The organism is Cyclobacterium salsum (assembly GCF_010119245.1).
GTDB classification, from domain to species: Bacteria; Bacteroidota; Bacteroidia; order Cytophagales; family Cyclobacteriaceae; genus Cyclobacterium; species Cyclobacterium salsum.
Window position 1 is genome coordinate 173,015 of the sequence record NZ_WNKG01000004.1, and the last position, 57,671, is coordinate 230,685.

46 protein-coding genes (2 of these 46 running past the window's edge) are annotated in these 57,671 nt (G+C 44.8%); 17 read left to right on the top strand and 29 right to left on the bottom strand.

Features of this window, described 5'->3' with window-relative positions; genetic code table 11:
* Nucleotides 1-1,136: the 5' portion of an alkaline phosphatase PhoX gene (locus GJS45_RS08070; RefSeq protein ID WP_162340971.1), read on the bottom strand. The gene continues 274 nt to the left of window position 1, outside the view; only the first 1,136 of its 1,410 coding nucleotides appear in the window; the start codon lies at nt 1,134-1,136; its stop codon lies off the left edge, out of view.
* Nucleotides 1,137-1,691: 555 nt separating this feature from the next.
* Here GJS45_RS08070 and GJS45_RS08075 point away from each other — a divergent pair.
* Both GJS45_RS08075 and GJS45_RS08080 read left to right on the top strand, forming a co-directional pair.
* A complete protein-coding gene (locus tag GJS45_RS08075; protein WP_162340972.1) occupies nt 1,692-1,976 on the top strand; it encodes a hypothetical protein in 285 nt (94 codons plus the stop codon).
* A gap of 70 nt (nt 1,977-2,046) precedes the next feature.
* Nucleotides 2,047-2,313: a hypothetical protein gene (locus tag GJS45_RS08080; protein ID WP_162340973.1), complete on the top strand. Its 267-nt coding sequence runs from the start codon at nt 2,047-2,049 to the stop codon at nt 2,311-2,313.
* Between the two features lie 348 nt (nt 2,314-2,661).
* Here the strand turns inward: GJS45_RS08080 and GJS45_RS08085 are convergent, their stop codons facing one another.
* On the bottom strand, nt 2,662-3,501 hold the full coding sequence (locus GJS45_RS08085) for an endonuclease/exonuclease/phosphatase family protein (RefSeq protein WP_162340974.1): 840 nt from the start codon (nt 3,499-3,501) through the stop codon (nt 2,662-2,664).
* A gap of 402 nt (nt 3,502-3,903) precedes the next feature.
* Between GJS45_RS08085 and GJS45_RS08090 the strand changes: the two genes are divergently transcribed.
* Together GJS45_RS08090 and GJS45_RS08095 are read left to right on the top strand one after the other, a co-directional pair.
* On the top strand, nt 3,904-5,010 hold the full coding sequence (locus GJS45_RS08090) for an ion transporter (RefSeq protein ID WP_162340975.1): 1,107 nt from the start codon (nt 3,904-3,906) through the stop codon (nt 5,008-5,010).
* A gap of 68 nt (nt 5,011-5,078) precedes the next feature.
* A complete protein-coding gene (locus tag GJS45_RS08095; RefSeq protein ID WP_162340976.1) occupies nt 5,079-6,020 on the top strand; it encodes an SGNH/GDSL hydrolase family protein in 942 nt (313 codons plus the stop codon).
* On the opposite strand, the gene selD is transcribed toward GJS45_RS08095, so the two are convergent.
* From selD to GJS45_RS08155, 12 genes are all read right to left on the bottom strand, one after another.
* Entirely contained in the window at nt 6,013-7,047 is a 1,035-nt protein-coding gene (gene selD / locus GJS45_RS08100; RefSeq protein ID WP_162340977.1) for a selenide, water dikinase SelD, read from the bottom strand. The genes GJS45_RS08095 and selD overlap by 8 nt on opposite strands.
* A gap of 13 nt (nt 7,048-7,060) precedes the next feature.
* Nucleotides 7,061-8,071, bottom strand: coding sequence for a tRNA 2-selenouridine(34) synthase MnmH (mnmH, locus tag GJS45_RS08105; protein ID WP_162340978.1), 1,011 nt, complete (start codon nt 8,069-8,071; stop codon nt 7,061-7,063).
* A gap of 196 nt (nt 8,072-8,267) precedes the next feature.
* Nucleotides 8,268-9,140: an ATP synthase F1 subunit gamma gene (atpG, locus tag GJS45_RS08110; protein WP_162340979.1), complete on the bottom strand. Its 873-nt coding sequence runs from the start codon at nt 9,138-9,140 to the stop codon at nt 8,268-8,270.
* A 37-nt stretch (nt 9,141-9,177) separates the two neighbouring features.
* Nucleotides 9,178-10,758 (bottom strand): F0F1 ATP synthase subunit alpha, encoded by a 1,581-nt coding sequence (gene atpA, locus GJS45_RS08115; RefSeq protein WP_162340980.1) that lies wholly within the window; start codon nt 10,756-10,758, stop codon nt 9,178-9,180.
* Between the two features lie 34 nt (nt 10,759-10,792).
* Nucleotides 10,793-11,353: an ATP synthase F1 subunit delta gene (atpH, locus tag GJS45_RS08120; protein WP_162340981.1), complete on the bottom strand. Its 561-nt coding sequence runs from the start codon at nt 11,351-11,353 to the stop codon at nt 10,793-10,795.
* Between the two features lie 10 nt (nt 11,354-11,363).
* A complete protein-coding gene (atpF, locus tag GJS45_RS08125) occupies nt 11,364-11,858 on the bottom strand; it encodes a F0F1 ATP synthase subunit B (RefSeq protein ID WP_162340982.1) in 495 nt (164 codons plus the stop codon).
* Between the two features lie 83 nt (nt 11,859-11,941).
* Complete coding sequence (gene atpE, locus GJS45_RS08130) at nt 11,942-12,199, bottom strand: ATP synthase F0 subunit C (protein WP_010854327.1); 258 nt, start codon at nt 12,197-12,199, stop codon at nt 11,942-11,944.
* A gap of 43 nt (nt 12,200-12,242) precedes the next feature.
* Nucleotides 12,243-13,265, bottom strand: a complete 1,023-nt coding sequence (gene atpB, locus GJS45_RS08135) for a F0F1 ATP synthase subunit A (protein ID WP_162340983.1) — start codon at nt 13,263-13,265, stop codon at nt 12,243-12,245.
* 18 nt (nt 13,266-13,283) lie between these two features.
* Nucleotides 13,284-13,673, bottom strand: a complete 390-nt coding sequence (locus GJS45_RS08140; protein ID WP_162340984.1) for a hypothetical protein — start codon at nt 13,671-13,673, stop codon at nt 13,284-13,286.
* Between the two features lie 136 nt (nt 13,674-13,809).
* A complete protein-coding gene (locus GJS45_RS08145) occupies nt 13,810-14,043 on the bottom strand; it encodes an AtpZ/AtpI family protein (RefSeq protein WP_162340985.1) in 234 nt (77 codons plus the stop codon).
* Nucleotides 14,009-14,428: a bactofilin family protein gene (locus GJS45_RS08150; RefSeq protein ID WP_162340986.1), complete on the bottom strand. Its 420-nt coding sequence runs from the start codon at nt 14,426-14,428 to the stop codon at nt 14,009-14,011. The genes GJS45_RS08145 and GJS45_RS08150 overlap by 35 nt, the downstream gene beginning before the upstream one ends.
* Before the next feature lie 2 nt (nt 14,429-14,430).
* Nucleotides 14,431-15,306: a M23 family metallopeptidase gene (locus GJS45_RS08155; protein ID WP_162340987.1), complete on the bottom strand. Its 876-nt coding sequence runs from the start codon at nt 15,304-15,306 to the stop codon at nt 14,431-14,433.
* A 110-nt stretch (nt 15,307-15,416) separates the two neighbouring features.
* Between GJS45_RS08155 and porW the strand changes: the two genes are divergently transcribed.
* From porW to uvrC, 3 genes are read left to right on the top strand one after another with little or no spacing between them, the layout of a single operon-like run.
* Nucleotides 15,417-18,071 (top strand): type IX secretion system periplasmic lipoprotein PorW/SprE, encoded by a 2,655-nt coding sequence (porW, locus tag GJS45_RS08160; RefSeq protein ID WP_162340988.1) that lies wholly within the window; start codon nt 15,417-15,419, stop codon nt 18,069-18,071.
* Nucleotides 18,072-18,079: 8 nt separating this feature from the next.
* Nucleotides 18,080-20,392: a penicillin-binding protein 1A gene (locus GJS45_RS08165; protein ID WP_202928054.1), complete on the top strand. Its 2,313-nt coding sequence runs from the start codon at nt 18,080-18,082 to the stop codon at nt 20,390-20,392.
* Between the two features lie 52 nt (nt 20,393-20,444).
* Nucleotides 20,445-22,238: an excinuclease ABC subunit UvrC gene (uvrC, locus tag GJS45_RS08170; protein ID WP_162340989.1), complete on the top strand. Its 1,794-nt coding sequence runs from the start codon at nt 20,445-20,447 to the stop codon at nt 22,236-22,238.
* Between the two features lie 55 nt (nt 22,239-22,293).
* Here the strand turns inward: uvrC and porN are convergent, their stop codons facing one another.
* The 9 genes from porN to GJS45_RS08215 form a co-directional block, all read right to left on the bottom strand.
* Nucleotides 22,294-23,118: a type IX secretion system ring subunit PorN/GldN gene (gene porN, locus GJS45_RS08175; protein WP_162340990.1), complete on the bottom strand. Its 825-nt coding sequence runs from the start codon at nt 23,116-23,118 to the stop codon at nt 22,294-22,296.
* 43 nt (nt 23,119-23,161) lie between these two features.
* Nucleotides 23,162-24,763 carry a type IX secretion system motor protein PorM/GldM gene (gene porM / locus GJS45_RS08180; protein ID WP_162340991.1) on the bottom strand — a complete coding sequence of 534 codons (1,602 nt, stop codon included), beginning with the start codon at nt 24,761-24,763 and terminating at the stop codon, nt 23,162-23,164.
* A 54-nt stretch (nt 24,764-24,817) separates the two neighbouring features.
* Entirely contained in the window at nt 24,818-25,621 is an 804-nt protein-coding gene (gene porL / locus GJS45_RS08185; protein ID WP_202928055.1) for a type IX secretion system motor protein PorL/GldL, read from the bottom strand.
* Between the two features lie 55 nt (nt 25,622-25,676).
* On the bottom strand, nt 25,677-26,771 hold the full coding sequence (porK, locus tag GJS45_RS08190; protein ID WP_162340992.1) for a T9SS ring complex lipoprotein PorK/GldK: 1,095 nt from the start codon (nt 26,769-26,771) through the stop codon (nt 25,677-25,679).
* Between the two features lie 111 nt (nt 26,772-26,882).
* Nucleotides 26,883-27,860, bottom strand: coding sequence for a PorP/SprF family type IX secretion system membrane protein (locus GJS45_RS08195; protein WP_162340993.1), 978 nt, complete (start codon nt 27,858-27,860; stop codon nt 26,883-26,885).
* 77 nt (nt 27,861-27,937) lie between these two features.
* Nucleotides 27,938-28,711: a uroporphyrinogen-III synthase gene (locus tag GJS45_RS08200; RefSeq protein WP_162340994.1), complete on the bottom strand. Its 774-nt coding sequence runs from the start codon at nt 28,709-28,711 to the stop codon at nt 27,938-27,940.
* Nucleotides 28,712-28,727: 16 nt separating this feature from the next.
* Nucleotides 28,728-29,840 (bottom strand): DUF4271 domain-containing protein, encoded by a 1,113-nt coding sequence (locus tag GJS45_RS08205; RefSeq protein ID WP_162340995.1) that lies wholly within the window; start codon nt 29,838-29,840, stop codon nt 28,728-28,730.
* Nucleotides 29,840-31,543 (bottom strand): BamA/TamA family outer membrane protein, encoded by a 1,704-nt coding sequence (locus GJS45_RS08210; RefSeq protein WP_235954676.1) that lies wholly within the window; start codon nt 31,541-31,543, stop codon nt 29,840-29,842. The genes GJS45_RS08205 and GJS45_RS08210 overlap by 1 nt, the downstream gene beginning before the upstream one ends.
* 29 nt (nt 31,544-31,572) lie before the next feature.
* Nucleotides 31,573-32,415 carry an SMP-30/gluconolactonase/LRE family protein gene (locus tag GJS45_RS08215; RefSeq protein ID WP_162341195.1) on the bottom strand — a complete coding sequence of 281 codons (843 nt, stop codon included), beginning with the start codon at nt 32,413-32,415 and terminating at the stop codon, nt 31,573-31,575.
* A 257-nt stretch (nt 32,416-32,672) separates the two neighbouring features.
* On the opposite strand from GJS45_RS08215, the gene hemW reads away from it, so the two are divergent.
* Nucleotides 32,673-33,797 carry a radical SAM family heme chaperone HemW gene (gene hemW / locus GJS45_RS08220; protein WP_162340997.1) on the top strand — a complete coding sequence of 375 codons (1,125 nt, stop codon included), beginning with the start codon at nt 32,673-32,675 and terminating at the stop codon, nt 33,795-33,797.
* A gap of 23 nt (nt 33,798-33,820) precedes the next feature.
* Nucleotides 33,821-34,135: a DUF721 domain-containing protein gene (locus GJS45_RS08225; protein ID WP_162340998.1), complete on the top strand. Its 315-nt coding sequence runs from the start codon at nt 33,821-33,823 to the stop codon at nt 34,133-34,135.
* A gap of 663 nt (nt 34,136-34,798) precedes the next feature.
* Here the strand turns inward: GJS45_RS08225 and GJS45_RS08230 are convergent.
* The gene (locus GJS45_RS08230; protein ID WP_162340999.1) at nt 34,799-36,247 is read right to left on the bottom strand and encodes an aldehyde dehydrogenase (NADP(+)); all 1,449 of its coding nucleotides are present in this window, start codon (nt 36,245-36,247) and stop codon (nt 34,799-34,801) included.
* Between the two features lie 268 nt (nt 36,248-36,515).
* Here GJS45_RS08230 and GJS45_RS08235 point away from each other — a divergent pair, with 268 nt between their 5' ends.
* The 6 genes from GJS45_RS08235 to GJS45_RS08260 all read left to right on the top strand — a co-directional run bounded on the left by GJS45_RS08235 (nt 36,516) and on the right by GJS45_RS08260 (nt 46,436).
* Nucleotides 36,516-37,034 carry a GNAT family N-acetyltransferase gene (locus GJS45_RS08235; protein WP_162341000.1) on the top strand — a complete coding sequence of 173 codons (519 nt, stop codon included), beginning with the start codon at nt 36,516-36,518 and terminating at the stop codon, nt 37,032-37,034.
* Nucleotides 37,035-37,587: 553 nt separating this feature from the next.
* Complete coding sequence (locus GJS45_RS08240; RefSeq protein WP_162341001.1) at nt 37,588-40,836, top strand: SusC/RagA family TonB-linked outer membrane protein; 3,249 nt, start codon at nt 37,588-37,590, stop codon at nt 40,834-40,836.
* Nucleotides 40,837-40,880: 44 nt separating this feature from the next.
* Nucleotides 40,881-42,902 (top strand): RagB/SusD family nutrient uptake outer membrane protein, encoded by a 2,022-nt coding sequence (locus tag GJS45_RS08245; RefSeq protein WP_162341002.1) that lies wholly within the window; start codon nt 40,881-40,883, stop codon nt 42,900-42,902.
* A 98-nt stretch (nt 42,903-43,000) separates the two neighbouring features.
* A complete protein-coding gene (locus tag GJS45_RS08250; protein WP_162341003.1) occupies nt 43,001-44,344 on the top strand; it encodes a Gfo/Idh/MocA family protein in 1,344 nt (447 codons plus the stop codon).
* Between the two features lie 168 nt (nt 44,345-44,512).
* Nucleotides 44,513-45,523, top strand: a complete 1,011-nt coding sequence (locus GJS45_RS08255; RefSeq protein WP_235954679.1) for a DUF6807 domain-containing protein — start codon at nt 44,513-44,515, stop codon at nt 45,521-45,523.
* Nucleotides 45,504-46,436 carry a sugar phosphate isomerase/epimerase family protein gene (locus GJS45_RS08260; RefSeq protein WP_235954680.1) on the top strand — a complete coding sequence of 311 codons (933 nt, stop codon included), beginning with the start codon at nt 45,504-45,506 and terminating at the stop codon, nt 46,434-46,436. Before GJS45_RS08255 ends, GJS45_RS08260 begins: the two co-directional genes overlap by 20 nt.
* A 107-nt stretch (nt 46,437-46,543) precedes the next feature.
* Here GJS45_RS08260 and GJS45_RS08265 read toward each other — a convergent pair whose 3' ends face one another.
* On the bottom strand, nt 46,544-47,800 hold the full coding sequence (locus GJS45_RS08265) for a dipeptidase (RefSeq protein ID WP_162341005.1): 1,257 nt from the start codon (nt 47,798-47,800) through the stop codon (nt 46,544-46,546).
* Nucleotides 47,801-47,965: 165 nt separating this feature from the next.
* On the opposite strand from GJS45_RS08265, the gene GJS45_RS08270 reads away from it, so the two are divergent.
* On the top strand, nt 47,966-48,865 hold the full coding sequence (locus GJS45_RS08270) for an ATP-binding protein (protein WP_162341006.1): 900 nt from the start codon (nt 47,966-47,968) through the stop codon (nt 48,863-48,865).
* Between the two features lie 193 nt (nt 48,866-49,058).
* Nucleotides 49,059-50,060, top strand: a complete 1,002-nt coding sequence (locus GJS45_RS08275; RefSeq protein WP_162341007.1) for an acyl-ACP desaturase — start codon at nt 49,059-49,061, stop codon at nt 50,058-50,060.
* Nucleotides 50,061-50,331: 271 nt separating this feature from the next.
* On the opposite strand, the gene recQ is transcribed toward GJS45_RS08275, so the two are convergent.
* The 4 genes from recQ to rho all read right to left on the bottom strand — a co-directional run.
* Nucleotides 50,332-52,461: a DNA helicase RecQ gene (gene recQ / locus GJS45_RS08280; protein ID WP_162341008.1), complete on the bottom strand. Its 2,130-nt coding sequence runs from the start codon at nt 52,459-52,461 to the stop codon at nt 50,332-50,334.
* A gap of 96 nt (nt 52,462-52,557) precedes the next feature.
* The gene (locus GJS45_RS08285; RefSeq protein ID WP_162341009.1) at nt 52,558-54,024 is read right to left on the bottom strand and encodes a T9SS type A sorting domain-containing protein; all 1,467 of its coding nucleotides are present in this window, start codon (nt 54,022-54,024) and stop codon (nt 52,558-52,560) included.
* Nucleotides 54,025-54,293: 269 nt separating this feature from the next.
* The gene (locus GJS45_RS08290) at nt 54,294-55,997 is read right to left on the bottom strand and encodes a fibronectin type III domain-containing protein (RefSeq protein WP_162341010.1); all 1,704 of its coding nucleotides are present in this window, start codon (nt 55,995-55,997) and stop codon (nt 54,294-54,296) included.
* Nucleotides 55,998-56,313: 316 nt separating this feature from the next.
* Nucleotides 56,314-57,671, bottom strand: the 3' portion of a protein-coding gene (gene rho, locus GJS45_RS08295; RefSeq protein ID WP_162341011.1) for a transcription termination factor Rho. Its footprint extends 409 nt past the window's final position; the window shows 1,358 of its 1,767 coding nt (coding positions 410-1,767); the start codon falls outside the window, past its right edge; its stop codon occupies nt 56,314-56,316.

Genomic DNA, 57,671 nt, shown 5'->3' on the forward strand with positions numbered 1-57,671 from the left:
AGCTCACCCGGTGCATTCTTTTCTTCCGGTTTGCCTTCATGTAGGCTGGGAGTATACCGAAACACCTGTCCGGCACCAATTTTCCCTCCATTAGTGCAGGCAAAGTACACTTCCTTATCTCCCCACCAAATACCTTCGCCTCTGGCAAAAACGGCTGCGCCCTTATCAAATCCCTGAAAACGCAGATCGTCCTCCGGAGATTCCACGTTTTCGATATCTACCCAGGTAACCTGATGTGCTTCCATTAGCTTAAATTCTGGACCTTCACTATCTTTCCAATTACGCGTGTCCCGGCTCTTTTCACCTAAAATAGCCAAGGCCTGAAGCTTACCGCCCTTGTGCAATTCCCCGGGGCTGTTGGGTATGTACCGGTAAAAAATCCCATCGCCCCTATCTTCGGTCAGGTAAACCACTCCCGAAGCCGGATCGACTGCCACTGCCTCGTGATTAAATCTGCCCATGGCTTTAATGGGGTTGGGTACTGCGCGGAGGACTTCTTCACTCGCAGGTACCTCAAATACGTATCCGTGATCCTTTTCCAGACGATCTTCGTAATCCCCTTTTTTCGATGTGTTTTCTTCACAAGTCAGCCAGGAACCCCAGGGAGTAATCCCTCCGGCACAATTTCGTATGGTCCCAGCCAGGCTTAAATATTGGTGCTCCAACACTCCTGTATTTTCGTTATACACAAAGGTGGTCGTGCCGCCTAAAGAAGGCAAAATGCCCTTTCCGAAATCATAAAAATCCGCCGATGAAAGGCTGCTTACCAATTCGTTGTTAGGTCCAAAACCGGAATGCTCCAGAGAATCCGGACTGATTTCATGGTTACGGACAACGATGGTTTTGCCATTTTTTCCCTGAAAAGCACCCATTCCATCGGCGAGACCAGGTAAATACAGGCCGTCAGACATCTTGTCTCCCTTTTTGCTGAGGATTTTATAGGTAAATCCCTCCGGTAAATTCAGAATTCCAGCAGGGTCCTTTTTTAACGGACCATATCCTAAAGCCGCCCTGGAGGAAGAGGCGGCAAGAGACATGCCGGGATTCATAAACTGGTAAAGGCCCATAAAGCCAAGGGTGGCCATACCGGAAGCCTTTATGAATTTTCTTCTGGAATCTTTTGCTGATTGTTTCATATAAATTGAGGATTTTTACTTTAATGTTATACGCATACTACTTCCTTGTTCCCAATCATACCCTTCGCCTGAGTGAAAATCCGGTAACTGATTGGAAGTTTATTTAAATTAACGAAATATTCCTAGCTAAATGTGCTAAACGGATGTTATGAAACCATGAAGCCTTCGCGGCACTCCTCTTATCCGTTTAAATCCACGGCATTCAAGCATCCGCTTCCAAAGAAAAGTCCCTTTATGGAGTAATAAATGATTACCTGGGTCAGATTATCGAAAAAAAATTTGATTTTTTTTTGAAATAAAAATCGGCCAAAATCGGCCAAAAAAGCGAAAAATCGAATATTTTCTTTTTTAGACAATGAAAAGTGCATTTTAAATTACCAAAATTGTTTTTTGTTTTAAAAACTTTTTCTACCTTAGCATCATCAAACAGCAACAAAGTCACAAAGTAGGAGAGACAGACTAACAGCTAAATATTTTGCTTCCCTATTTTGAAAACCAGGTAACAGCGGGTAGTCTTTGTAAAAACTTTATTCTTTCATATAAATAAACAGCGTCATGTTAAAGTACACTTACGAAACAGCAGAGAGGGAATTAAAAACCTGGGTAGATCCTGAGAACGGTTCCCTAAACATCCAAGTCGGAAATGAAACCGTAAACATCCCTCATCAAATTGGAGCGGAGATGATCGGTGTGATTCGCCAAAAGCAAACCATCTTTCAGGAAGTAGAACGTAAGAAAAACAGTTCCTGGAGCAGGTTCATGGAGTCTTTGTCCGGTCAGAAAGTCGATCAAGGCAGCAGGTACCATGCATTAAAAGACCAAAAGTACAAAGCAGCGTAAACAGCCGCTGCCTTGAAGGCTCAGGTCCCAAATTTCTTTTTTATTTATTTTTATCTAAACAAACAGCAAAATGTTAAAGTACACCTTTGAAACCAATACCCAGGAGTTAAAAACATGGGTAGATCCAAACAACGGCAATCTCAATATTCAAATTGGGGATGAAATCGTAAACATTCCTCACGAGGTAGGAATGGAACTGGTAGCCGTAATCCGCCAAAAGCAAGTCATGTTCCGGGAGGTAGATCGCAAACGTCTTAGTTCCTGGAGTAAATTCATGGAGATGATTTCCGGAGAGGACAAAAACAATATTTGGAGTTCGTCTATCTCGGATAATTAATACAAGAATACATAAAATCGCCCTTTCTGATGGGGAAGAACAGAATGATTGAGGGGGAGAAATGAGCAGTGAAGAGGAATGCAGAAGGGACTTGTTTTTTTACTTATTTTTAGCATGGAGAATGGTTGGAGCGAATGAATTTTTAGTCAGGAAACAGAATACTAAGTGATCCGGGCAGGGTTGGGAGGAACTCCAATCCGGGTAGCTGAAAATTTCTGAACGATGATCCTGAAAAAGTATTTTTTTAGCCAAAGCAAAACAGGCAGTTTCCGATTGGAGACTGCCTGTTTTGCTTTGTAGAATTGATGGCCGATATACCAACCACCATTCCAGAAATAGTCGTTTTACCTACCAGGAAATAACGGCCATTACCGGGAAATGATCCGAAGGGTATTTTCCATGATAGGTATCGGTCAAAACACCGAATTTTTTCACGGAAATTTCATCACTGACAAAAATGTGGTCGATGATTCTCTCGGTACTGGTACTGGTATCAAAACTGTTGGTGGTTCCGTTGTTGGCATATACCAGCTCTGCTGCATCAAAGGAATCTTTCATCCCCGGAGCAGATTTAAGCAGTTTATACGCATCAGTTTCTTGTCCCACGTTAAAATCTCCCGTCAATAATACAGGCAAATCGCCGGTATTAATTTCATCGATTTTTTCCAGAATTAATTGAGCAGACTCGTTTCTTGCTTGCACCCCTCTGTGATCGAAATGCGTATTGAACACGTAGAAGGTTTCACCTCCTACTGATTTCTCCATTTTTGCCCAGGTACAGATCCTGGGTAGCGCGGCATCCCAGCCTTTATTGGGATAATCTGTTTCAGGAGCCAGCCAGAAAGTCCCTGAAGCAAGCAGGTTGAATTTTTCTTTGTTATAAAAGATAGCCGAATATTCGCCTTTTTCTTTGCCATCATCCCTACCTACCCCCAGGTAGTCGTGTGTTGGCAGCATGTTTGCTAAATCCTGGACCTGGTGGTGCAGGCCTTCCTGAATGCCGAAAATATCAAAGCCATGGAAACGAATCAGGTTTCCCACCACCGCTTTTCGGTTATCCCAGGTATTTGGGGCATCTCCGGGGTTGTCGTATCGAATATTGAAGGTGGCTACCGTCATTGGTTCCGTTTGGGCTATAGACCAGTGGCTCCAAAGCAATACGGTCAGGCAGCATAGTGTTTTTTTCATCTTAATAGGGTTTGGTTATTATAGTAAAGCAATTTCATTCCGGAAATTTAAAAAAAAAGCCCCGAATTTCTTCGGGGCAATTCCTGGTTTTTGCCAATCGACAATTAACCGTTTTTCTTTTTCTCTGACTGCTTTTGCTTTTTATCTGCTCTTTTCTCCATCATGCTCTTTGCAGGCTTCTTTTTATCCGTTTTCTTTTCTCCTTTATCCTTGCTCATGGCGATTGAATTTTATGAAAATATAGTCAGATTTTTTGATATTACCTACGTTTTCCGGTGTATTTATTTTTTGCCATTTTACCTACAAATACATCATGGCCAATTTGATTCTGGTTTAGGAGATTGACGAGCCTGTTTTGGCCAATGAAACCCAGACCTTATCTTTGGGGTTCAATCAGCAGTTATGAACCAAAAGCAAAAAGACAGGAAAGCTTCCCTGCTTGCAGCCATTGACCGCTGTGAAAACCCCTACCTCCTGGCCCGGATTGAAGCCCTGTTAAAACGGGACACCTTACTGCAGCCAATCGGAGAATTGTCCAAAAACTATCCCTCTCTCCTTCAGATCCATTCCAAGCGAGACCTGTCCGTCCAAACCCATTTGGCCAGTAAAAACCAATCAAAGCTGCTCCATTACCAGGAGCTAACTGCGGCCCCCTTGTTTTTTACCAGCCTACTGATGCTGTTGATTACGGCAGCCATTCTTAATAATTTTTCCATCGGAGAAGAAGGAATTCAGTTGAACCCGTTTTTAAGCAAGTTGGCAATCGTCTATTCCATCGGGTGGTTACTGTATTTATTGGATTTTTTGATCATTATCTTTCTCTCCGTAAAATCTGACACTAGAATTGCCCTAAATGCCTTTATCCCCAAGGTTTTGAGCCTGTTATTCCCTCCTTTAGGCTTGGGCTTGAGGCATTTGGTGGAACCGCAAAAAACCTGGTTGCCCTTTTACCATTGGTCACTTTGCAATGAAGGGCTTTTGAACCGCCTGAAGCAGCAATTTTCCATTCCCATGATTATCATCGCCCTTTTGATTCTACCCGTGGTGATTATCGAATGGCAATTCTATGAAGAGGTGGAGGCTTTTCTAAACACAGACCTCTCCTTTGTTTTGGATATGGTTCAGGGATTTATCTGGCTTGCCTTTGCGTTGGAGTTTATATTACTTATTTCCATCACCCCGGATAGACTAACCTATATCAAAAAGAATTGGATCGACTTACTGATTATTCTGTTACCATTTATCTCCTTTGTTCGGACCCTGCGAATTTTCAAAGTGGCCCGGCTTACTCATTTGGTAAGAGGATACAAACTCCGGGCTTTACTGATGAAAGCCCGGCAAGGATTTATTTTCGCCAGTTTTTTCTACCGATTGTTAGCTATTAAACCCGATTTTCAAATAAAGAAGCTCAAGAAAAAGCTGGACCAAAACCAGGCGGAACGGGAAATCATCGAAGAGGATCTGGCCAAGTTTGCTGCCTGGGTTCAACAAAAAAAGCGCAATCTTTGATTTCTCCCTAAATATCCGCCGCATTTTGGATATATTCAGGCTTTATTTCTTCCCAAAAAACATGCTCCATGATCACCAGAGCCGTTCTATGTTTCGCCTGTTATTTACTGGCTTTTCCGCTCCTTGCCCAAGACCGATATTCCCTTCCCAAGGATTCTAAAAAAATACTATTTCTGGGAAACAGTATCAGCTATGCCGGTCAGTATCTGACCTATGTAGAAACCTATTTGAGACTTATGCATCCGGAAAGAAACTGGGAATTCCTTAACCTGGGCTTACCCAGTGAGACGGTTTCCGGTTTATCAGAGGAAGGCCATGCCGACGGCAAGTTTCCCAGGCCAGATTTACATGAGAGATTAGATCGCGTGTTGGAGGCTGTTGAGCCGGACTTTATTTTTTCCTGCTATGGCATGAATGACGGGATTTACCTTCCCTTTGACGAGTCAAGATTTAGGGCTTACAAGAGCGGGCAGGAAAAACTTCAACAGAAAGCCGATTCCCTGGGAATTCCTCTTATTCACCTGACACCTCCTGTCTATGACCTAACGCAAGACCCTGCCTATGCCTCCGTACTTGCGGTGTACGCCTCCTGGATGGTCAGCCAGCGGTACACCCAAAACTGGAACGTGATTGACCTGCATTGGCCCATGCGAAAGTTTCTGGAAGATAAAAGGAAAACCAACCCCGATTTTGCACTGACATCGGACGGGATTCACCCGGGCGAGCAGGGGCACTGGCTCATGGCAAGGAGTTTACTTGATGGAATCGGGGAGTCCCAACATCTGGAAGCGGATCTTCCGAAAACGGTATTTGAAAGGGTTCCGCTGGGTACGGAATTGCTGCCACTGGTAAGTGAAAAGCAAGAGGTAACCCGGGATGCCTGGCTAACTTACACCGGCCACGAACGACCAGGCCTGAGAGAGGGATTGCCCATGGATCAGGCCCTTTCCAGAAAGGAGGAGCTTATGAAAGCTATTTCCACACTTCTCTCTAAGGGCAAGCTCAGGTAATTTCAATTAAAAAGTCCGATTTACGGATGATCTCGCCAAAAGAATGCAATTCCAACCCTTCCTTTTTCATTTTTTCTTCAAAGTCTTTCTGATGATCCTTGCCGACAGCCATCAATAAGCCTCCGCTAGTCTGTGGATCCGCTAAGATTAATTTATTTACGGGATGTTTTACCCCGATTCCATGTCCGTAGCTTTCCCAATTACGGTGCGTACCTCCCGGAATACAATCAAGTTCGATGTAGTAGTCTACAAAGTCAAAACAAGGTATCTGTTCCCCGGATAGCCTGGCTGATACCCCCGAAGCATGGCACATTTCACTCAGGTGTCCTCCCAACCCAAATCCAGTTACATCGGTCATGGCATGTACCTCCTCCCAGGCGGCTACTTTTGAACCGATGCTGTTTAGCGTTAGCATGGATTTTTTGGCTAGAATCAGGTCTTCCTTCTTTGCCAATCCCTTTTTCTCGGCGGTGGTTACCATCCCTACTCCTAATGGTTTGGTCAAATAAAGCCGATCCCCTACTTTAGCCCCATTATTTCTTTTTACCTGATCAGTAGCCATTTTGCCAGTCACTGCCAGACCAAAAATAGGTTCCGGCGCATCAATGCTGTGTCCTCCTGCCAAAGGAATACCGGCGGAATGGCAAACTGACCTTCCCCCCTCCAGCACTTTACTGGCTACAGAGGCTGGTAACTTGGCTATAGGCCATCCCAGAATAGCAATGGCCATGATCGGCTCTGCCCCCATGGCGTAGACGTCACTAAGGGCATTGGTGGCAGCTATCGCACCAAAATCAAAGGGATCATCCACTATAGGCATAAAAAAATCGGTCGTACTAACCACAGCCGTTTTTCCGTCCAGGTCAAAAACAGCCGCGTCATCACTTTCTTCATTGCCTACCAAAAGGTTTGGAAAAACCTTGGCAGATGGATTTTCCTGATGCAACATCTCCGCTAACACCGCGGGTGAAATTTTACAACCACATCCTGCACCATGACTGTATTGGGTTAATTTTATCGGTTCCATTGCCTTACTTTTACTACCTGTAATTAATTAATTTCTTTGCCGTTTCTTCCATGTTTTCAGCATCTACATGAAAAGGGCCGATCACCAAGTCTTGTTTCTTTTGAATACCCTTACGGTAAGCCCGATCGTAATAATTCAGAATAATTTCTACTCCCTTTGCCAGGTCTCCCGTTTCCACGGAATGAATGGCTTGGTTTGCCAGCGCTATTCCCAGCTTTTTAGCTATGCCCTGAATGGCCTGGATCAATTTCGCCTTCGGAATTTGCCCGTACTCTTGGAGTAAAACAGCTATCCGCTGCTCCAAGGGAAGGAGCACGAGGTAGTGAGGGGATTGCTGCATGGTCCGATACAATCCCTCCACCAAGTGTACTTTACCGATAGAAAAGGATTCATCTTCCAACCAAATCCGTCGAAGTGGATCCATCGAAAAAAATTCCGCAAACAAGTTGTTTTGAAACTGTTCAGTAGTGGGTTGTCCGGTGCTTACCTGGTTGCCAAAGCTGGAACCAGGATGGTTGGCCAATCCTTCCAAATCCACCACCTGCTCCTCCATTTCACGGAGCTTTTTTAGCAGGACTGTTTTCATGGAGCCGGTACTTCCGGCAATTACACGTAAAGGAGGAGGATTCTTAAAATAATCCAACAAGGCATTTCGATAGGCTTTGTATCCCCCCATCAATATCCCAACACTAAAGCCATAAAGCTCTAAAAGCCAAGCCATACTATGCGACCGCATCCCTCCTCTCCAGCAGTGAATCAGTAGGTTTTGGGATTGAAGTGCCTCCACCTTCTCAATAAAACCAGCCATTTTGGGCCCCACAATCGTCAATCCTGCTTTGATAGCCGCCTTTTGGCCTTGCTGCTTGTAAAGGGTACCGATTATTTTGCGTTCCGAATTGTCGAACAAAGGTACATTAATGGCACCCGGAATATGGCCACAAGCAAATTCAGCCGGGGAGCGGGTATCCACCACAGGCAATTCCTGTGAACGCTTCAAAAACTCGCCTGCTTCTACTTCTTTCATGGATTTCAAAACTACCTGCCCACCGGAACCCAGAGCAAACTGGAAACCTATGCCCGCTACATCGCCTGTCAACGCACATTTAAGGCCAATTCAATATAGGCAAAATCCTGTTGAAACTGCTTGTGAAGCGTGATACTGATCCAAAAAAAAACCGATTGCGTAGTTCAATCGGTTTTTTTTTTGAATTTTTGCCGTGTTAATTTCCTTCCAGCGCATTGGCTCCGGCCACAATTTCGAGAATTTCATTGGTAATGGCTGCCTGACGCGTACGATTGTACACCAATTTCAATTCTTTAAGCAATTCAGCGGCATTATCGGTAGCCTTACTCATAGCGGTCATCCTCGCACCATGTTCAGAGGCATTACTATCCAAAATCGCCTTATAAAACTGAATTTTCAATGAATTCGGAACCAGTTCCTCAATGATATACTCCCGGGATGGCTCCACCAGGTATTCCTGGCTCGGCTTACTGTCTCCTTCCTCCGGCTCAATTTTGCTAATCGGTAAAAACTGTTCCTTAATTACCGCCTGGGTGGCTACGTTCTTGAATTCATTGTAGACCAATAGTACGTTATCAAACTTTCCGGCTACAAAGGAATCCATTACAAATTCGGCTGCTTCTTTTACCGGTTCAAAGGAAACATCTTCAAACAACTTGGCATAATCCGTATGAGTGGAAAAATCTTTCTTCTTGAAGAAATCCAGGGCCTTTTTCCCTACCGGCATCACGGTAATCTGTTTGTCCGCATGTTCTTCCGTAAGGGCCATGGTGGCTTTCAGGATATTGGAATTAAAGGCACCGCATAATCCTTTATCAGAGGTGATGGGAACAATAAGAAGCTTGGACACAGGTCGCTCTTCCGCATAAACGATATCGGTACCTCCTTCGGTACCGGAGGTAATATTATTCAAGATAGAAGTCAGCTTTTGGGAATAAGGTCTCATCTGGACAATCTTGTCCTGGGCTCTTCTCAACTTGGCTGCCGCCACCATTTTCATGGCCTTGGTGATTTGCTGAGTAGAGCTTACTGAATTGATCCTTTCCTTTACTTCTTTAAGATTGGCCATAACCGTTTATATCCTTCTATGTATAGAATTCCTAAAATTACTTGGCAGCGTATTTTGGCGCAATTTCATCAACTGCCTTTTTCAGGAGTGTGCCCATCGTATCCATATCCGCCTTGTTGATGGCCGTTAGTACCTCGGGATACTGCGCCTTAATGATGTTATAGAAATCTTTTTCAAACGCTTTTACACTTTCCACCGGTATTTTATCCAGTAAACCTTTTGTAGAAGCAAAAATGATAGCAACCTGAAATTCGACCTTGACGGGAGAATACTGTCCCTGTTTCAAGATTTCCTGATTCCTTCTTCCCCGCTCAATCGTCCTTTTGGTCGTTGGGTCAAGATCGGATCCAAATTTAGAGAAGGCTTCCAATTCCCGAAACTGTGCCTGATCCAGTTTAAGCGTTCCCGCTACCTTTTTCATGGCCTTGATTTGGGCGTTTCCTCCTACACGAGATACCGAAATACCTACGTTAATGGCAGGCCGAATACCGGCGTTAAAAAGATTGGTCTCCAGGAATATCTGTCCATCGGTAATGGAAATTACGTTGGTCGGAATGTAAGCCGAAACGTCCCCTGCCTGGGTTTCAATAATGGGCAGGGCGGTTAAGGATCCGCCACCCTTCACCAAAGGTGCCAGAGAAGGTGGCAAGTCATTCATTTGACTGGCAATTTCATCCGATGCGTTAATTTTCGCAGCTCTCTCCAACAATCTGGAGTGTAGGTAAAAAACGTCACCTGGGTAAGCTTCTCTTCCCGGAGGTCTTCTAAGTAACAGGGATACTTCCCGGTACGCTACCGCTTGTTTGGAAAGATCATCATACACTACCAGCGCGGGTTTACCCGTATCTCTGAAAAACTCCCCAATGGCAGCACCAGTAAAGGGGGCAAAGAACTGCATGGGAGCAGGATCAGCAGCTGAAGCACTCACAATGACCGTATAGGGCAAGGCTCCTCCTTTTTCAAGCGAGGCCACCACATTCGCAACCGTAGAGGCCTTCTGACCAATCGCTACGTAGATACAAAATACCGGCTCTCCTCTATCGTAAAATTCTCTTTGATTCAGAATGGTATCAATGGCCACTGCAGTCTTACCTGTTTGCCGGTCACCAATGATCAATTCCCGTTGGCCTCTTCCGATCGGAATCATGGCATCAATGGATTTAATCCCCGTTTGAAGTGGCTCGTTTACAGGCTGACGATAAATAACACCCGGAGCCTTTCGCTCCAGCGGCATTTCGTAAAGTTCACCTTCCAAGGGGCCTTTTCCGTCTATTGGCGTTCCGAGGGTGTCCACCACCCTACCTAACATGCCTTCTCCTGCCTTGATAGAAGCAATTTTCTTGGTTCTTTTAACGGTGTCTCCTTCACGAACGGACTTCGCGTCGCCAAAGAGTACGGCTCCAACATTGTCCTCTTCCAGGTTAAGCACCATGGCCTTCAACCCATTCTCAAATTCGATCAGTTCCCCTGCCTGGGCTTTGGAAAGTCCATAAATTCGGGCTACCCCATCACCAACTTGGAGCACGGTCCCAACTTCTTCCAATTCCGCTTGGGTTCTGGCACCAGAAAGCTGTTCTTTCAAAATTGCCGAAACTTCATCAGGTCTTACATCTGCCATTATTATATAGGATTAGTATTGATTACTGCTAATTTTAATATTTCTTCTCGTAAAGGTTTTGGGTAAAACCTAATCGTAATTGTTGCAATTTGCTTTTTATGGATTCGTCAAGCTGCCTGTCTTCTATTCTTAATATAAAGCCTCCGATTACATTCGGATTGATTTTCTCAATCAATTCCACCTTATCCTTGCCGGAAACTTCTTTAACGATATCTTTGAAGGCCTGCCTTAATGCCTCGTCCAACTGAATGGTGGCCACTACTTCCGCCGGTTGGATACCCAAATGCTCGTTGTACAGGCGATGAAACCCCTGGGCCATATCCGGAAGTAAGCCTTCCCTCCCTTTTTTACTCACCAATTCAAAAAACTTCATTGAAAGCGGGGTCACGGATTTTCCATAAAGCGCCCGGATCAATTTCAACTTCTGGTCGGAAGTGATGACCGGACTTTTAATAGCATCCACGAAATCAGGACTTTGCCCCGCCATATCGAGAACACCATTCATATCCTGATGTACCTTTTCCAATAGGTCATTTTCCACTGCCAGTTCCAACAAGGATTTTGCGTATCGTGAAGCTACTCTGTATGCTGACATTGTGGGGAGATTAATTTAGTTTTATGTCTTTAACGAATTCCTCGACCAACTTCTTTTGAGCGGGCTCACTGGAAAGGTTTTGTCTCATTAGTTTTTCAGCTATCAACAGAGACATCTCAGCCACCTGTATCTTTACGTCCATCAAGGCCGCCTGCTTTTCCGTTTCAATAACTGCTTTGGCGTCTTCAATCATTTTGGCACCGGCATTGGCTGCTTCGCCTTTCGCATCCTCCATTAACTTCGCCGCGTATTCATTGGCGGATTTCAGGATTTCATCCCGTTCAATCCGTGCCTCCTGAAGCAGTTTTTCATTCTCAGCGACCAGGTTGGCCATTTCCATTTTAGCCTTTTCCGCTTCGTTAAGGGATGCCTCAATCGCTCCATCCCGCTCTTCTAATGCGGCCAGTATGGGATTCCAGGCAAACTTTGCCAACAGGAAAAACAAGATGGCAAATCCTACCGTTTGCCAGATAATCAAACCTAAATCGGGGCTAATCAGATCCATGGTGTCTATTCGTTATGCTTGTAATGGGATTTGTTCAATTTTTAAAATAGGGGACCGGCCTATCGCCGCCCCCCATACTTTTGCTAGAAAGTTAAGTTGCCATTAAGTGCAATCAGCAGACAAACTACCACTGCAAACAAGGAAACCACTTCAATAAGAGCAGCAATGATCAACATCGCAGTCTGGATTTTTCCAGCAGCCTCTGGCTGTCGTGCGATGCCTTCCATGGCTTGCCCACCGATTCTACCAATACCCAGACCTGCGCCTATCGCTACAATTCCGGCACCGATACCCGCACCCATAAGTGCAAAACCGGCAGTCAATAATAAAGAAGTCAACATACTCGTTTTTTATTTAAATTAAATTGAACAAAGAAATTTCGATTTAATGATCATGCCCATGTTCCGCCACAGCCGCACCAATGTACATGGCCGAAAACAGGGTGAAAACATAAGCCTGAATGGTCGCCACCAATAATTCAATAACATTGATAAATACCACCATTAGGGTAGATGCCACTCCGACTGCATAGGATTCAAATACAAAGATCAGCCCTATGAAACTCAGGATAACAATGTGCCCCGCTGTAATCGCTACAAATAACCTGACCGTTAGAGCAAAAGGCTTGGTAAATAAACCAATTATCTCCACGGGCACGATAATTAACAATAAGGGAAGTGGCACTCCCGGAGTGGCCACCACGTGTTTCCAATAAGCCTTGTTTCCATTGAAGTTTGTAACAAAGAAGGTGATCATTGCCAATGTTACGGTGACCGCAATATTGCCTGTAAGGTTCGCTGCTCCAGGTAATAGGCCCAAAAGGTTCCCAATCCAGATGAAGAAGAAAAGGGACAACAAATAAGGCGTAAACTTTTTGTATTTGGGTCCGATATTGGGAAGGGCAATTTCATCCCGTACGAATACCACGATGGGTTCCACAAAGGATGCGATCCCTTTCGGAGCCCTGTTGGGGTGCTTTTTATAATGTTTGGATGCTCCAAGCATCAGGTATAGCGTTACCCCTATCACCAAAAATAGCATGGCTACGTTTTTGGTGATACTCACATCGATAAAACTCCTGCTTTCATCAACCGCCTGCAACTTGTCATTTTCATCTATATAATAGCCTTCATGTTCCACACCGAAATGGTGAGTTTCGGAATCTACAAAGGAGGAGGAAGAGAAAAATTCAAATCCTCTGTCTCCGGAATAGACAATGACCGGAAGCGGCAGGGTAATGTGCGTATGACCAAGGGTGGCAAAGTGCCATTCATGGGAGTCCTTGATATGGTGCATGATGAAACTTGTTTTGTCTTCATCCTCACCGGAAGCTGCCATGGAAACAGCGGAAAACGCCAGTAAAACTACTGACAATAAGAAACTTAACCTGATAAATTTGCGGAACATCAAAATATTTTTTATCGCCTATTTCGAATGAAGGCGCAAATTAGTTATTAAGCTGTACATATCAAACAATAAGTACAACAAATAAATGATAAAGAAATCTACTACAAACCAAAGTAAATTTTTATCACCTGCCCATAAAATAATAAAAACAAAGCCGATACTAAAAAGTAATCGGAGCACCGTGATGCCCAGGATCACCGATACCGAATTAAATGTTTCCAGTTTCATCAACAGGGTCGCCAACACACCGGTACTTCCGGTCAGCACCGCAAAAAAAAGCAACATGGCCCAAAAATGCCTGTGAAACCAGGGGCCGGGAAATAAGACCTGTCCTCCCGCAGCTATCAAGGCCAAAAGCAGGGTGAAAACGGTGATTTTTACCAATCCTTTTATCTGAAGGGATTTCATACGATTTTGATTTGCTTTTTAATGGCCATACGCCTGTCCCGATCTTAAATCGGGAGAATCTCGCTGTATGACTATTCATCCCACTGTGGGATGTATTCGTCATGTAGCGCAAATCGGGGGTTTAGTTTGACGGGCCTTATCGATTTTCATCGGATTTGAGGGATCTAAAAAGCTGATAAAAAGCCAGGGAAAGCGAAAGAAAACAACCCAGCAGCAGGTATAATGGAAAAACCATGCCGCTTTTTAAATGGAGTTTGTAACCAAGCCATGTGCCCAGCGCGATGATCGCCCCCATCTGGAAAGCAAGTCCAAAATATTTAACGTAAGCCGGTGGCTCAGTTTGAGGAGGCTTGTTGTTTGGGGTTGACATGATCCCTGTCCACTTTTAACTGATTGTTAGTGCCCATATTGCATTTTCCGTTAAACTCCGCACCATTTTCGATAATGAGCTTTTTGGTGTAAATATCCCCTATGATGAGCGCGGTTTTTTTGAGAAAAAGGGATTCCTCGCATTGGATGTCACCATTGACCTGGCCTGAAATTTCCACTTCGGAGGCTTTCACATCGCCATTCACTTTTGCCGATTCTCCGATAATGATTTTCTGCTGTGAGTCCAGCGATCCCTCTACCGTACCTTCTACCCGGATATTTCCCTGGGACCCAATATTTCCAACGATTACCGTTCCCATTGCTACCAAATTGCTGGAGGTCACCAGTTCATTGGTATTTCTTTTATCATCCGTGTTCTTTGCCATAATTAATCAAATGTTATGAATTCCCGGGGATCTAGCGGATTTCCTCTGTACCACAATTCCAGGTGCAAATGCTGGCCTGTGGTTTGTTCGCCTGTGTTGCCGATGATGGATACAATCTCACCACCACGCACAGGATCGCCAATAGCTTTCAATATTACAGAATTATGTTTGTAAATCGAAATCAATTCATTCGAATGCTGTATTCCTACTACATAACCGGTATCCAGGGTCCAGCTGGCAAAAATGACGGTTCCATCTGCGACGGCCTTTACTGGCTCATTTTCCCCCGCTACCACGTCTATTCCAAAATGATTTCCCGAAGCCGAAAAACTGCTCGTCACCACTCCCTTCACTGGAGGGAAAAAATAATTATCGGTAAAGGTACTGCTACCCAGATTGCCAAAACCTCCTTCTTCGAGCGGTAGGGATTCGAATTCGCTGATTATTTGCTGGGTAGCATCGCTACTCTTAAAGAGATCAATTTCCGATCGGTCCACTTGTTGTTCTCCCTGGTTTTCTGCTGGCTCCGTTTGTTCCTCATCCGTATCAGTTTCCCCGGAAAGGACCATTTGTATGTTTCGAACATACTGATCCTTGGCTTCCACTTCAAGTATCAGGGAATCGACCGTCTCCGATAGCGAATGAATTCGCACCATGTTTTCGGTCTCCACATACAAAGGATCAAACCATCGGGCCAGCAATGTCTTAGACAAAAACAAGGAAAGAACAAAACAGGTCAGAAACACCAAAGCGAACAATAATCCGACCCGTATCTTCGTAATATTAAAGGAAGTGATGACCGAAAAGTCTTCCTCTTTTCTGATGACAATCAGAAACTTGGTTTCAATCCAGTCATTTATTTTCTGTTTTACGCTCAATGGGCTTATTATTTAAAGATTTATCTTTTACAAAAATAGAATTTAATTCCTTTCGTTTAAATTTTTATCGCAAAAGAACTAATTTGAACCCTATTTCAAATTCAAACACCTTGTACAAATCGATCCTTTTTCTGCGACCTTATATGATCCTACTGGCCTTATTGGCTGGGGTAATTTCCTGCTCTTCCCAAAAGGATACGTTTACCAATCGCCTGTATCATAATACAACGGCTAGATTTAATGCCTATTATTATGCCAAAGAAAAAATCAAGGAATTGGAAATCGAAATTGAAAAAGAGTATCAGGAAGATTTTTCTCAAGTACTACCCGTTTTTTATCCCATAGACAGCAGCACCATAGAAGCAAATGAGACCCTGCTGGATGAAGCCAGGGAAATGGCCTCCAAAGCGGTGGATTGGCATAAAATCAGTAAGTGGGTGGACCCGGCTTACCTGCTGATCGGCAGAGTAGATTATTATAAGGGTAAGTTCGACGACGCGCAGAACACCTTTAAATATTTAAATGTCAACAGTACTCAAGACCCGGTCCGGCACGAAGCGTTGATTCGCTTATTGAAATCCTTTATAGACCTTCGCCAGTTTGAGGATGCTAATTTTGTAGTAGACTACCTTTCTAAAGAACCGGACATAAGCAAAGAAAATAAAAAACTGCTCTACAAAACCCTGGCTTATTATTATGAGTCCCGGGGAGAAACAGATATGATTGTGCCTTCCTTATTTAAATCATTGGAATTTACCGATGACAAGGCTGAAATCTCCCGAATCAATTTCATATTGGGTCAGATGTACCAAAAGGCGGGATTGGATGCGTTTGCCTACGAATACTACCAAAAATCCTTATCGGGTAGCCCCAATTACGAACGCACTTTCTTTGCCCAACTGTTTTCCCAGCAGGTCGCTGAACTGGAAAAAAGCAAGGACCTAAAAAGAGTAAGAGACTACTATGATGCCCTTTATTCTGATAACAAGAATGTTGAATTTCGGGATGTTATCCTTTTTGAAAAAGGACGTTTTGAAAAAAAACAAGGAAATCTGGACGAGGCCATCCGGCTCTACTCGCTGGCTGCAAAAGAGCCTGGCGAGAATGAGCGGCAGAAGGGGTATATATATCAGGAATTATCCGAGGTGTTCCTCCACGAAAAAGAGGATTTTCTCAAGACCAAATATTACCTGGACAGTGCTTTGTCAAAATTCAAGGAATCTGACAGAAACTATGCAACCCTGGCATCGAGAAAAGTAGTTTTTGATCAATTTGCGGAAAATTTTGAGCTGTTAACCCGAAATGACAGCCTGATAAGACTAAGCCGCCTGAGTCCTGAGGAACAGGAAACGTATGTGGATACCTATTTGGCCCAGGAAGAAGCCCGTTTAATTCAGGAAGCAGAACGGGCAAATCAAAAGAAAAACACCGGGATCTTTGACAACTTACTGGCCTTTGGAGGGAGTGGCGGCAGTAGCGGATCCACTTTTTACTGGGACAATCCGGTGGCAATTCAGCGCGGTTCGCTGGAATTTAATAAAGTCTGGGGCAATCGCTCCCTAACGGACAATTGGAGAAGCAGCGACCGCAGCTTTCAGGATATCCCAGGGGAAGAAGATCAGTCAGCCTCATCCGAGGAAACAGAAGAGGGTATCACGGAAGATTCACAGGAAACAGCCCTTGCCACGCAGCTTCCAGACAAAGGCAGCTTATTGAGTCAAATACCGAATGAACCGGAAACCCGCGAATTGATGTTGGAGGAGATGGAAAATGCCTATTTTAATCTGGGAAAACTCCTTTATTTTGACCTCGAAGAACCACAGATGGCCATTTCCAACCTGGAAATGCTTATCGAAAAGTTTCCGGAAACACCAAAAAAACCCGAAGCGTATTATACCTTATACCTGGCATCCAGGGATCTGGACCTCCGTGCGGAAAAATACGCCCAGCTGCTTAATACTGAATTTCCTGATTCTCAATTCACCAAATCGATCAATAATCCAGATCAGGTATCAGGTTCTCAGGCAAATTTTGAATCGGGGCAAAATTACAAGGAGGCTTATGCACGTTACCGGGAACAAGAATATACTTCCGCACGCAGTATCATAAGGGAATCCCTAAACCGATACCCGCTAACCAAAAATACGGACCGGTTATTGCTGCTGGATATCTTGATTGCAGGGAAGCTGGAATCGGTAGACCGATACAAAGAACGGCTCCAAAGTTTCCTTCAAAATGCCGAGGACGAACCATTACGGGATTTTGCACAGAAATTGCTTGACGCTGTCAGTGAAGGAGACGAAGCGGTGGCAAGCAGTGAAGAGGAAACATTGCCGGGAGAAGAGACTGTTGCAGCAGATCAGAACCAGGACCAACTAGCGCCTGAGGCAGAAGCATCCCCCTACCAAGCGAACGCCTCTCAAACCCATATTTTTATTTTACCTATGGATGAAGATATGGCTGAAAATTCGGGAGATCTGACGGCAGCATTGGAAGGTTTTCACGCTGAAAATTTCTCTGTTGAGCGGTTGAGGACAGGCACTATTGCCATCACCAGAGAAACGAAGATTCTAATTATTAGCCCCTTTCCCAATGCGGAAAAGTCTATGAATTACCGGGAAACGTTTTTAAGCAGTTTTAACAGTGATTCATTACCGGAGGAGCAAAAAAATAGTAGTTTTGTTATTTCAATAGAAAACTTCCAGCAACTCAACAAACGAAAGGATCTGGAAGAGTACAGGTCCTTCTATGAGCAAGCTTATTAATAACTAATATGAGTAATAGTAAAAAGAGTAATGCTAAGCCTTTGTATAAAAACATCATCCGATACATGTGGCTTGTTTTTGTTTTGGGATTGGTTGGGTTGGTCCTCTTCATTGCCGCTGTAAATGCCAACTTCCTGGGCTTGTTTGGAGACATGCCGGATTTTGAATCGCTTGAAAATCCGGAAAGCGAACTAGCCTCCGAGTTGTATTCAGCGGACGGTATTTTGCTGGGAAAATATTTCCGGGAGAACAGGACGCCTGTCACCTATAATGAACTCGCTCCAAACCTGATCAATGCCCTGGTTGCCACAGAAGATGTTCGCTTTGAGGACCACTCTGGTATAGACCCCAGGGGTTTGTCCCGCGTATTGGTCAAAAGCCTACTCCTAGGTCAGCGAGGTGCAGGGGGTGGAAGTACACTAAGCCAACAAACGGCAAAAAACCTATTCAAAACACGTACAAAAGCATCGCAGGGCTTTTTGAGCAATGTTCCTGTCCTGAGAATGATTATTATTAAAACCAAGGAATGGCTCGTGGCGGCAAAACTGGAAAGGGCTTACACAAAAGAGGAATTGCTTACCATGTACCTGAATACTTCCGACTTTGGGAGCAATTCGTTCGGAATCAAGACCGCTGCCAGCACCTTCTTCAACAAGGAGCCCAGGGACTTGAGCATCCAGGAATCTGCCACATTGGTAGGTCTTTTTAAAGCTCCCTCCTACTACAGCCCGGTTTATAATCCTGAGAATTCTCTTCGTAGAAGAAACACGGTATTGTCGCAGATGAATAAGTATGATTTCATTACCCAGTCCCAATACGACAGCATTTCTAATATGCCCATTGAATTGGAGTACAATGTGGAAGGTCATAATGAAGGATTAGCTACTTACTTCCGAGAGGTCGTCAAAGCCGATTTAATCCAATGGACAAAAGAAAACCTGAAACCGGATGGTACCAATTACGACCTGTTTGGGGATGGCCTGCGGATTTATACCACCATCGATAGCCGGCTGCAAAAGTATGCAGAAGAGGCAGTGGCTGAGCACATGCCTGAACTTCAGGAGAAATTCGAAGCGGAGATTGGGGATCGGGATCCCTGGATAGACAGCCAGCGCAGGCCTATTCCAAATTTTCTTGAAAATGCTGTAAAAAGAACCGAATCCTATCGAAACCTCCGTTCCAGGTATGGAGACGATACGGACAGCATTGAGTACAAACTGAATGAAAAGAAAAAAATGACGGTTTTTTCCTATGAAAAAGGAGAAATAGACACCCTTATGAGCACCATGGATTCCTTACGGTATTACAAAAAATTCCTTCAAACAGGTTTCGTTTCGATGGATCCCCATAGTGGACATATTAAAGCCTGGGTCGGGGGCGTTAATCACAAGCATTTCAAGTACGATCACGTGAAGCAGGGAAAAAGACAACCCGGCTCCACTTTTAAGCCCTTTGTGTATGCCGCCGCCATAGAAAACGGGTACGGACCCTGTTATACGGTGATTGATCAGCCTGTGGAAATCAACCAGCCCGATCAGCCCACCTGGAAGCCCAGCAATGCCAATGGGGAATTCACTTACGAACGCATGACCATCCGCTCGGCCATGTCCCAGTCCGTTAATTCCATTACGGCCTATATGATGAAAAAACTAAGCCCCAGTGTGGTGGTTGAAACCGCACATCGGATTGGCATTACGAGCGAACTAGAAGCGGTCCCTGCCCTGGCATTGGGAACCGTGGATGTTTCTATCATGGAAATGGTCGGTGCCTTCAGCACCTTTGTTAACAAAGGAGAGCACATTACTCCTATTTACATCGACAGGATTGAAGACAAATTCGGTAATGTTTTGCACCAGTTTATCCCTCGTAAACGACCGGCGATGAGTGAAGAAGATGCCTATATCATGGTGTACATGCTCCGGGGAGGAACAGAGGAAGAAGGCGGAACGAGCCAAGGCCTCCCCAGAAATATCAGAGACGAAGGAAATGAAATAGGTGGGAAAACCGGAACTACTCAGAATGCCTCTGATGGTTGGTATATGGGCATTACCAAAGACCTGGTTAGTGGCGTTTGGGTAGGAGGCGATGACCGGGCCATCCATTTCAGAAGCTGGCTCAACGGGCAGGGTTCCAGAACCGCGCGCCCCATCTGGTCAAAGTTTATGACTAAAGTTTACGAGGATCCCAGTTTGGACATCACCAAGGGACCTTTTCCGAAACCAGAACGCCCACTGAGCATAGAGATTGATTGTTCTTTGTATGACTTGAATCAGGACGAGTATCAGGAATTTGATTATGATGCCACCAGTACGGATTTCTGATCCAACGGGCATGCATTGATTTCAAAAACGCAATGATTTTGTCTCTATGGACATGCATTCTCCATCTTACCTTCCGACGGAACATCAGCAGCTTCCGGACCTCCCCGGTGTCTACCGCTATTACAACAAAGATGGTAAACTCATTTATGTAGGGAAAGCTAAAAGCCTGAAAAAAAGGGTCGGTAGCTATTTTAGCAAAAGTACTGGCCTTAACCAAAAGACCCGCCGGATGGTGAGGGAAATCCACACCATCGAGATCACCATTGTCAATTCGGAATTTGATGCCTTACTGCTTGAGAATAACCTGATTAAAAAATCGCAGCCGAGGTATAACGTTCTGTTAAAAGACGACAAAACCTATCCGTACCTGCTGCTTACGGATGAACCTTTTCCCAGAATCTACCCCACCCGTAGGGTAATCCCGTCTAAGGGCACCTATTATGGGCCTTTTGCTAGTGTCAAGGCGATGAATAATGTGCTCGACCTTATTCTTTCCCTTTTCACCATCCGGACCTGTAAACTAGACCTGGCTCCTGAAAAGATAGCCGCTTCCAAATACAAGGTTTGCCTGGAGTACCATCTGGGAAACTGCAAGGGGCCTTGTGAAGGGCTGCAGGATGAAAAAAACTACCTGGCTGATATCGAACAGGCGCGGAATATTCTAAAAGGAAACCTCGGGATTGCCAAAAGCTTCTTTAAGGAACACATGCAGGCAGCAGCGTCAGCGTTGGATTATGAAACGGCACAGCGCTTTAAAGAGAAACTGGATCTGCTTGAAAAATACCAGGCCAAATCACTGGTAATCAATCCAAATGCCGATAGTCTGGACGTGTTTGCCATTGTCAGTGAAGAAAAGTTTGCTTTTGTGAACTACCTGCGGATAAAAAATGGTGCCATCACCCTTAGCAAAACGGTAGAGCTAAAAAAGAAACTGGACGAAACCGACCAGGAGCTACTTCTTACCGCTATCGTGCGGCTGCGGGATCAGTTTCAAAGTGATGCCAGGGAAGTATTAGTCAACGTGGAATTTGAGGATTCTCCGGAAGGCTTGCACCTAACCCTGCCTAAAATTGGCGATAAGCGAAAACTGATTGAATTAAGTTTAAAAAACGCCTTGTACTACAAAAAGGAAAAGGCCCTACTGGCAGGGGAGACCAAAGACAAAAAAAATAGAGTGCTTCTGCAACTTCAGCAAGACCTATCCTTAAGCGAATTGCCTACGCATATCGAATGCTTTGACAATTCTAACATACAAGGAAGTAACCCCGTGGCAAGTATGGTTTGCTTTAAGGATGGGAAACCAGCCAAGAAGGAATACCGGCACTACCACATCAAAACCGTAACGGGGCCTAATGACTTCGCCAGTATGGAAGAGGTCGTTTACAGAAGGTACAAAAGGATGGCTCAGGAAGAAATGGCCTTACCCCAATTGGTCGTAATCGATGGGGGAAAGGGGCAGTTGTCTTCGGCTGTCGCAGCACTCAAACGTATCGATCTATATGGAAAAATCCCTATAATTGGCATCGCCAAACGTTTAGAGGAAATCTATTTTCCAGGAGATATCTATCCCCTTTATATAGATAAAAAATCCGAATCTTTGCGACTGATCCAGCGGATTAGGGATGAGGCGCACCGTTTTGCGATTACTTTTCACCGTAATTTAAGAAGTAAGGGAGCGCTCAATTCCCAATTAACAGGCATAGAAGGTATCGGAGAAAATACGGCACAGAAACTTTTGAAGCATTTTAAATCCTTCAAAAACATTCAAAACGCCAGCCTGGACCAACTTACGGGTGTTGCCGGAAAAGATAAAGCGGAAAAAATTCACGCTGCCCTCCATCCATAAAAAAAAGCGACCTTCTTTTGAAAGCCGCTTTTTCTATACATGGAGAGCAATTTGCTTACCACTCCCATAAGTTATTTTCCCATTCCAGCAGGTCATACTCAAATTCCAGGGAATTTAAGAAGGCCTGCAATTCAACATTTGGATTTTCTGCATCAACCATATCTACAATCAAGGCATTGTCCGGATTGGTATATTTCCTGACCACGGATCTGAATAATCGCAAATCAAAGGCCTGACTATAAGGCAAATGCTTGGACGTATTTTGAAAATTCAGCCAGCGGCCCTTCTCCATATCGTCAAAATAATTATAAAAATCCTTGTACCGGATAAACGCAATGGATTTCTGCCCGGCACCAGAGTTTGTTTCCGATGGCATGACCAACTCCAGGTATTTTACATCAAACTTTACTTCGGAGCGGTGCTTATCAAAAACGAAATCCTCCCGAAAATCCAAGTAATAAACGTCTTTCACAAAAACACTATCGCCATTTTCGGCTGTAAGAAAATTCGTTTGAAACTCACTAATGGAAAGGGGCTGCGTAAACTCCTCGTCCGCAAAAATCTCAAAGGCATTTTCATTTACAATGGCATTGTAAATATTCATCATAATACCATCCGACTTGAGTCCACCGGTACCATAAAGGGGAAGATTAAATTTCTCCCTCAAATCAATTCGGCGCCAGACCCCGACCTGATACATTTTATCTGCCTCCCTTATGGGAAGGACCGAATACGTTGTATCGATTTCAAACTCGGTATCTCCCATATCCATATTCGGGTTTTGGGTGTTGGTGTTCTGGGAAAAAGCAGGCAAGGCCAGCAGATTCAGCGCCAGGAACAACAGCCAAAAATTTACGAATGGTTTATTTGATACATTCATGTTTTCTTTCATTTAATTCTAAAACGCTCCAATCGATGATTTATTACCTGATGGAGATTTGTGAAATTTCATTTACAGGGCTTTTGATCTTGTTTCCCATGAAATTGGTTCGAGTAACCTCTCTGGCTATAATAATCAGCCGGTCACCACTCTGTGCCTGGGCTAATAGGTTTCTTACTGCTACATTCTGCCCGGTGATATTGACGCTTTCCCTAGGCACGTCATTCCTTACAAGCCTAACTTCTCCAGCCGTTACCTCGAAATTGGCATCATTGGGCATGGTTCTTCCGAAGGTAGGCTCCGGTACCGCCCTTATTTGGAGATTTGTCAAGGCATTGGCCGCATATGGATTTTGTTCATCTACCTGGGTATCGCCAACAAAAGGCTGAATAGAAGGAGCCGGAACCGGCTTGATATCGTATTCAACGGTACCGATCCTATTTCCCCCGCTGGAAACCGTAATGTTTACATTACCAGATGCCCCGGGTATGACGGTAACATCCGAAGGACGGGATCCTTTGATGGCCCGACCACCGGAAACGGAAAATTCGGGGGCGTATGAATTGCCCAATGCAGGTACTTCAATCACCAAATCATTGGCGCATTCCGCATATAATTGATTGACTACTTCTGAACTTACCTTTATCACCGGCTCGGCAACAAAGTAATCGTAATTGATCGTGAACACACTGTCCTGCCCTCCTATCGGCACGACGATTTCTCCCGTGAGTGTTCTGGGAGCAAGTCCCCGATCATCGTAACTGGAAGCCGGAGCGACCGGAAATTGTATTTTGCCAAACCCAGCTTCCACGGGTATCTCCCTACCGTCTGCCGTCATTTTTAACTCAGTAGAGGAAGAGGAAGAGGCCAGAAACATTTCTGCCTCAAACGTAGTCCCTGCTGCTACCACATTAGAGTTAGCCGCTACCTGCGCTTTTAATTTATCCGCTTCGAAAATAAAGGATCCGAGGGAGTTGGTAATCGCAGTCAACGCTTCACTTTCGATATTCAACACTTCATTCTGGTGCTGACTGATAATGGCCAACACCGCTCCTATCGGAGATTTTACATAATTCAGGTTGACATAATCTTTGTAGTTGACATCTACATCATTCTTAAACAGGTCAATTTCACTGGCATCCTTGGCAATTTTCTCAAAGGAACTGGAGATCTCTAACTCACCCAGGATTTGGTTGAGCTCTTCCGGAAATGCGTTCAATCTTTCCTGCATCTCATACCCAAGCCGGTTGTTGTTAAACAAGTTTCCAGGAATATCGGTGTTTTTAAGTGCCGAAGTTTTGAAATTTCCTTCATCATTAATGGCGTTAGACTGCTCGATGAGCAAGCTTTTCGCCTCTTCCAGGTAGCTGTAGAGATCCGAACTTTTTTCCCGGATTTCCCTGGCCGCTTCCACTTTTGGGATGTCCACCGGATTATTTCCCTGCTGTTCTACGGTAGAAGAAATGATGTTTACAGAAAACTGATTCTTCTGAATGTAATTCGTTGAAGTTCGTTCCAAACCATCATTTATCAGAATAAACTTCTGAAGGATTTGGTTACTCACCTGTAGTGCCAATAGAGCAGTCAGAACCAGGTACATCATCCCGATCATCTTCTGCCTTGGTGTTTCTTTACCACCCGCCATAAGCTATTTTATATTTTCTGAAATTAAAATAAATAAGAACTGCAATCAACGAAATCAACCCTTCATTGCTGAAAGCATGCCACCATACACCTTGTTCAGGGAATTGACATTTTGGTTGAGTTTCGCCAGTTCGGTTTTAAAAGTTTCGGTTTCTTTTCCAGCTTCAGCAATGCCTTCCATGGCTGCAGTGACGTTGGAATAAAATTTACTGATGGTTTTTGCGTGCATGTTGGAATCTTTCAATTCCTCCTCGTATACATTATTCAATGCGGAAAGGCTTCTGGTGACATTTACCACCTGGTCCCGGTATGCTTTTGCGTCCTCAGATGCAGAAGACATTTCAGCCAGAGCAGAAGCTGTTTTGCTGTAAGAATCGTTGATATCTACCAGAGATTTGGAAGCTTTCTTCACATTATCAGTGTATTCCTGAGTGGCGACGGTAGCATCTGAAAGGGTGCCTAATTTCTCGGTTGTGCTTGCCAGGTTTTGCATGCCTTTGCCTAAACTTTCGAGAAGTTCAGGACCAATTTTGGCTTTTTCAAGCAACTCATCCATTTTTTGAGCCGTTTGATCAGTGCTAGGCCTGGCGGCCCTTGCAGGTGATTTCCCACCTTCCTTTCCGGCAAGTTCCGGATAGACCTTGGACCAGTCCACTTCCTCGCTTTTGGGCTCGAATGCAGATAAAAAGAAAATCAATGCTTCCGTGGTCAGACCTACACCGATCATCAGAGATGCAAATGGCCAGTCCAAAATCTTAAACATAGCTCCAAGAATTACTACTGCAGCTCCAATTCCATAAATCTTAGGCATGATAGAGCCATAAAACTTATAAGCAAAGGTGTTATTTTCTGTTGACATAATTTAAAAAAACGTTAAGTAAGGAATCGTTTGAGGTATATGTGATTAAGCTAAATTATCTTCTACTTCTTCTATTGGATTTCACATCCATGGAGCCTGACCGTCCTATGTAGGTCATGGCGGTTCGGAAACCAATATGAGCTGTCTGAACATACTGGTATTCGTAATTTCGGGCACTGGTTTCTAAAAAGTGGGCGACGTCTTTCCAGGATCCTCCCCGGACTACTTTTCTGGTTTCCGTAGAATCTTTATAAGTCGGATTCATATCCCAAATTAAGGCATTGGCTGCTGGGTTATAGGCATCTTCTACCCATTCGGCTACATTTCCTGCCATATTATATAACCCAAATCCGTTTGGTGCAAAGGCATCTACCGGAGCGGTGTAGGCAAATCCATCGTCGATGTAATTCCCTCTTCCGGGCTTGAAATTAGCCATCAGACAGCCTCTTCTATTCTTCAGGTAAGGACCACCCCAGGGGTATTTGGCGATTTCTTTTCCGCCCTTGGCTGCGTACTCCCACTCTGATTCAAAAGGAAGTCGAAACTTGGGCATGTCAAACTCAGACTCGTCATTGGCGTTCATATGATAGGACTTCCACTCACAGAATTGCTTGGCCTGATCCCAACTGATCCCCACCACAGGGTAATCATCAAAAGCCGGGTGATCAAAGTAATACTCCATCAATGGGTCTCCATAATGGTGGGTAAAACTTGTCGACCAAACCGTCGTATCCGGAAGCAACTCTTCCAATACAAATTCCGGAGCTTCTGCCTGCGTAGTGGGCGTACCCAACGCCAGTTCACCCATACGAACAGCATCTAAAAATTGCCGGTATTTATTATTGGACACTTCGTATTTATCCATATAAAACTCCGAAATTGTTACTTGCTTATTCATAGATGACATGCTTAATGCAATGTCTTCGTCAGACTGCCCCATCCAAAAAGTTCCAGCCTTCACCGGGGCCATTTCATAGGGCAAGGCTTGCTGCCAGCCCGAACGTTTGGGAACCCCTGTTACTTCACCTCTTCGGTTGAGTTTTTCACTGGAAGTACCTTTGTTCCCAAAAAGTCCACAACCCTGAAGTAATGCCATTATTACCAGACCCGAAATCAGGGTAAAAAAGCGCTGATTCATTTTTTTAAACATAAATGACATTAAATTAACTACATTCATTTTCAACCATTTAAACAAATAACCAATTCGAAATTTAACAGATTTTATCAGAAAAACACAAGGATTTTTTTAATAAAGTTTCAACTAATCGAATCTAAATCTTGGTGTTCTCTGAATCATCCGCTCTATTTGTTTCGAAACCTGTGGTAAATTGTAGGTCAACATAAACTCATGGGACGAAGGAGACTTGGCTTCCAATCCTCCAACTACCAAATCGAATGCGTAACCCAACCTGAGGGAATTATCTCTTAACAGACTGTATCCCAACAAAACGGAAGCGGACTCTTCACCTCTGCAAGCCAATCCCAAACTTATTTTTTTATTGTACGTGCCTATAACGCTGACGTCATAAGAAAAATTATTCAGGGCTATTGATTTTACCAATATACTTGGTTCAACGGTTAATTGAGCAAAAGTGTTTATGCGATACCCCGCCAATACATAATGATGATTCTCCAAACGGTTTGCCAGGCTACCATCTCCGAAATCAAATCCCGGCTCATTGAGGTTTCGGCTACTTAGTCCCAGGTAAAAACTCCCCCTATCGTAGAGAAGGCCTACCGATACGTTCGGACTTCCCTGGTTTTCGTTCCCCGCAGAGGGAATGGTCGGATCCGGGTTTACGGGTAAAAACTCATCATACCGGATCGTGCTGGAAAAAAAACCTCCTGTGGCCCCCATGCTCAATATTCCCCTGCCAATAGGTAGGTGGTAGGCCAAAGAAAGGTTAACCTCCTGATTGGTGAAAGGCCCAATGGCATCATTAACGGCCACCAAGCCAAAACCCAAAGGGATATTTTTCATTCTACCGGATGCTGAAAGTAATTGGGTGGTTGGAGCTCCTCCCGCTCCGGTACTGGTGGTATAATCCAACCATTGACTTCGATGAAGGGCAGAAATGCTGTATCCGGCATCTTTTCCTGCAAATCCCGGATTGTAAAAAAGACCATTATACATGTATTGGGTAAACTGTGCGTCCTGCTGGCTGAATGCGTAAGGACTAAACCCCAGAATGGCAGCACCAGAAAACACACAAAATAGCAGGTAAGTTTTAATGGTCATGTGTAAAAGACATTATGCATTGGAAAATCTATTCTACACATTTAAACTGACTTTACCTTAAAAAAGATTAAAAGAAATCAGATTTTGTTCGCTTTTTTTATGTAAAGCTCCAATGCACCTGTCATACTGGGCGCATTTGGGAGGGGTGCTTCAATATCGAGAATTAAGTCCATTTCCTTTACCGCCTGAGCAGTGGTAGGCCCAAAAGCAGCTATTCGGGTTTTGCCCTGTTCAAAATCAGGGAAATTCTGAAAAAGAGATTTGATCCCTGAAGGACTGTAAAATGCCAGAATATCGTACTTGATATCTTTCAGGTCCGATAAATCCGCTGCTACTGTGTGATAGATGATGGCCTCTGTAAATTCAATGCTATTTTTGCTCAAAAAGTCTGGAATATCTTCTTTCCGGATATCCGAACAGGGGAACAGGTATTTTTCCGATTTATGCTTCTTAAAAAAATCGAATAGGTCCGCAGCAGTCCGATTTCCTACAAATAATTTCCGCTTCCTGATTACAATGTATTTTTGAAGGTAATGGGCAGTCTGTTCGGAAATACAAAAGTATTTCATGTCCGCTGGCATTTCGATCTTCAACTCCTGACAGATCCCAAAAAAATGATCGATGGCATTCCTACTGGTAAAAATTACGGCAGTATGCTTTAATATCTCAATTTTTTGCTTTCTGAAATCCTTGATAGAAACCGGTTCCACCTGAATAAAAGGCCTGAAATCAATTTTGATTTTGTATTTTTCTGCTAATTGAAAATAAGGCGAACGTTCATCAGCGGGTTTTGGCTGCGAAACCAAAATGCTTCTAACCCGGTTTAATCTGTCTTTTGTTGATTGCGTCATTTTACATTTTTTTCCTTTACCCTAGGAGCAATTTACAAATCACCAAAAAGGGGATTAATTCAGAGGTGCAAAGGTAAGAAAATAAATGATAATTATTAAACCCATTTTTTTTGTACATCCAGATTGACAAGCCAATAATTCCCAGGGTATACACTCCTAGAAAAGAATAGTAAAGGATTTCCATGTTAATCGCTCCAGGTATCAAATGGTTGGCATAGAATACCACCGTCAGTCCCAACACCATCAACAATCCGAATCCGCTAACTTTCAACAAATAGAAAAAATGAGGCAGTGCCACCTTATCTAGATCAAAAATAAACGTGTGTATCCCCAACCAGAGAAACTTAAAAAAGGTCAGCAGGGTCAATACCAGGCTGATCACGAGCCACAGGTACACCATCGTTTCGATGTCCTTTTCGAAAAGGAACCCAAACAATTCTACTTCAAATAAATGAATCCCCAAAAGGGCCATCAGACCCACGCCCAGGTTGATTACAATTAGGTAAAAAAGGAGTTCAGCCGAGTAGATTTTCGAAAAACCCACGGATTCCCATAGATCTTCAAAGGCAAAAATACCGGCCGGGTTCCAGAAAATACCAAAAATGGAAGGAAATAACAGCCTGAAAAGCGCTATGAATAATAATAAAACCACAATGGCAATAAAAAAAAACTCCTTTACTTCATCTTTCTTCCTTTTACTTAGCTGCCCGTCTGAGATTCCGGGTATCTCGGATGGAGAAGCAAAAAATCCCTTCTTTACCGAAAATTCCCTCAGGTCAATCCCCTTTTTTCTGGCAGCAATTTTTACTTTCCCATCGGTAACTGTGTCGGATTCCAACTTTTGGCTATCTAAAAACACCAATGTATCCCGATCGGCAATCATCCATAATTCCTCCCCGATGAATAATCCGGCACCCTTTGGAATAGCGATTCTCCAGGTAGCCTCCGGGAAAGAACCCGGCACTACCCATACAAAAGCTGCTTCGTTAGGGGCCAGATTAAACCCCTGCTTTTGAAGTTGGATATCCGGATCGTAATTGAGTAATACCTGCGCAATTCCGCCCGTTGGCACCCCCTGACACAAGCAGAAGAAAACCATTACTAAAAATAACTGAATGCTTTTTTTCATTAAAAACGACCGGTAAAACCAAAATGAATCCTAGAGTACGAAAAACCTATGGGCTGATCAGAAGCCTGCCCCAAGGCGTAAACGAAAGTAAAGATACCCCCGTTGGTTTCCAAACTTAATCCTCCCCCAAAAGCCATTGGCCATTCTGCCGGCCTCCTGGTGACCTTGTTTTCTAACCTGCCCAGGTCTGAAAACAATAGAAAATACGACTCATCACTGATGTAATACCGGGGCTCTACGGTGAAATACAGATACCGGCTGGCATAGAAATAGTTTTCGTTGAACCCCCGAATGCTTTGCAAACCTCCGAGGCGGAATAAATCATTCAAGAATAAGTTCGAATTATGCATTTCTCCCCCATTCAGAGCCAATTTGGTGCTTAGTTTTCGCCGCCATCGTATATACCGTTCCACATTTCCCTGAAGGTAATATTGGATGGTGTTTTTTTCCGCTTCCGCGTACAGGGCTTGGGGTAATCCGGTATTTTCTACCAGCTTCTTATTCCCGATCCCAGCCATAAACGAACCCCTCCACCCATTTTTGGGCATCAACACATCGTCGACGTCATTAAAGCGCAGGTTGGCTCCATAATTATTATAACGGAAATCGGCAATATCAGGAAGTTCATTTGCTTCCTCATACCTGCTCACGTCCAGTAAGTCTCCTGCTTCCCTTTTGCCGAAAAAACTCAGATCGACTTTTGGGCTGAGTTGCAGGCCAATGGTTACATTAAACTCCCGGTTTAAAAAAGTCGTATCCTCTTTCAGAAAAGAAAAAGCCAGGCCCAGGTCCAATTGAGAACCAAGAACAAATGGTTCTCTGGCTTCAATTGTCAGATTTTGCGAATATTGGCTGAGCCGCTGCCAGTTTAGCAGATAGTCCCTTCCTTTGCCGGAAACATTATAGAGTTGCACATCAAATTGCCCGGTTACCAGCCATTTATTTGCTTCTACCTCATTCGGTAGCAGACCGATAATACCATCTAATGTGTTGATTTTTCGGTCGTTTACCGGCAGGTATACAGTCGCTTCCTCGTTTTGAAAAGAGAGCTCGGGACTGCCATCCAACCGGACATAGGGGATATTTCCCAGCCGGGACACGGCCTGATCCAGTTTTTTTTGGGAAAAAGGCTCTCCGGGCAGCACCTTTAATTTTCTGGCCAGGTAAAGGGGCTGGGTTCTGGAACTACCGGTTATTTGAAGCGTGTCAAAAGCAATCCAGGGCCCCTTGTTTACCTTAATTCGCGCTCCTACCTGCTTTTCGCCCACCCTCAGGCTGTCCAGATTCACCGCAATAAATGGATAGCCCTGATTTTGCCCGGTCTCCAACACTTCTTCGATAAGCCGCCTTACCTCTCCAAACCGAAACGGCCGCTCCTGAAAATGGATCCGGGAGAAAGCGGCGCTGCCCAGCATCCAGGGTTCCAGATTTCCTTTTTCCAGATACAGCCAATAAAATTCCGGCCCCGTTTCCAGTAAAAGATGTGCTTTTCTTTCCGTTAAGAACACCAGGCTGTCCTCAACATTTAGGTATCCCTGCCACTGAAGGGAATCGATTAATCGCTTTGTGTGGTCATATATGGCCAGACTATCGGGAAACGTATGCTCCATATGCTGTAACAGCCTCCCGTTTTCAGAAATTTCAAGGCTGAGTTTATAGCTCGAATCCTGAGCCTGCGTAGAAAGCACAAGTCCGGTCAGCAAAAAATATAAAAACAGCGCCTTTGAGCACTTTACCAAACACCCCTTACCTTCATCGGAAAGGTGTATACCGCATCCATTGCGGTAATAAACAAGGTCTTTCTGTCTCCTGCACCAAAACATACATTTGCTGTCCAGTTCGCATCTATGGGGATGTGCCCGATTTGATCCCCTTTGCTGTTAAAAATGGTAACCCCCTTACCTGTCAGGTAAAGGTTCCCTCTATTATCAATGGTCATTCCATCGGAACCCATTTCCACGAATAACTGCCTGTTGGTAAGGTACCCGTCTTCTTCAATATCGTACACATAGGTTTTATCATCCCCAATATCTGCTACATATAGCTTTTTCCCGTCTGGTGTTCCTACAAGGCCGTTGGGTTGCACCAGGTTTTCATCCACTCTGAAAAACTGTAACCTATCGTCGCTCAGGTAATACAGGTGCTGCCCATCCTGCTGCATTTCCGGCTCTCTATCCCAGTAGTCTCTTGCGTACAAAGGGTCCGTCAGGTAAATGCCGCCTTGAGGACGAATCCATAAATCATTGGGACCATTTAATTTATTTCCCTTAAAATTTTCCAAAAGCACCTCGTGATTTCCTTCCATATCGAAGGACCACAACTCGTTTTCCATATCGGCACAGGCTATCAAGTCCCCCTGCCGATTGAAATACAATCCGTTTGACCTGCCAGCTTCATCTGAGAAAACCGTAATTTCACCCGTCGAAAACTTCCACTTGTAAATCTTATTGTTTGGCTGATCCGTAAAATAAACATTCCCCTCCCGATCCACGGCGGGACCTTCGGTAAAACTGTATCCCTCACCTACCTTTTCTACCTCTGCATCCCGGGGTACCAGGCTTTTTTTTATTTCCATTTGAGCCAGCAGAAATGAGGCCGGTACCAAAAAAAGAAAGGCAAGCAAAAAGGTTATTTTGGACAAATTCGTTCGTATAGCCATAGGGTTTTATTTTCAGTTAGATTCAAAAATAAGTCAATTCTTTGCAAAAACTAAATCCTGATCCTAAGAATCTTTAGCTTTGTCTCTGGAAATGGATGCGCCGCATCAACCCAAGGAATAATATCCCAATGGTATCGGCGCAAAATTTCCCCCTTCTTCAATCAGAACTACTTATGGCTGGCATATACATTCACATCCCTTTTTGCCTTCAGGCCTGTCACTATTGTGACTTTCATTTCAGCACCAACCTTACCAACACCTCCCAATTGGTGGCCGAACTATGCCGGGAACTGGTACTGAGAAAATCCTACCTGCCCCATAATACTCCTATCGAATCCCTGTATTTTGGAGGGGGGACTCCCTCCATTTTACCGACGGAAGAAATCCGGAAAATCTACCAAACCGTACGGGAAAATTACGATTGCCAGCTAAAGGAGGTTACCCTGGAAGCCAATCCGGATGATTTGGAGGAAGAAAAGCTGGAATCTTATTTAAGGCTAGGAATAAACCGGTTGAGCATCGGCATTCAGAGTTTTAACGATGAAGTACTTCGCTTTTACAACCGCTCCCACCATGCCGCACAGTCCCTTGCCGCCCTGGAAAAAGCCCGGTCTGCTGGATTTAAAACCCTGACCATGGACCTGATCTATGGATATCCTCACGCCGATCATTCCATTTGGCGACAGGACCTGGCAAAAACCCTGGAATTGGCCCCGGACCACATCAGTGCCTATTGCCTAACCATTGAGCCAAATACAGCCCTGGGCATCTGGCAAAAAAAAGGGAAATTTGATGCCGCTTCTGAAGATTTCCAGGCCGAGCAATTTGAAATCCTCCAGCAAACCCTGGCTCCGGTCGGGTATATTCAATATGAAATTTCGAATTTTGCCAAAAATAATGCCTTTTCCCTCCACAACAGCAACTATTGGAAAGGGGTCCCTTACCTGGGTATAGGCCCCGCTGCCCACTCCTTTGACGGGCAAAACCGAGGACACAATGTGGCCAATAACGCCCGGTACATCAAAATGCTTCAAAATAAGCAGCTCCCCTTCCAGGAAACCAAACTATCAAGAGAAGACCGCATCAACGAATACCTGCTTACCTCCCTGAGAACTATCTGGGGAACAAAAACAGGATTCCTGAAGGAGCATTACGACTGGGATATCCTTACCGAAAAGAAGCAGATATTGAGCGATTTTCAAGCGCAGGGATTGATCCACCTGGATAGTGATACCATTACGCTGAGCGACCAGGGAAAATTACTGGCAGATTACCTGGCATCAACCTTATTTATCTGAAGCTTTCCACGTATCTTTATTCCATGAAAAAATATCCTACCGGAAGCCAGCGAACCCACACTACCGCTCCACTGAAAGAAGTATTCGAAGAGCTTTTGGAGGCCTATCGGCTTAAGGATACCTTCTCGGAGAAAACGGTGATCCAGGAATGGGAACAGCTCATGGGCAAAACAGTGGCCTCGCGAACCCAAAATCTTTCAATCCGGCAAAAAGTCCTTTATGCTAAAATCAGTTCCGGACCGCTGAAAAAAGAGATGATGATGAACAAATCCAAAATCCTGCTCCTGATTGAAAATAAATACGGAAAAGGAGTGGTGAAAGACGTGGTGCTTCTTTAGTATTTTTAAGAAAATCCGCAGCATCATCCTATATTCAACCGATTAATAAAGGAAAAAACCTGTCAGGTTTGATTTACTCAACGTTTGCTGTTGGTTGAATATCAACAACAAAAAACTGACAGGTTTACCAGTACTGGATTTCAACTAAAAATAGTCCGCAACTTTATCCTATGTCCAACTGATTAAGAAAAGGAAAAAAACCTGTCAGGTTTGATCCACCCAACGTTTGCTGTTGGTTGAATATCAACAAAAGCCTGGCAGGTTTACCTATACTGGATTTCAACTAAAAACAACGTGAGTTCGAGTTAAGAACGTACTCAAAACCCGGCTACATCGTCAATGGTAGAATTAACTTTTTTTAAACGCAGAAATCGGGATGACGGTATTTGTTTTTAACTATTTAAAAATCAACATGTTAAAAAAATAAAGGGTGACAAATCACCTCCCCCGCCCCCTCCTGTTTTCAGGAGGGGGCGACAGGGGGTGGTAAAAACACGTCATCGGTAGACCTAACATTTTAAAAAACGTAGAAATCGGAATGACGGTTTTATTATGAAAATAGGTCGAACTCACGTAAATAGAGAATTACTTTTCAAATAGGTAACGCCATCCGTATCCATTTCTGGTACCGGACAGCCTTAACATTAGACGGCTAGTAGGAGCTTATGCTTCCCACTTTCCATCCACCTTTCTCATGATGCCTTGGGGATTTTCGTCTCTCAAGGCTTCTGGCAACAGCTTTTCGGGCATGTCCTGATAAGCCACCGGCCTGGCAAATCGTTTGATGCCGTAGGTGCCTACGGAAGTACTTCGGCTGTCGGTAGTAGAAGGAAAAGGGCCTCCATGCTGCATCGCATGCCCCACCTCTACTCCGGTAGGAACTCCTTTAAACAATATCCTGCCACACTTTTCTTCCAATAGGCTGAGGAAAAGAGCATTTTCTTCCAATTCCCCAACTTCTGCCCAAACCGTGCAGGTTAACTGCCCTTTCAGCTTTTCAGCCAGTTCCTTTAGCTGTGCTTCGTTCTCATAAACCACCATGATACCAAAAGGTCCAAAAACTTCTTCCTGAAAGGCTTCATTTTCGAGCCAGTCCTTTGCTTTCACCTTGGCCAATGCCGCATTTCCGGTCAGCAATTCGGATGGCTCCGAAGTAAGTAGCCAGGTCAGTTCTTTGGATTGAGAGAGCGTTTCCAGTGCCTGGTAATAGCTGTGGCAGATCCCTTCATGTAGCATCGGCCCGCCAGCCACCTCTGTTAAGTTGCTCAAAACCGCTTTGGAAAATGCTTCCTCTTTTGATTTAGGAATAAAAATAAGGCCCGGATTCGTGCAAAACTGTCCCACGCCTAAGGTTAGCGATCCGGAGTAGGCCGAAGCCGCCGCCTCCAGTTGCCTGGAAAGATACCCTTCAAAGGCAACGATGGGATTAACACTTCCCATCTCTGCAAAAACGGGAATAGGGATTTCTCTGGCGTTGCAGGCATCAAAAAGGGCTTTACCTCCCCGAAACGATCCGGTAAAGGCAACGGCTTTTGCCAGCGGATGCACTACCAGTTGCTGGCCGGCATCTATTCCTCCCTCTACCTGTTGGAACGTCCCTTTAGGTAGTCCACTGATTCTTACGGCATCCTTTATTGATTCCGCCACCATGCGGGAAGTCTCCGGATGGGCCGGGTGCGCTTTGTAGATGACCGGACAGCCTGCTGCCAATGCAGATACCGTATCTCCTCCGGCCGTAGAAAACGCCAAAGGGAAATTGCTCGCTCCAAATACCACCACCGGACCGATAGCCTTTAGCATCCGCCGGATATCCGGCTTGGGAGCCGGTTTTCTTTCCGGGTCTGCCCGGTCAATGGTGGCTTCTACCCAGCTTCCTTCCGACACTAGCTGAGAAAATAGCCTGATCTGCCCTAAGGTTCTACCCAACTCTCCGGTAATCCGGCCCTCTGGTAAATGGGACTCCCTGGCTGCCGTAGGAATCAAATCATCACGAATTCCATCTATCTGTTTGGCCATTTCCTCCAGGAAATCTGCCAACTTATTCTTATTTATGGACTTTAATTGTAAAAATGCCTGTTGGGCATCCTGAAAATTGACATCAATCTGACTCATCTTATTTTATGGGTTTAATTGGTTGTTACATTTAAAAAGACGCTGTCGTGCAGCAAAAAGACCACTCGGTATGAATAGCTCAAGTTACAGGATATTCGTGGCAGAAGCAACAAAATCAGGTAGAATACGCCCGGCAATAGATCCCCAACCCATCGCTTTTCTTCCTTTCTGCAGATTAATATTGATTTTTTACGCTGCCTATGGTAAATTCAAAGCCGAATGAGGTACTGCAATCCTTGTTTACTAAACCACTTACATCCCTGCCATTATGACTTTTATTGCGCCCTCCGGTTTCGAAGGTGTTCACGTTTCAAACCAACTTGAAGCCGGCGATATCGGCAGTATTATCGCCTTACATGGCAAACTATACTATGAGGAATTCGGGTTTGGACTGGGATTCGAAAAATACGTGGCCAGAACCTTTGCTGATTTTGTCTGCCAGTTTGAACCCGGTAAAGATGCGATCTGGATCGCTAAAAAAGGCCAACAAGTAAAAGGCTTCATTGCATTGGTACATAGAGGAGCGCATTTGGGTCAGCTACGTTACTTTATTACCAGCCCGGACTACCGCAAAACGGGATTGGGAAGATTCCTATTCAACTCTTTCATGAATCATGTCCGAATCAATGACTATTCTGAAATCTACCTATGGACCACCTCTAATCTGAAAGCGGCAGCTCGTCTGTACTTACAGGAAGGCTTTTACATTACGGAGGAAAGGCAATCCGATACCTTCGGCATACCCTTGTTAGAACAAAAATACAATTGGAAAAATCAAGCACCGTGAAAAGCGACATACAGGTTAGCTAACCAGGATTTCCTTATTGACTAGTGGAAAACCCAAGGAAGGGAATGCATCGGTTCCTACTGTTAATCAACCTTTTATAAATAAGCCAGTCGAATAGGTAAAAAGGTGGAAAAATTGGGTTTTAACCTACCTTCTTAAGTCAACTGATGGCATGAATTCGAAATATTATTTTTCTAAAAATCCCTAAACCCTTCTTTTCTTCTTACTTCATTTTTTTTCTCTGGGAATTAATAAAAATTTCAGAAAAAATTTTCATGCCCGATCTTTTTTCTCTATAATTAAAAATCTAAAAAAATGTACAAAGGAAGATAATTGATTTAAACGGTTCATCTTTAAAGTTTATTTCAGCAGTGCAATCGATTCCATAAAATATCAATTTTGCAGCGCAGCTGTTCGAAAAATTCGTTCAAAAGAGATGATTCTATTTTAAATACAGTCAAAATTATAAAAACACCTGCCTATGTAACACCCAAAAAAGTTGGTAATTAACTTTGATAATTACACATCTAATTAATTAAACCCAAAATTTATTATGAAAAGAAAATTACCCAATTGCCGGCTGATGGTGTCCAAACCATCAGCAATGGCAACGTTGTTCTTTTTGTTGAGTACGGGGCTAATGGCCTCGAATAGCAAATTGAATGGAACGTTCGAAAACCTCGCAAATGACCTGCCGCTACTGGCAGCAACTACCAATCATTCTTCGGCTAATCTCAACGTCCTCTTTGATGTAACGGTCACCGGAACCGTAACCGACTCAAACGGGGAACCTATTCCAGGTGCAACCGTTTCCGTCCCCGGCACTTCCATAGGGACTGCCACCGATATAGACGGAAAATACAGCATCACCATTCCGGATGACGCTTCACTGGTGTTTTCATTTATTGGCTTTGAAAGTCAGACCATTGAAGTAAATAACCAATCGACCATTGACGTGGCTCTTGTGGAAAGCACCCAAGCACTGGATGAAGTCGTGGTGGTAGGTTATGGTACGCAAAAGAAAAAGGATCTGACCGGTGCCGTGGTCAACGTACAGGCGGAAGAAGTGATGAAGTACAAGCCTACCAGTGTTTCGGAAATACTTCGGACGACCGTTCCTGGTTTGAGCGTGGGCTATGCCACCAATGCACGAAATGTACCTGAATTTAATGTTCGCGGTGACAATTCCATGAAAGCGGATGATGGTGATGAACGAGCTGCCAACAGGCCGTTGATTGTATTGGATGGTGTGATTTTTCAGGGAGACCTGGCAGAAATCAACCCGAACACCATCGAGAGCGTGGATGTGCTGAAAGATGCCAGTGCGGCAGCGGTTTATGGATCTCAAGCGACCAATGGAGTCGTAATTTTCACCACGAAAAGAGGCTCCTATGGAAAACCTCAGATTACGGTTAGTTCCAGAACGGGCATTATAACGGGTGCCCGTCGCCAGCAAACCTATAAGGGTGGCGAAGAAGTCCTGAATTGGTTGACAGATATGAACGAAACCATTACAAACTCCATTACGGAACCCTGGACGCGTTTCAGAGATTATAACGACATTGATCCCCAATACCAGGACGATTGGTTGGCGGCCAATGGCATCCCAGGCGAAACCGACCCCGAAGCCATTCGAATGGCCCGGGTAAATAACTTTGGGTTTTGGGACATTGAATTGGAAAACTACCGAAATGGCGTCACCTATGACTGGCAGGACTTTCTGTTCCATACCGGTGTCCGGCAGGATCACGATGTCAGTGTATCCGGAAGAAACGAGCGGGTTTCTTACTACTATTCCCTTGGTTACAGTGACCGGGAATCGGTTCAATTAGGCGAAACGTTTGAAACCATTACTTCCCGTTTGAATCTGGATGTAAACCTAGGTGAGTTTATAAGCATAGGCACCAACACCCAATTCACCTATCAGGATGAGGGACAGGAACCAATTGGCAACGGCGGATACCGCGTGTATTCTCCCTATGATCAGCCCTGGGCCAATGGAGAACCCAGAACCCGCGAAAACCTGAACGATCAGGCCGCAGGATCCAATATCAGTAACCCCTATCAGGATCCTTCCTGGAACACCCGAAGGTATACCCGCTTCATGATCAATCCTACCTTATATGCCCAAGTGACCCTACCCTATGGGTTTAGCCTGCGGACCGACTATACGCCTCGGTTTGACGTTCGGAAAAGATTCGATTTTGACGAAAAGGGAAACCCTCAACGTGCCGTAGACAGGGCGGAAAGAAGGTACAACGATTCCTTTAGATGGCAATCCAATACCATCCTGAACTGGGACAAGGCATTTGGTGAACACCGCTTAAGCTTCACCGGTCTGTACAATACAGAAAAAAATCAATTCTGGGAAACCCGCGCCATAACCAATAATTTTTCCCCCACCTCTAGTCTTGGATACCATGCAATCCAACTGGGTTTGAACCCCACTATGTCATCCTACGATGAGGTAAATTCCAGGACAGGCTTGATGGGTCGTATTAATTATGCTTATAGTGACCGGTATAACGTTTCCTTTTCGTTGAGACGAGATGGTTTTTCCCGGTTTGGGATAAATAATCGGCTAGGTAACTTCCCATCGGTATCTGCCGCCTGGACCATTTCCAATGAGGATTTTATGCCCGCAGGAAGTGCCCTGAGTTACCTTAAATTGCGACTCAGCTACGGGGTCAATGGAAACAGTAGCGGGCTGGAGGATTACAACGCCTATGCGCAACTGAACAACAGTCTTTACTTGAATTACGATGGAGGCTATTTCCCTGCACCGCGCACTGAGATTAGGCGAATTGCCAACCCTTTTCTTTCCTGGGAGCGAAATGCCTCCTTTAATATCGGGATTGATTACGGGTTTTTCAATGACCGGGTAAGTGGTTCACTGGACATGTACCAGTCCGAAACGCGTGACTTGCTACTCGACCAGAAGTTACCGGATTTGACTGGATTTGGATCCGTAAAAACCAATGTGGGTAATCTTCAAAACAGGGGATTTGATTTGGGAATCCGATCCATCAACATTTCCAGGGCCGATTTTGTATGGACCAGCAACTTTAATGTAACCTACGCCATCAACAAGATCACCACTTTGGGTAATGCACCCATTCCCATGACGGACTCGCAGGGAAATACGGTAGAAAGAGAACCCGATGATTTGCAAAACGGCTGGTTTATCGGTGAAAACAAGGACATCATCTGGGATTGGGATCTGGATGGCGTATACCAAACGGACGAAGCCGATGAAGCGGCAGAATACGGATTATTCCCCGGAGATTTCCGTTTTGTAGATCAGGATGGAGATGGCGACATTGATATCGATGACAGGGTGTTCCTTGGCCTGCGACAAAATCCCTGGTACATCACTTTCCGAAATGATTTTGAATGGAAGGGATTTGATATGGGATTGGTCTTCCTGGGTAAATTCGGCTGGAAAGGCGGTACTACGGAACCGTTCAACAATTCCCAGTCATACATCAAAAACCACAACTGGTACACCATTCCTTACTGGACGCCTTTAAACGGGCAGAACAATTTTGCTCGTATCAACTCCATTAACCTGGGCGGAGGTAGTAAATGGATAAACCGCGATTATATCCGATTACAAAACGTTTCTGTGGGATATAACTTCCCTGGCGGAATTCTGGACAAGATAAAGGCGAACCGGCTACGATTGGCGCTAAACATAGAGAACGTAGCGGTATTTACCCCTTGGGAAAAAAGCCTGGGTGACCCTGAGTCAGCTCGGGAAATGCCAAGAACGTACTCGCTTAGTTTGGATTTTACTTTCTAGACGAAAGGTTAGGAAATTAACAATTAACCAGAAACGAACTAAAAATGAAAAACATACATAAAATTAAAGGAATAGGACTTTCCCTGCTTCTTCTGGCATCCATATCTTGTTCGGAAGATTTCCTGGAAGAACAGCCATTATCCTTCCTTAGCCCGGAAAACACCTACAGGGATGCAGCAGGTCTTCAAACGGCACTGGATGCTGCCCTACAGGGAGTCATGTCTCAATGGAATGGAGATACCCGTGAACTGATGTTTAACAGTAATATGAGTGATGCCTCGGTGGTATCGGCGACCGATAAGCCCGATGCCTTCGTGGATTTGCGTACCTATGCCACGCCTACCAATTCGCGAAACAATGACGCTGGGCGTGCCCGGTCCTTCTATGCGGATAATTATAACCACATCAAAAAAGCCAATACGGTGATCGACTATATTGATTTACCCGAATGGCCTGATGGGGTAAACGATGCGGAACGAAATCACCTACTGGGATCGGCCTATTTTCTTCGCGCTTTCTTCTACATGCAACTCACCATGGATTTTGGAAACGTAGCATTTCCCTTAAATGTGGTATCGGAAGCCCGTAGAGATTTCAAAGCGTTTAATATGCAAGGCATCTGGGACCAAATGATCACAGATCTCGAATACGCCGTCCAACACGTAAAACCTAAAAGCCAGTTACCGATAGGACAGGCTCCCAAGGATGCTGTCCGTGTACTATTGGCAAAATATTATATGTTAAACGAGCGTTTCGCCGATGCGGAGCAATTGATGGATGATGTAATCAACGGCGGCGAATCCCAGTTATTCACCGATGATATGATTCCATCCGGGGTGACCGAAGTGGAGGTAGCCAATTCTAACAATCCGAATACCGGTACACCATTGCCTGGAAGGTCAGGTTTTGCGCCAGCAGATGCGGTGAATTACCTGCACATGGATCAGGGGGCACAGAAAACCAGCAATCCGGAAGGAATCTGGTTGGTTGTCAATGAGCCCTTTGTTTTGGGCACGCAGGGAAGATCCGCCAGGATTCGAGCCTGGGGGCCTAATTTCGTGAGTACCAACCTGGGTGTCTGGGAACCGGGAACGACCCGAATTGGAACAGACGTACAGCAGTCCACCTCTGATGAGCGTGGTCGCATGATGAAAAAATGGGGTCGTGGTCAGGGTTTTGCCCGTCCGACCAATTATTCCCAGTACGAAATATGGAATTTTAAGGGAACCGTTGACGAACAGGATTACCGTCACAAGGACCTGAACTGGTTTGAGATGGAGGATGTGTTGTATGACAACCCTTCTCTTCAGGATGATGGTAGCCCGTACTACATGGAGCCCCTTCGCCTATATGATGATAACGGCAACCTGACTTGTCAGGACACCATTCGATGCTGGTATGGTTACCCCCGATACAAGTTCTATTCGGTTAATCAGGAAGCACGTCCTGACCGACAGGATGGAGGTAAAATGGACATGTACATCATGCGTATCGCAGAAGCCTACCTCGTTCGGGCAGAAGCAAGATTCTGGCAGGACAACCTGGCCGGTGCGGCAGAAGATATCAATACCATCCGCCAAAGAGCCAATGCCATCCATATGTACACGATAGCTGACATGCAAACAGAAGGAATCGGAGCGGTGCTGGATGAGCGAAACCGGGAGCTATTTGGAGAGGAATACCGGCATGACGAACTGGTTAGGGTTTCGGTTATTCTGGCCAAAACCGGAAAAATGGCTTATAATGGAAAGTCCTATTCCATATCCGGAGACGATATCGAGGGGTCCTTATCTGCCGATAGTTTCTATTATGACCGCATGATGGAGAAGAATAATTTCTTCCGGGACGAGGTGCCCTGGGCCACCTATAATACTACCCGGTATACCATGGATCCCAAGCACATCTTCTGGCCGGTATACCAGCCCTACCTGGTAGGTAACGTGGAAGCCACACTCAATCAGACTACCGGATACAATGGTGCCGAAGATAATATTGCGCCATTAAACCATACGGTTCAACCTGCCGGCGCACCCAACGAAGACCCCATGCGGGCCATCGGAGAGTAATGCCGGTTATATAATAAATTCACCCGAAGGCATGCGCAGTCGGGTGAATTTTTTAATTTACACGTATAATTTAATTATAAACTCAAAAACAGCATGTTATGAATAACGAATCGTCCAGACGGACATTTCTAAAAAAATCCGCCATTGCAAGTTCAGCGGCCATCGTGGCACCCACCATACTATCATCCAATGTTTTTGGAGCCAATGACCGCATCAATGCCGCAGTGTTGGGCGTGAATGGAAGGGGAAAAAACCACATTCAAAGCCTGATGAACCAGGAAAACGTTCAGGTTACTACGTTATGTGATCCGGACATGAACCTGCTACGAGAGCGGCAAAAGAGTTTCAAGGAAACTTACAACAAAGACGTGGCACTGGAGCAGGACCTGCGAAGAGTTATCGACGATCCGGATATTGACGTGATCAGCATCGCTGCGCCTAATCACTGGCATGCATTGGCCACCATTTGGGCTTGTCAGGCCGGAAAAGATGTTTACGTGGAAAAACCAGGCTCTCACAACATCTGGGAGGGCAGGAAAATGGTAGAAGCCGCTCATAAATACGACCGTATCGTCCAGCATGGGGTTCAGCTCAGGAGCTCCCCTGCCATACGGGAAGCCGTGGAATTAATGCGGGATGGGTACATTGGAAATGTGTATATGGCCCGCGGAATCGTATTTAGATGGAGACCCAGCATAGGCGATAAAGGATTCTCTCCCGTTCCGGATGGAATCGATTATGATCTTTGGACAGGACCCGCTCCCAAGCGACCATTTACCCGAAATCTGGTCCATTACAACTGGCATTGGCATTGGGATTATGGAAACGGAGATGTGGGCAACCAGGGCATTCACGAAACGGATTTGTGCATGTGGGGGCTCGATGTGGGACTTCCTACCAAAATCACGTCCATGGGAGGCAAATTCCTATGGGACGATGCCAAAGAGGTGCCGGAAGTACTCACCTCTGTATACAATTACCCGGAAGAAAATAAAATTATCCAGTTCGAAGTAAGGCCCTGGTGTACCAATGAAGAAGGTGGTGCTACTGTGGGAAATATTTTCTACGGAGACAAAGGATATATCGTCGTAGACGGCTACGATAAATACAAGTCCTTCCTTGGTCAGGACCGAACCCCTGGAAAATCAGGAGATGATGGAGGAGAATCCGGAACCGGTATGGACCGAGGTGCCGGGGGAACCGACGGGCACTTTGCCAACTTTATCGAGGCCGTAAGAAAGCACGACCGATCCATTCTAAACGGACCGGTAGAGACGGCTCATCTGTCCTCCGGTTTGGCCCACCTGGGAAACATTGCCTACAAGCTGGAACGCGTGCTAACTTTTAATCCAAGTTCAGAAACGTTTGTAAACGATCCGGAAGCCGATCAGATGCTGACCCGAAACTATCGCAAAGGCTTTGAAGTGCCTAGCCAAGTCTGAGCAGCTAGGCGGAACTAACTAAATACGTTCGGAAGATAGGGAAAATAGACCTGTCTGGATGCCTGCATCCGGCAGGTTTCCTTTTCCACCTCCCAACAACAAACTAACTTTAAAAGTCTAAATGTAAATTTCGATATGCAATACCAGGCGATATTATTGATCTTGATTATGAGTAGCAGCACCATGCTTTTCGGTCAAAAAATGAAAAAAGAGTCCATTGAAATAAATGTCAATGAGGCAGAGAAAAAAGTAGATATCATGGTAGGGGGAGACCTTTTTACCAGGTACATGTATCCGGACAATATCATGAAGCCCGTATTATGGCCGGTCATGTCTCCGGAAGGGAATATGCTAACCCGAAGCTATCCGCTTATCAACAAAGAAGGGGACCGTACAGACCATCCCCATCACGTGGGGGTATGGCTAAATTACGGCGACGTAAATGGCTATGATTTCTGGAACAATTCGGAGGCCATTCCCCAGGAAAGAAAGGATGGATACGGAACCATCTTTCACCAATCTGTAGAAAAAGCAAAAGGAGGTAAAGGCAAAGGAGTGTTGGAAACCAATTCCCTTTGGAAATCTCCCGACAATACCACCCTGTTGGAAGAAGAAACCACCTTCAAGTTTAGCGCAATGGAAGGCATGCGCATTATTGACCGAACCACCAGCCTGACGGCAGCCGTTGAAGCAGTGGATTTTACCGACAACAAGGAAGGAATGTTTGCCATCCGGGTAAGCCGGGAATTGGAATTACCCACAGACAAACCCACCGAACTGGTAGATTCCCATGGGGTCAAAACCCGCGTCGAAAAAATGGATAATACCTATGTAAAAGGAGACTACAGGAGCTCTGAGGGAATTGAAGGAGGCGATGTATGGGGTACCCGGGGAAGGTGGATGAAACTTTCCAGCGAAATAAATGGAGAACCCGTTTCCCTGGTGATTATTGATCATCCCTCCAATGTGGGCTACCCTACTTACTGGCATGCCCGGGATTACGGGTTGTTTGCTGCGAACACGCTGGGGCAAAAAGCGCTTTCTGGTGGAGAAAACGAATTGAATTTCAGTCTGGACCAGGGCGAAACAGCCACTTTCAATTACCGGCTGGTGGTGGCTTCTGAGGATTTGTCAGATGCACAAATAAACGAGCTGGCCGATGAGTACGCCAAAAAATAAAGCGACCGATAACCTTGAATTTTCAACTACTATGACGGAGACTAATTCTTCCAGGCGCAGCTTCTTACTGAAAAGCATGGCAGCAGGACTGGGACTATCCACCCTGGGATCCCTCCCACTTCCCACTTTTGCCCGAAAATCGAACATGAAACTGGGCCTGGTAACCTACCAGTGGGGCAAAGATTGGGACCTTCCTACCTTGATTGCCAATTGTGAAAAATCCGGCCTTTTAGGAGTAGAACTTCGCACCGAACACGCACACGGTGTGGAAACCAATCTTTCTTCCAGGCAACGAACAGAGGTAAAGAATCGCTTTGCCGACAGCCCCGTGACCTGTGTGGGTTACGGTTCTAATTTTGCCTATCACTATACCGATCAGGCGGAGGTACGGCAAAACATAGAGGGTACCAAGGAATACCTTACGTTATGCAAGGATATTGGTGCCACCGGAATAAAGGTAAAACCAAATGGCCTGCCAGAAGGTGTCCCAAAAGAAAAGACCATTGCGCAGATCGCTGCCTCCTTTAACGAAGTGGGCAACTATGCAAAAGAACTGGGGCAATTGGTTCGCGTGGAAGTCCATGGAAAACTTACCCAACAGCTGCCAAACATGAAGGCGATCTTTGATCAGGTAACGGAGGATAGCGTCAAAGTATGTTGGAATTGTAACGATCAAGACCTGATGGCTCCGGGCCTGGAAGCTAATTTTAATTCCGTGAAGCACTGGTTTGGCGATACGGTACACATTCGCGAACTAAATGTAGGGGATTATCCCTACCAGCAACTCATGAATCTATTTAATGGCATTGATTACGAGGGCTGGGTATTATTGGAGGCGCGTACCACACCTGCTGATCGGGTTGCTGCTATGAAGGAGCAATTGGAAATTTTCAATTCCATGACAAACGCATAAAGCTAACTCGGTCTGCGCAAGCGGCTCGAACTTGTTGTGTTCACGTAAAGATAAAAAAGCAAAGGGCCACTTTCGGAATAATCCGGGTGGCCCTATTTCATTTCTTATCAACCGGCACTAGCGGCATATTCTTCTACCTCCTGCCAAACCCGGAACAAATTTTTATAGCAAACTTTTTCGATATCCTCCTTACTATAGCCCCGTTTCAATAATTCGGCTATCAAATTGGGATACATGGATACGTCCTTTAGTCCGGTAGGCAAGGTGTCTCCCACCCCGTCAAAATCCGACCCAAATCCCAGGTGATCGATTCCCACCATTGCCACGATGTGGTCAAAATGGTCGGCTACCTTTTGCACGGAGGGGAAAGGATTATTCGCTGCGACGTATTCGGATATGTATTCCTGCGCTTCCGGATCGTTTCGGCTTAGTTCGTTCTCTGCCAACCAATTTACAAGATGTTCTCTTACAGCATCATTTCCCTCTCTAAAATTCTGATCGACAAAACTCCCGCCAAAATTGATCATGATCACGCCACCGTTTTCTGCTAGCCTCTGAATCATTTCATCCCCCATATTTCGCTCAAATCCCGGGGTAAAATGCCGCGCGGATGAATGGGAAGCAATCACAGGAACCTGCGTTACCTCCATTACATCGTAAAAGGTATCATCCGAAACATGGGAAATATCGACCATTATCCCCAGTCGGTTCATTTCTTTGACTACCTCAACGCCAAATTCGCTAAGCCCCCCATGCATATAGGTGGTGTCATAGGAGGAATCACCAATCAAGTTATCTTTACCGTGTGTTAAGGTAATATAGCGGATACCGCGATCATGAAAGTATGCGAGATTTTCCAGGTCATCCCCAATAGGGGCTCCGTTTTCCATGCCCATGGGGAGGGAAATTTTACCTGCTTCAAAATTTGCCTGAATATCCTCCGGACTGTAGGCCATGCCAAATTTATCCGGCCAGGTTTCGGCCAATCGTTCCGTCATCAGAATAAGGGAATCCGCCAGCACCTTCGCTCCGCCTGTTTCCTGGTACCGGGTAGGGATATAAATGGACATAAATGGGGCATCCAATCCACCCTCCTTGGATCGGGGATAATCAAAATTGCCTCCTTCGGTCCTTTCAGACACGTCCAAAATTTCTCGCTGTAGGGTAAAGCCCCCCACCTTCATTCGGTAGGGCAAATCCACATGGCCGTCAACCATGACGGTATTCCTGGCCAATTCCCTGGCCGTCGCTAATCGTTCTTCATCCGAAAGCGCAGTATAATCAATGGTCTCACTGGACTCTGTCCCGCAAGAAAAACCCAATAGGATCAACAGGAGTGTTAAAATCTGCGTACTTTTTTTCATTTTCTGTAATTTTTGTTGTTAGTGGTTATCTTATGTGTAAATTTTGAATCAAATATACCAATCTTTCAGTTTTTACCTACCCTGCTGAAAAATTCATTTTCGGAAGAAAATTAAGTATTCATCAAAAAATTAGCGAAATTTGTTCTTAAACCAAACACGACACTCATGAAGTTTTCAACAAAACCCGCTACAACTACCCTTTGTGCTTTAAGCCTTCTCCTGTTTTTGGGAATTAGCTGCGGCCCCTCTTCCACCAACGAAGAGCGTGAGGAAACAACCGTTCAGGAAAATACAACAACAGAACCGAGTATGGAATTGCTTTGGGAAACCTCCGAAGAGCTTACCACCAATGAATCCGTTCACTATGAAGAAAGCGACGGCCTGCTTTACGTAGCTAATATCGAAGGAGGACCGGACGAAAAAGATGGCGTGGGCTCCCTGTCAAAGGTAAGTACTGATGGAGCAATTTTGGAAAAAGACTGGGTTAGCGGCCTGAACGCTCCAAAAGGAATGACCGTAGTAGGAGATTTCCTGTACGTTACCGATATCGATCGCCTGGTAGAAATAGAATTGTCAACCGGTGAAATCAATCAAACCTTTGAGATTGAAGATGCCGTTTTTCTGAACGATGCCGCCACTGATGGCCAAAAAGTCTACTTTTCGGACATGAGAACCAATACCATCCACTACCTGGAGGACGGGAACATTCACACCTTTGCAACCGATCAAAACAGTATCAATGGGCTTCGGGTAGCCAGTGATGGAACCGTTTATGGATTGGATAGTGAAGGCTTAAAACAATACGGCAGTGATGGAAGTTTTGAAATAATTAATGATGAGGTGACCGGCGGAGACGGACTAATCATAATCGATGAAGATACGTTTATTGCCAGCCGGTGGGGAGGAGAAATATTCCTTATCGAGAATGGTACGGCTACCAAAATTTTAGATACCACGGCAGAAGAATCCAATACGGCAGATATCGGGTTCATCCCCGAGGAAAACATCGTATTAGTACCTACCTTCTTTAAAAACAAAGTAGCTGCCTACCAACTTTCTTATTAACGATTTTATGGAATATTGTTGCAAGAGTGAATGAATATTCCATAGCTTTCGTTACATACTTAGATAAGGTGTAATTAGGTTAAAATGGCAGCCTTTACCGCCTATCGTCATTGTTGTTAATTTGGAGAGAAGAAAGGTGTTATTGTTTTTGGCGAAGAAAACAAATGGACATCCAAAAGCGAACGCATAGTTTATGAATAAGTCAGAAAATATCAACTACGAACTTGAAAAAAATGCTGAGGTTATCAGTCAGCTGGATGATTTTGTCACCGAAACGGTCGGAACGACGTTAATGGATCCGGATGACTGTTGGCAACCCACCGATTTTCTTCCGGATATGTCCCAGCCCGATGCCCTGGATCAGGTGAAACTCTTGCGTGAAAGAGCTGCTGGCATTCCGGACACGATCATTACTTCCCTTGTAGGAAATATGATTACAGAAGAAGCACTTCCAAGCTACCAAACTTACTTCAATATGTTGGAGGGGATCAACGATGAAGGATCTCTTACAAGCCAACGCGGTTGGGTAAAATGGACGAAAGCCTGGACGGCCGAAGAAAACCGACACGGGGATTTGTTAAACAAGTACCTCTATCTTTCCGGGCGGGCAGATATGAGGAAAGTAGAGCAGACCATCCACCGCTTAATTTACAACGGTTTTGATCCCCGGTCTGAAAAAGATCCTTACCAGGCCATTATCTACACCTCCTTCCAGGAAAGAGCGACGAAAATATCCCACGTCAATACCGGAAAGTTGGCGGATAAAGCAGGGGATTTAGTGTTAGGGAAAATATGCAAGCAGATTGCCGGAGACGAAGCCCGGCATGAGAAGGCATACAAAAGCTTCATGTCGGAAATTTTCCAGATTGATCCTAACGGCGCCATGCTTGCATTCGAAAAAATGATGCGTAAGCAAATTGTAATGCCTGCAGTACTGATGGGTGAAGGAGGCAAAAACCCATCCCTATTTGACCAATTTTCCGCCATTACCCAAAAAGTAGGCATTTATACGGGTTGGGATTACGCCCGTATCATCGATCATTTGGTGAAACTCTGGAACGTAGAAAAAGTGACTGGATTAAATGATGTGGCCGCCAAAGCACAGGAATACCTGGCTGGTTTGGCTTCAAGATACTCTCGCCTGGCTGACCGGATGAAAACTCCAGATGAAATAAGTCTGGCATGGCAAAAATAAATAAAAGGGCTAAAAAATAGAACTAAAGTTGCCCTTTAAGAACGTTGCAAAATTTAAGTTAAAAAAGTTGCTTAATCACCCGTATCAAAGGTATGTAAAGAGGCTTTAACATAAAATACCCCGATTGGGGTATTTTTTTTGCATTTCTCCCGTTACCATTGATTTCCAAGGGGTTCACGACTCCATCATGCCTCCTGAAACCCGGTTTTACTCCTGCTACATGGCTGAAAGTAAGAACTAGCTGGCCGTTCAAAAAACAGGAATTCAGGGCCTATTCCTTCTCAATTTTCGCCAGTAATCCCGCTTTAAGCTCAAAATAACTATACGTTTCTCCAAAGTGGGTTTTTAGTGGATTTAAGAACTTGGTTTGTAAATGGGAGGCAGCAGCTTGAATTTCCAAAATCTGCCTGTCGGTTAAAAAAGCTTCGGATTTCATCTCCCCGGACTCCAATAGCCTTAGCACATGCCCCTCGATGGTACTCTGGGCCAACCCTCTTTCCCGGGCTATGTCCACTATTTTCTTGCCTTTCATAGCTAAATCCAACGTTTCCTTGATAGAGGAGGTCATTCCCTTGTTCGGTTTTTTCACTTTCCTCACGGGGCTTTTATCCCTGGCAAGGGTAGGATTTTCCAGAAGATATTGTTGAACCACTTTCAAAAATGAAGGGCCGTATTTTTCCAATTTCTGATTACCTACTCCATTGATTTGAAGTAACTCCTGCTCGTTTTCCGGCAAATAGCCTGACATTTCTACCAACGTCGCATCGGAAAAAATGATATAAGGGGGAACATCTTGCGCTCGTGCCAACTCCATTCTCAATACTTTTAGCTTCTCCAGCAATTTTTCGTCTTTCTCACCCTGCCCCATTCCCTTACGGAAATCTTCCTTTTCCATGGACAGGAAAATCTTTTCCTTACCTTTTAATTTTTTCCAGGCCTTATCCGTAAGCTTTACCACCGGCCGCAAGGGATCCTCCTGATCGAGGTACCCTTCCGTTATCAACTGGTGCCCTAATGTTTTCCAAAACTCCGTGGAACGATCCTTCCCAATGCCAAAGACCGACAGTTTTCTTTGCCAATCGAAAATTTTGGCCGATTGAGAGCCCCTCAGTACCAAAATGACATGTCCGAGGCCAAATTTCTGTTCCAAACGGACAACGGCAGAAAGCATCATTTGAGAAAAAAGGGTCATGTCTTCCTTTTTTTCATTCCGGAGGCAGGTATCGCAATTGCCACATTCCTCCGGATACTCCTCTCCAAAATAGCGAAGTAAATACTTCCTTCGACACTCTCTGGTTTGGCAAAACTGCACCATCATTTCCAGTTTGGCTTTCATATGCCGGACATACACCGGATCTTCTGCCTTTTCCAGCATCCGGGAGAGGGTGATGCTGTCTCCAAAGCTATAAAACAACAGCGCTTCTCCCGGCAAACCGTCCCTGCCAGCTCGGCCCGTTTCCTGGTAATAACTTTCAATATTTTGCGGCATGTTCGTATGCACGACAAAGCGAACATTTGACTTGTCGATACCCATTCCAAAAGCGACCGTTGCCACGATTATGCGTACATCATCCCGAATAAACCGCTCCTGGTTGGCTTGGCGGGTTTCTTTATCCAGGCCGGCATGATAGGGTATGGCCGGGTAGCCATTCATAGTCAATCGTTCGGCGGTTTCTTCCACCGATTTTCGCGACAAACAATACACAATACCCGAGTCCTTGGGGTGTAGGGAAAGAAAATCCATCAGTTTCCCAAACGCATCTGACCGAAGACTAACCCGGTAGGTAATATTGGGCCGGTCAAAGGAAGCAATGAACCACTGAGGATCTTTTAATTGCAAGCGGGAAGCGATATCTTTTCTTGTCTGCTTGTCCGCGGTAGCCGTTAGTGCCAAAAAGGTGGTTTCAGGAAAAATACGTCGCAGCTCACCCAATTTTAGGTACTCCGGTCGAAAGTCATGGCCCCACTGGGAAACGCAGTGCGCCTCATCCACCGCCACCAAGGATAGATCTACTTTTCTCAATAGCTCCAGCAGGGGATAGGTTCCCCCAAATAGTCTTTCCGGAGCCACATACAATAATTTAATCCTTCCTTTATGCACCTCTTCCGAAATATACCGCTGCTCACTAATATCCTGTGTAGAATTCAAAAAAGCAGCCGGAATCCCCTGGTTATTCATGGCATCTACCTGATCTTTCATAAGTGCGATTAAAGGAGATACCACCAGGGTAAGCCCCGGCAAAATCACGGCCGGGATTTGATAGCAAACAGATTTTCCGGCACCGGTAGGCATAAGGGCGATGCAATCTTTCCCCTCCATAACCTGTTCGATAATGGCTTTCTGCTTACCGCGGAAAGAAGAATACCCATAAAAATGCTTTAAAGCTTCGAGTGGTTGCATGTTCCAATCAGGTGAGATAGAAAAAAGAAATGTTATATGAATTTACTACAAATTCAAAAAACTGTCAACTCTCCGCATATGATTTACCGGAAATGCTTATTTTTTTAAGATTTTCAGGACTTGCCTTTGGTTTCCCCAATGGATATGTAAAAAATAAACTCCTGTAGATAGGGTCTTCATTTTATCCGGCAACTCCCTGTTAAGACGTTCCAGTGCGCTGCTTTTTAGCGATGCCGCCAATCCAAAAGGCCCATAGATATCCAAGTCAATGGGCTCCCCGTTATACTTGTCCTGGTTCAAAACCGAAATCTTTGCGTCAGCTCCCAGGCTGGGATTAGGGAAAAATACCCAAGCAGCCGATGCCGAATGGGTTCCGGGAACTGCTAGCCCCAATACCTCTCCTATGAAATTATGCTTGCCGTAAACGTCCACCTGCACCAGGCGGTAGTATACCCTGGTCTTAAAGAGGGGTAAATTAGCATCCCAGAATTCATAAGTCCCCTTTTCAGTAGTACTGCCTGTTCCTTCTACTTTTCCCAACGGTTCAAAATCCTCCGAGCTTCCGACAGCCCTTTCGATAATAAAATGCCGGAGATCTTCTTCCTTGCCAGTCTCCCAGGTAAGCCTTGCTTTTCTAAGGCCGTCGTGAAACTCCACCTCCTGATCCAGCAGTTCCACCGGAAGTACGCTACAGGGAAAAAACTTTCCCTCATCAATCTCCTGTGTTCTTCCTCCCTCTGAAGGTGGAATATACTCCCCACAAACAAATATTTTGGAATTGTCATCAGCAATTATCGTTGCACTTCCATCTACGAGGACATCCCTGCCAACATATACCTCGCTGGTACCCCCAATGGTAATTCCGGTATCCCCTCGAATGTCAATATCATCGTCTATTACCACCTGTGAATTTCCGTAGGTATTAAATTGGTGTAATCTTCCACCCGTAACCAATAAACTTTGGGTGCGGAAAAACCCGGTTACATTGATTACAGAGGAATTGCCTGAGTACTCCGTTGGCCCTTCACTAGTAATGGCTCCGCCTTCCAACACTTCCAGAACAGCCCTGTTTTCAATCTCTATAGAACCTACCGTCAGCATCCCTGTGAACTCGCCCCCCAAATTAAGGACTGTTTGAATCGTCGAACTTCCCTGAGAAAGGGTTAAAGCTCCTGCTACATTGATAAAGGATTCCCCTTCCAACGAAAATAGGATCTCTTTCCTGCCTTCTATGGACAAGTTACCGGAAAAAGTGACTTCAGCGCCGGCTCCCACCGTTAGGGAGGTAAACGTGCCTCCGAATTCAATATCTGCAGGAATTACCAGATCATCGTTAATAATTACCTCTACATTGCATCCCGTAGGGGCAAAAGGTGGCCAGGGACCATTATCGGTACAATTCAGTGGTTCATTCAAGGGGATAACATTCCAGCAATTCCCATCTTCCCAGACGCCAGTACACCCGGCTGCAGATGGAGTATACTCATAAACCTGAGCATTTACCTGTGGCTCAGGCAAAAGCATGCCCAAAAAAAACATAAGAAACAGAAAGTACTTGGGCATAAAACGGCGATTAAAAATGTGTTTGAATACATTTTTTTGTATTACATTCTTCCAAAAGTAAGCGATTTTCTCAGCTTTTACAAGCAATTTTAGCTTTTAAAATGCATTTTTATCTAATTAAATAACATTTTAATAGTTACAAAACTAATTTTTCACCTGGAAGAAAAAATTACAACAACCTGGTTTACAATACCAAACTTTCCATAGAGCGGATTTTTATTAAAACTCGGGATCAGAGGATTCTTACCCTTCCGAAAAAATCCAGGTAATTATACTTTTAGAATTTTTATCCGGTAAACTTGTTCTTCATACACCAATTCCAAAACACAAACGCCTTTTGACGCTTTCTGGATCATTTCCTGTAGCCACTGGTCCAGTCCCATCCCAACTTCACCTTCAAAGGAAGTCGATCCGGTCGCATGTGAAAAGCGGGCACTTACCGCCCCTGAAACATAACCGGAACTCAGTTTTACCTGTAAATTTGACCCGTCGCTGGGATTTGGGTAGGCTGTCCATTGAATGAGATCCGGGCTTTGATTGACCACTTTTACTGATTTTACTTCGCTAACCGCACTGCTCTGCGTAAAATCTACCTGTCTGATTCTGTAATAAACCATGCCATGAACTCCTTTCAATGCTCTATCCTGAAACGTATATCGGGACCCCGTATTGGTCCATCCGGCAGCGGCAACCTCTCCGATGGTTTCAAAATCCTGCACGCCGCCTATCGATCGTTCGATCTCATAATGACTGCTGCCGTTTTCTTTGGAAGTTTCCCAAACCAATTGGTTTTGCTTGTTTTCTACCGGGCTTACCGTAAATGATTTCCAAACCACGGGAAGGGTAAAACAACCCGGTCCGTAAAAGGAATTGTTTTTGAGCGACACGAAATCAGTATCTTCTTTGGTAGAATTGGGGTAATCACAGATAAAATAGCCAGCATTATTGCTTCCCTTGATACTGGCACCATTTGAGGCATTCAATTTCCCTCCAACAAAAAGTTCAGTATTATTGGACAGGTCAATGGTGCCGTTTGTCATTGTAACGTCTTTTGTTATAATCCCTTTGGCAAAGTTCTTCAACACTATCATTGCTCCACCACGTTTAGACAAATTTCCTCCAAAAGTAAATTCGGCACTATTTTGCGCCAGTAAGGATCCACCATTTCCCATGGTGACATCTCCAGTGAACCTACCGCTCGAGCTATCCTTTAAACCAATGGACCCGCTATTGCCGGTAGACGTTTGCCCTTCGACCAAAATGCTGCCCTTTCCGTCTAAATTTAACGTCCCATTTTGAATGAATAAATCCCCATTAACGACTGCCTGTCCATTTTCAGAACCCACATTCACCGTGCCTCCAGAGGTAAAGTTCATAGCATTGGTTTCAAAATCTCCGTATACATTTAGGGTGGCTTTATTTTTCAAAGTAGTGGTTTCCAAAACTTCCAGTATGCCGCCTTCCTCAACGGTAATGGTAGGTTGGTTGTCCCCAATTACCAGCTCGTTTATCGTTAATTTTGCATTGTTGGGAATCACAATGTTTACCTTCCGATCAATGTCAAACCGGCCAGTCACCACCAATTCTGAACCCTCTGCCAATACGATTTCTGGAACGGAACCACCCCCGTTGATAATCAAGTCTCCCTTAAATTCCAGCTTGCCGTTGCTTCCAAGTTCAATTTTGGAAAATGTACCACTCCCAAAACCTTGAGCATTTCCATCAAAAACCACCTCATGGTTTATGGATACCGCTACCAGACAGCCCCAGCTTTTGGTAATGGGCGGATACCCAGTACTGATGTTCTGGTTGGCTCCACAAGAAGTAACACTGTTCCAGGTAGCATTTACATTCCAATTACCATCCGTTGAACTGGTAAATTCCTGAGCGGTGACTTGACCAAATACAAAAAATACCAACATACCAGTGAAGAGGTTAACCAGGGTTGGAGTAGAATGGAAAAAGGTTTTCATAGCTGTTTTTTTACTATCACAGCATAAAATTACCTCTTCATTTTCCCGTACCGGGAATTAATCGTCCAAGGCCAACCATCTACAGTTGAACAAGGTAAAATGACCGGTAAATGTTTTACAAATAATGTATTTTGCTATTCAAATTATCTTTTTTGTTTTTATTTACAAATCAAGCCAACGGCTGGCTACCCGAAATACTCCTGCTGTTCATCGGCCAGGAAATGCGAATAGCCAAACAAAGGAGTAGTACATAGGCATAAAAAAAGCCCGGCAACACCGGGCTCTAAAGACTACTATTTTTAATCCGTAAAAAGGATTACCCATTCATACTGATCAAAAATTCGGAATTGTCCCTGGTTCCTTTCATACGCTGTAAAAGGAATTCCATGGCTTCCTGGGATGTCATATCCGACATGATTTTCCTAAGAATCCAAATCCGCTGCATTTCTTCTTTATCCATCAGCAGATCTTCTCTTCTGGTACCGGAACCCGGCACATCGATCGCAGGATAAATACGACGATTGGATAGTTTTCGATCCAGCGACAGTTCCATGTTACCCGTACCTTTGAATTCCTCAAAAATAACTTCATCCATTTTTGAACCGGTTTCTACCAGGGCGGTGGCAATAATGGTGAGAGAACCTCCATTTTCTACGTTTCTGGCAGCCCCAAAAAATCGCTTCGGCTTGTGCAAAGCATTAGCATCCACTCCTCCGGACAAAATCTTTCCAGACGAAGGTACCACGGTATTGTGCGCTCTGGCCAACCGGGTGATGGAATCCAGCAATATCACCACATCATGTCCGCACTCCACCATTCTTTTAGCCTTTTCCAGCACCAATGCGGCTACTTTTACGTGCCTTTCAGCTTGCTCGTCAAAGGTCGAGGAAATAACTTCTGCCTTTACCGAACGTGCCATGTCCGTCACTTCCTCAGGTCGTTCATCAATCAATAGAATCATCAGGTGGACCTCCGGATGATTTTCGGCTATTGCATTGGCTATTTTTTGCAACAGGACCGTTTTTCCTGTTTTTGGTTGGGCTACAATCATACCCCGTTGTCCTTTTCCTATCGGTGCAAAAAGATCAACGATACGGGTGGAGTAGTTGTCGTGTTTGGTCGTCAGACTCAAACGCTCCTCGGGAAATAAAGGAGTGAGGTATTCAAAAGGAATCCGGTCCCGAATCTCATCTGTGGTCTTGCCATTGACAGTTCCGACCTTGAGTAGGGCAAAATACTTTTCTCCTTCCTTTGGCGGTCTGATTTGCCCCTCAATATTGTCTCCTGTTTTTAGTCCAAAAAGTTTAATCTGAGAAGGAGAAACGTATATATCATCTGGGGAAGCGAGGTAATTGTAATCCAGCGATCTTAAAAAACCATAACCATCGGACATGATCTCCAGCACACCTGAATTTTCAATGATCCCGTCAAAGTCCTTGATGGTAACGGATGTCTTTCGTTTGGGCGTATAGTTCGAATCAGGCTGTGGGGAATCGTCATTATCTCTGACATTTCTCTTTTTTGGAAAATCCTGTTCTGAGGAAGGAGGAGTGCTTTCCGCATTTCCTGAATTCAATTCTTCCACATCGACTACTGCCCGGCGTCTTGGGCGAAAACTTCTTCCTTTTCCGTCCTCACTTTTTCCGGCCCCCTTATTTCCCTGTTCCTCGCTTT

Excerpts from the sequence above, each read along its gene's own strand:
- atpE (WP_010854327.1), bottom strand. The coding sequence starts at position 12,199 with ATGTTGACTTCTTTATTATTGACTGCCGGTTTTGCACTTATGGGTGCG.
- GJS45_RS08075 (WP_162340972.1), top strand. The coding sequence starts at position 1,692 with ATGTTAAAGTACACTTACGAAACAGCAGAGAGGGAATTAAAAACCTGG.
- GJS45_RS08290 (WP_162341010.1), bottom strand. The coding sequence starts at position 55,997 with ATGAAAACCTTTTTCCATTCTACTCCAACCCTGGTTAACCTCTTCACT.
- GJS45_RS08095 (WP_162340976.1), top strand. The coding sequence starts at position 5,079 with ATGATCACCAGAGCCGTTCTATGTTTCGCCTGTTATTTACTGGCTTTT.
- atpG (WP_162340979.1), bottom strand. The coding sequence starts at position 9,140 with ATGGCCAATCTTAAAGAAGTAAAGGAAAGGATCAATTCAGTAAGCTCT.
- GJS45_RS08250 (WP_162341003.1), top strand. The coding sequence starts at position 43,001 with ATGAATAACGAATCGTCCAGACGGACATTTCTAAAAAAATCCGCCATT.
- atpH (WP_162340981.1), bottom strand. The coding sequence starts at position 11,353 with ATGTCAGCATACAGAGTAGCTTCACGATACGCAAAATCCTTGTTGGAA.
- GJS45_RS08080 (WP_162340973.1), top strand. The coding sequence starts at position 2,047 with ATGTTAAAGTACACCTTTGAAACCAATACCCAGGAGTTAAAAACATGG.
- GJS45_RS08215 (WP_162341195.1), bottom strand. The coding sequence starts at position 32,415 with ATGGAAATAAAAAAAAGCCTGGTACCCCGGGATGCAGAGGTAGAAAAG.
- GJS45_RS08275 (WP_162341007.1), top strand. The coding sequence starts at position 49,059 with ATGAATAAGTCAGAAAATATCAACTACGAACTTGAAAAAAATGCTGAG.
- atpB (WP_162340983.1), bottom strand. The coding sequence starts at position 13,265 with ATGTTCCGCAAATTTATCAGGTTAAGTTTCTTATTGTCAGTAGTTTTA.
- selD (WP_162340977.1), bottom strand. The coding sequence starts at position 7,047 with ATGGAACCGATAAAATTAACCCAATACAGTCATGGTGCAGGATGTGGT.
- GJS45_RS08165 (WP_202928054.1), top strand. The coding sequence starts at position 18,080 with ATGAGTAATAGTAAAAAGAGTAATGCTAAGCCTTTGTATAAAAACATC.
- GJS45_RS08265 (WP_162341005.1), bottom strand. The coding sequence starts at position 47,800 with ATGAAAAAAAGTACGCAGATTTTAACACTCCTGTTGATCCTATTGGGT.
- GJS45_RS08245 (WP_162341002.1), top strand. The coding sequence starts at position 40,881 with ATGAAAAACATACATAAAATTAAAGGAATAGGACTTTCCCTGCTTCTT.
- GJS45_RS08140 (WP_162340984.1), bottom strand. The coding sequence starts at position 13,673 with ATGAAATCCCTTCAGATAAAAGGATTGGTAAAAATCACCGTTTTCACC.
- GJS45_RS08150 (WP_162340986.1), bottom strand. The coding sequence starts at position 14,428 with ATGGCAAAGAACACGGATGATAAAAGAAATACCAATGAACTGGTGACC.
- GJS45_RS08285 (WP_162341009.1), bottom strand. The coding sequence starts at position 54,024 with ATGCCCAAGTACTTTCTGTTTCTTATGTTTTTTTTGGGCATGCTTTTG.
- recQ (WP_162341008.1), bottom strand. The coding sequence starts at position 52,461 with ATGCAACCACTCGAAGCTTTAAAGCATTTTTATGGGTATTCTTCTTTC.
- GJS45_RS08085 (WP_162340974.1), bottom strand. The coding sequence starts at position 3,501 with ATGAAAAAAACACTATGCTGCCTGACCGTATTGCTTTGGAGCCACTGG.
- GJS45_RS08225 (WP_162340998.1), top strand. The coding sequence starts at position 33,821 with ATGAAAAAATATCCTACCGGAAGCCAGCGAACCCACACTACCGCTCCA.
- porL (WP_202928055.1), bottom strand. The coding sequence starts at position 25,621 with ATGTCAACAGAAAATAACACCTTTGCTTATAAGTTTTATGGCTCTATC.
- GJS45_RS08240 (WP_162341001.1), top strand. The coding sequence starts at position 37,588 with ATGAAAAGAAAATTACCCAATTGCCGGCTGATGGTGTCCAAACCATCA.
- atpF (WP_162340982.1), bottom strand. The coding sequence starts at position 11,858 with ATGGATCTGATTAGCCCCGATTTAGGTTTGATTATCTGGCAAACGGTA.
- GJS45_RS08090 (WP_162340975.1), top strand. The coding sequence starts at position 3,904 with ATGAACCAAAAGCAAAAAGACAGGAAAGCTTCCCTGCTTGCAGCCATT.
- uvrC (WP_162340989.1), top strand. The coding sequence starts at position 20,445 with ATGCATTCTCCATCTTACCTTCCGACGGAACATCAGCAGCTTCCGGAC.
- mnmH (WP_162340978.1), bottom strand. The coding sequence starts at position 8,071 with ATGAAAGAAGTAGAAGCAGGCGAGTTTTTGAAGCGTTCACAGGAATTG.
- GJS45_RS08235 (WP_162341000.1), top strand. The coding sequence starts at position 36,516 with ATGACTTTTATTGCGCCCTCCGGTTTCGAAGGTGTTCACGTTTCAAAC.
- GJS45_RS08195 (WP_162340993.1), bottom strand. The coding sequence starts at position 27,860 with ATGACCATTAAAACTTACCTGCTATTTTGTGTGTTTTCTGGTGCTGCC.
- porN (WP_162340990.1), bottom strand. The coding sequence starts at position 23,118 with ATGAATGTATCAAATAAACCATTCGTAAATTTTTGGCTGTTGTTCCTG.
- porK (WP_162340992.1), bottom strand. The coding sequence starts at position 26,771 with ATGTTTAAAAAAATGAATCAGCGCTTTTTTACCCTGATTTCGGGTCTG.
- GJS45_RS08255 (WP_235954679.1), top strand. The coding sequence starts at position 44,513 with ATGAGTAGCAGCACCATGCTTTTCGGTCAAAAAATGAAAAAAGAGTCC.
- GJS45_RS08270 (WP_162341006.1), top strand. The coding sequence starts at position 47,966 with ATGAAGTTTTCAACAAAACCCGCTACAACTACCCTTTGTGCTTTAAGC.
- GJS45_RS08145 (WP_162340985.1), bottom strand. The coding sequence starts at position 14,043 with ATGTCAACCCCAAACAACAAGCCTCCTCAAACTGAGCCACCGGCTTAC.
- GJS45_RS08230 (WP_162340999.1), bottom strand. The coding sequence starts at position 36,247 with ATGAGTCAGATTGATGTCAATTTTCAGGATGCCCAACAGGCATTTTTA.
- GJS45_RS08200 (WP_162340994.1), bottom strand. The coding sequence starts at position 28,711 with ATGACGCAATCAACAAAAGACAGATTAAACCGGGTTAGAAGCATTTTG.
- GJS45_RS08260 (WP_235954680.1), top strand. The coding sequence starts at position 45,504 with ATGAGTACGCCAAAAAATAAAGCGACCGATAACCTTGAATTTTCAACT.
- porM (WP_162340991.1), bottom strand. The coding sequence starts at position 24,763 with ATGGCGGGTGGTAAAGAAACACCAAGGCAGAAGATGATCGGGATGATG.
- GJS45_RS08205 (WP_162340995.1), bottom strand. The coding sequence starts at position 29,840 with ATGAAAAAAAGCATTCAGTTATTTTTAGTAATGGTTTTCTTCTGCTTG.
- hemW (WP_162340997.1), top strand. The coding sequence starts at position 32,673 with ATGGCTGGCATATACATTCACATCCCTTTTTGCCTTCAGGCCTGTCAC.
- atpA (WP_162340980.1), bottom strand. The coding sequence starts at position 10,758 with ATGGCAGATGTAAGACCTGATGAAGTTTCGGCAATTTTGAAAGAACAG.